Raw genomic sequence first — 57,456 nt, 5'->3', positions numbered from 1 at the left:
ATTACCGCTGTCGGTTTGCCGGTGATAACCGTGATCGCCCTGGCGCGCGTTGGCGGCGGTATTGATGCCCTTAGCACGCCGATTGGCCGCAGCGCCGGTTTGCTGCTGGCGACGGTCTGTTATCTGGCGGTTGGCCCGCTGTTCGCCACCCCGCGTACCGCGACCGTGTCCTTTGAAGTGGGTATTGCACCGCTGACCGGCGACGGCGCCATGCCGCTGTTTATCTACAGCCTGGTGTATTTCGCGCTGGTCATCGGCATTTCACTGTATCCGGGCCGCTTGCTCGATACCGTGGGCCACGTGCTGGCTCCGCTGAAAATCGTTGCGCTCGGCGCACTCGGCATTGCGGCGTTGGTTTGGCCGGCGGGCACGCCTATTCCGGCTACCGAAATTTATCAGCACGTTCCTTTCTCTTCCGGCTTCGTCAACGGCTATCTGACCATGGATACGCTGGGCGCGCTGGTGTTCGGCATCGTTATCGTCAACGCTGCGCGTTCCCGCGGCGTGAAAGATGCCGGCCTGCTGACGCGTTACACCATTTTGGCCGGCCTGATCGCCGGTGTGGGCCTGACGCTGGTTTACCTGAGCCTGTTCAAGCTGGGTTCCGGCAGTGGCGTGTTGGTGCCGGACGCGACCAACGGCGCGGTGATCCTGCACGCTTATGTGCAAAATACCTTCGGTGGGTTGGGCAGCTTCTTCCTGGCGGCGCTGATCTTCATCGCCTGTATGGTGACTGCGGTAGGCCTGACCTGCGCCTGCGCCGAGTTCTTTGCTCAGTACCTGCCGTTCTCTTATAAAACGCTGGTCTTTATTCTGGGCCTGTTCTCGATGGTGGTTTCCAATCTGGGCCTGAGCCATCTGATCCAGATCTCTATCCCGGTGCTGACCGCGATTTACCCGCCGTGTATCGTGCTGGTGGTATTGAGCTTCACCCTGCGCTGGTGGAACAGCGCGACGCGCATCATAGCGCCGGTGATGCTGGTCAGCCTGCTGTTTGGTATCCTTGACGCGGTGAAAGCGTCTACCTTCCAGCACCTGTTGCCGGAGTGGACCAATCACCTGCCATTGGCTGCGCAGGGGTTGGCATGGCTGTCGCCTTCTCTGCTGATGCTGGTGTTGGTCGCGATTTATGACCGGGTTTGTACGCGTTCTGAAGTGACCGCGCACCCATAATCCCCCGGCTGAATTTTGGGCCACGGACTTGTCCGTGGCCTTTTTACGTTTAAAAAACACGGGTTATTTTCATGCAACAACAGTCACCCTCCGCCCCTGCGGCCAATAAGCTGAAGCGCGGTCTCAGCACGCGTCATATCCGCTTTATGGCTCTCGGCTCGGCCATCGGCACCGGCCTGTTCTACGGTTCGGCGGACGCCATTAAAATGGCCGGCCCGAGCGTTTTGCTGGCATACCTGATTGGCGGCGTCGTCGCTTTTATCATCATGCGCGCTTTGGGCGAGATGTCGGTCAACAACCCGCAGGCCAGCTCATTCTCCCGTTATGCGCAGGACTACCTTGGCCCGATGGCCGGGTATATCACCGGCTGGACCTACTGTTTTGAAATTCTGATCGTCGCCATTGCCGACGTGACCGCGTTCGGCATTTATATGGGCGTCTGGTTCCCCGAGGTACCGCACTGGATTTGGGTGCTGAGCGTGGTGCTGGTGATTGGCGCCATCAACCTGATGAGCGTGAAGGTGTTCGGCGAGCTGGAGTTTTGGTTCTCGTTCTTCAAAGTCGCCACCATCATCATCATGATTGCCGCCGGTATCGGCATCATCATTTGGGGGATTGGCAACGGCGGGCAACCGACAGGTATCCATAACCTGTGGTCCAACGGAGGCTTCTTCAGCAATGGTTTTATCGGCATGATCCTGTCGCTGCAACTGGTGATGTTCGCCTATGGCGGCATCGAGATCATCGGTATCACCGCCGGTGAAGCCAAGGACCCGAAAACGTCGATTCCCAAGGCCATCAATTCGGTGCCGTGGCGCATCCTGGTGTTCTACGTCGGTACGCTGTTTGTCATCATGTCGATTTATCCGTGGAATCAGGTGGGCACCAACGGCAGCCCGTTTGTGCTGACCTTCCAGCACATGGGGATTACCGTGGCTGCGGGCATCCTCAACTTTGTGGTGATCACCGCGTCGCTGTCGGCGATTAACAGCGATGTGTTCGGCGTCGGCCGCATGCTGCACGGGATGGCTGAGCAGGGCCATGCGCCGAAGATGTTCAGCAAGGTGTCGAAGCGCGGCATTCCGTGGGTTACGGTGTTGGTGATGATGCTGGCGTTGCTGTTGGCGGTGTACCTCAACTACATCATGCCGGAAAACGTGTTCCTGGTGATTGCCTCGCTGGCGACCTTTGCCACCGTGTGGGTGTGGATCATGATCCTGTGCTCGCAGATTGCCTTCCGCCGCAGCCTGAGCAAAGAGCAGGTGAAAAAGCTGGCGTTCCCGCTGCGCGGCGGCGTGTTCACCTCCGTGGTCGCGATTATCTTCCTGGCGTTCATCATTGGCCTGATTGGCTATTTCCCAACTACCCGCGTATCACTTTACGCCGGTCTGGTGTGGGTGGTAGTGCTGCTGGCGGGTTACTACTTCAAGGTCAACCGTCAGAAGAAGCGGGCGGTGCTGGCACCACAGCAGGATTGAAAATGAAAACACCGGCCAGCGCCGGTGTTTTTTTAAGCTCATTGTTCTGGTCTGTCAGGCAAAATCCAGTTTGCGCAGTTTCGATAGGTCAATGGATTGTCTGGCGTGCCAGAGATCGTAAGCATCCTGCATTCCCATCCAGACATGTTCGGAACTGCCGATAACAATCGATAAACGTATAGCCATTTCCGGTGAGATATCGGACTTGCCGCTAATCAGACGTTGAACCGTTGATGGCGCTACATCAAGCGCTCTGGCCAGGCCGCGCGCGCTAAGCTGCAATGTCTCCATCGTTTCCTTGATCAGTTCTCCGGGATGTGGCGGGTTATGCATGTGGTTCATCAGTGATAATCCTCATAATTGACGATATAGATATCTCCCTCGGACAATTCAAACGTAATTCGCCAGTTGCCAGTGACGGTGATTGACCAAAGTCCTGTTCGATCGCCCGTCAGCGAATGAAGAAAGAACCCGGGGAGATCTACATCATTGATTTCCTTAGCCAGATCCAACACGCTCAGACGGAGGCTGATTTTTTTTGCCTGTTTGGCATCGATGCCAGCCGTTGAACCCGTTTCAAAGAATTTCTTGAGTCCTTTATGCCTGAAGCTTTTTATCATCCTGATGGCTCCATCGGTGTTGCGTTATACGCATCATAGTCGGGTGTTGCGTATGACGCAACGGTTTGTTTTGACCCGTGCAGACTATCGTCTATCCTCGGGTTCGTCGTCACCCGAGCCGCGCGCTTCAACGCGCAAACTACTGTCGCACAGTCGTTCTTCTTTGCCCTCGCCGGCGCAGCGCGCCAGCACTTCACGGAGATCCTGCATACTGCTGCTGAGGGCACTTAGCGAGGGTTGCAGCGTGCGGCTCATGCGGCTTTCATCCAGCGAAGCGCTATGCAGGCAGCCGATAAACATCAGGGTGGCCAGCAGAGTAAACAACCGGTGTTTTAACGATTTAAGCAAAGGCATCTCTTCTTCTGTGCAGTAGGGGAAAAAGCATTAACGCCGTTTTAATCGCAGAAGAAAAGCGCCTGGAGACATCTGCTGGCAATCGACAGGGAATCATTACCAGCAGACATAATTACGTCAGCCTGCGTCAGGAAACGTCCGTCGCCGCTCGCATTTGGCTCAGCATGCTACGCATGTCGTTGCCGGTGGGCGTTTGATGCACGCGTAGATCGAACTCGTTAATCACCGCCAGAATATGATCAAAGATATCGGCCTGAATGCTCTCGTATTCCGCCCACACCGTGGTGTTGGTGAAGGCGTAAATCTCCAGCGGCAAGCCCTCCGGCGTCGGTGCCATTTGGCGCACCATCAGCGTCATGCTCTGATGAATATTGGGGTGAGCGCGCAGGTAAGCCACCAGGTAGGCGCGCAGCGTGCCGAGATTGGTCAGACGGCGGCCGTTGAGCGGTGAGCTGAGATCCACGGCACTCTGCTGATTATAGTGGCTCAGTTCTTGCGTTTTATCGTTCAGATAACGCTGCAACAGCGGATTGCGATTAAGGCGCTGTTGCTCTTCCGGGGACAGAAAATGCACGCTGGTGGTGTCGATATTGATGCTGCGCTTGATGCGTCGCCCGCCGGATTCCGACATTGAGCGCCAATTCTTGAAGGAATCTGAGATCAGCGCATAGGTGGGAATGGTGGTGACGGTGTTGTCCCAGTTACGGACTTTTACCGTGGTCAGGCCGATGTCGATGACCGCGCCGTCCGCGCCGTATTTCGGCATCTCCAGCCAGTCGCCGATTTTCAGCATATCGTTGGCGGAAAGCTGAATGCCGGCCACCAGCCCGAGGATGGGATCCTTGAACACCAACATCAGCACCGCGGTCATCGCACCCAGGCCGCTGAGCAGCAGCAATGGCGATTTGCCCATCAGCAATGAAACGATCATGATGCCGATCAGAATGGCAGCTACCAGTTTCAGCCCCTGGAAAATGCCGCGCAGCGGCAGCTGATTCGACAGTGGGCTTTGGCGCAGCACCGCCAATAACGTATCCAGCAGCGAAAACAGCGACAGCAAGGCAAAGGCCATGATCCAGACCTGTGCGGCGGTGATGATGAATGCCTGCGTCTCGCCGCCGGCGTGCAACCACAACACCGCTTGCAGATTGATGATGACCCCTTGTAGCAACAGCGCCATGCGCTGAAACAGCTTGTACTGGGTGAGCGCTTGTTGCCATACGCGCTGCGACTGCTGGCCGCGGCGCTGGATCGTCGCCAGCACCACGCGGTGCAGCACCAGATGAATGGCCACCGAAATCAGGACGATCAGTCCGAGCACCATCAGCAGAGACATTACCCCGCTGAATTCCAGCCCGAACTTCTCCAGCCACAGTGTTATCTGTTGTTGCATTATCGCTCCTTTAAAAAATGCGCAAAAAATATCCAATACACTCAAAAGACGTTAGCCTAATGGCTGCAGGCCATAATGTGCGGCTGTTTACCCTTTTTTACATAGGGTTGCCGTCGGCAGCCTATCTCCACCCCCCGGCTCCTCCCCGAGTTTAGCGGCCAAAGATGAGGGGGACTTGCACTCAACGTGGCATTGTTCGTGGCATTGAATAACGCCGTCGATTTCGTTTTGTACAGCAGGAGAACAGTATGTTTAACGCCTGGCATCAACCGGTCCCGCCCTTTGTGGTGAAGAAGGGACAACGCCTGGATATCACGCTGTGGTTACAGGGTGATGATTTGCCTGAGAGGGTATTTTTACGCGCCGAGCCGGATAACGAAGAATGGCTGCTGATCATGAAAGCGCACAGCGCTGAAGGCCGGTGGCGTTATCAGGCCAGCCTGACGCTGAACGAAGGAGAGGCCACGCGGCGCTACTGCTTCAAACTGGTGTGGGCCGATCGTCAGCAATGGTTCGGGCCTCAGGGGTGGTCGCTGATCCCGCCGGGCCAACTGGCGCAGTTTGCGCTCGACGAACCTGACCGCAGCCCGGCCTGGGTGGCGGATCAGATATTTTATCAAATTTTCCCCGATCGTTTCGCCGGCAGCGGCGGCGAGCACGGTATTAAAAACGGCAGCTATCGCCATCACGCGGCCGGTTGCGACGTGGTGCGCCGCGACTGGCAGCATCCGCTGGAAGACCGGGATGCCGCTTCCACGTTCTATGGCGGCGATTTGGATGGTATCAGTCAAAAGCTGCCTTACCTGCAGAAACTGGGCGTCACGGCGCTGTACCTGAACCCGATTTTCACCGCGCCGAGCGTGCATAAATACGATACCGAAGACTATTATCAGGTCGATCCCTATTTCGGCGGCAATGCCGCCTTGCAGCGTTTGCGAGTGAGTACTCACAAGGTGGGGATGAAACTGGTGCTGGACGGGGTGTTTAACCATACCGGCGATTCCCACCCCTGGTTTGATCGTCACCAGCAGGGCGACAACGGCGCCTGCCACCACCCGGATTCACCGTACCGCGGCTGGTTCAATTTCTACCCTGACGGCCGGGCGCTGGACTGGAAAGGCAACGCCAGCCTGCCGAAGCTCAATTTTGCCGAACCTCAGGTGGCCGAGAGGATTTATCGCGGCGACGGTAGCGTGGTGCGCCACTGGTTACGCCCACCCTACAGCATCGACGGTTGGCGGCTGGACGTGGTGCATATGCTGGGTGAGAACGGCGGTGCTACCGGCAATCTCCAACACCTTGCCGGCATTTATCAGGCGGTTAAACAGGAAAACCCGCAGGCCTACGTGCTGGGCGAACATTTTGGCGATGCGCGCCGCTGGCTGCATGCCGGCGTAGAAGACGCGGCGATGAACTATATGGGCTTCGCCCTGCCGGTAAGGGGGTTCCTTGCCGGACTGGATGTGGCGCATCACCCGGTGCAGATGGACGCTGCGGACTGCGCGCAGTGGATGGACGGCTACCGTGCCGGATTGCCGCACGGCAGCCAACTGATTCAGTTTAACCAGCTCGACAGCCATGATACTGCGCGTTTCCTGACGCTGTTGCAGGGCAATCAGGCGCGCATGCAGATGGCGGCGGTGTGGCTGATGAGCTGGATTGGCGTTCCCTGCTTATATTATGGCGACGAGATTGGCCTGGATGGCGCCAACGACCCGTTCTGTCGCAAGCCGTTCCCGTGGGATGAAAATCAGTGGGATCAGAGCCTGCTGGCGCTGTGCCAACGGATGGCGGCGCTGCGTAAACAGAGTCTGGCGCTGCGTCGCGGTGGTTGCCAGGTGTTATATGCCGCCGGTGAAACGTTGGTATTCGTGCGCCTTTATCAACGGGAGCAGGTAGTGGTGGCGTTACAGCGTGGCGGCAGCGGTGAAGTGGCATTGCCGTACAGCCCGCTGCTGGCCGCAGGCAAATGGCAGCGGCTGGAAGGGCATGGTGAGCTGAGAGAAGAGCAAAACGGCATGACACTGCAACTGGGCGGAGAGTCGGTCACCTTGTGGCGTCGGATAGGGTAAAGCGGCGACGGGGCCGGCGGACCGACCCCTGATTAAGTTAGTGTGCGTTCACACTTTCCATAAGATCAATAGCCTACCGCTGAACCTGCCGGGCGGCGCACGTCATTGGCACCGTACAGATAACCTTCGCGTACCTTGCCGGAAACCGCAGAGTCGTTGCCGGAGTTGGCCGGGCTAACGCCTGCGGCACCCGGCAGACCCACCAGAATCAGCTCGGCGGCGCCCCACGGCGTTTGCTCGACCATCTTGTAACCCATGCCGCTGAGGAGTTTCAGCGTATCGGCGGAGACGCCACGCTGCTCGTAATACACTTCGTCCGGCAGCCACTGATGGTGAATACGCGGCGCATCCACCGCTTCCTGCGGCGCCATGCCGTGGTCGATCACGTTCAGCGCGGTTTGCAGGGTGATGGTGATGATGCGCGATCCGCCCGGCGAGCCGAGCACCATAAAGATTTTGTTGTCTTTGGTCACCAGTGTCGGGCTCATCGACGATAGTGGGCGCTTACCGGGGGCAATGCTGTTGGCGGTGCCCTGCACCAGTCCGTAGAGGTTTTTCTCGCCGACTTTAACGGTGAAATCGTCCATTTCATCGTTGAGGAAGAAGCCTGTTCCCGGTGCTATCACGACCGCGCCAAAGCGGCCGTTGACGGTATAGGTGGTGGAGACGGCATTGCCGTCATGATCGACAATCGAATAGTGGGTGGTTTCAGGTTTCTCGTGGGGTTCCATGCCCGGCTGCACGTTCTCTGACGGCGTGGCCTTGTCAGCGACAATTTTTTTGCGGATCTCTTCGGCATAGCTCTTGCTGACCAAGCGATCGATCGGGTTCTTGATGAATTCCGGGTCGCCAAGGTAGGTATTACGGTCCATATAGGCGTGGCGCATCGCTTCGGTCAGGGTGTGAATGGCCGCCGCCGAGTTAAAGCCCATACTTTTCAGATCATAACCTTCGACCACGTTGAGGATTTCGCACAGCGTTACGCCGCCGGAGCTGGGTGGCGGTGCAGAAACAAATTTATAGCCACGGTAGCTGCAGGTAATGGGCGGCGTTTCGGTCACTTTGTAGTTGGCGAAGTCGGTCGCCGTCAGGATGCCGCCGCCTTGTTTGGCTGCGGCCTCCACGGCCTGCGGGATCTTGCCCTTATAGAAGGCGTCCGGGCCGTCTTTGGCGATGGCTTCCAGGGTGTTGGCCAGATCGCTCTGCACCAGACGGTCGCCCGGTTGCAGTGCGGTGCCGTCCGGGCGCAGGAAGATTTTGGCGGATTCCGGGTCCTGTTTGAAGCGGGCGACGGTGGTGTCGAGAATATCGGTATCGGCACGGGTCAGTACAAAGCCTTCGCGCGCCAGTTTGATCGCCGGCCCCATCACCTGCTCACGGCTCAGCTTGCCGTATTTCTGGCGTGCGGTTTCCATGCCCAGCACGGTGCCCGGCACGCCCGCCGCCAGATAGCCATACAGGCTGGCGCCTTTTTTCACGTTGCCTTCGGCGTCCAGATACATGTTGGCGCTGGCCGCCGCCGGGGCGGTTTCACGGAAGTTGATAAAGGTATCGGTACCGTCGGCCAGGTGTACCGTCATAAAACCACCGCCGCCGATATTGCCGCAGCAGGGGTTCACCACCGCCTGCGCATAGCCGACCGCCACTGCGGCATCGATGGCGTTGCCGCCCAGCTTGAGGATATCGACGCCAACCTGCGAGGCGAGATGTTGCGATGTCACTACCATGCCATTTTTGGCTTCGACCGCCGGGTTGGAGGCGGCATACAGGCTGCTGCTGACCAGCAGCGCCGCCATGGTCAGCGGCTTGCTCCATTTCTGTAAAAACATAGTTATTCCTACCCTGTCAGTGTTCTTATTGTGATTGGCTTGCCGTTTTACCCTGCAAAGAGCGAGCCAGCGTTATTTATAGTAGCTACAGGTGGGGGATTACGCGGTGTTCAGGACCGAAAATGTGAGCGGAAACAGGGAAATAAAGCCCGAATGAGGGGCAGTCTGCCCTAAAAAAGAGCAAAAAAAACCGGCCTCGAGGGCCGGTTGATTCACTTGCAGGCTGAAATTACAGCTTGGAAGCGTTCTCGGACAGGTATTTAGCTACGCCGTCTGGAGATGCGCCCATACCTGCTTTGCCTTTTTCCCACTGAGCCGGGCACACTTCGCCGTGCTCTTCGTGGAATTGCAGCGCGTCAACGGTACGGATCATTTCGTCGATGTTACGGCCGATTGGCAGGTCGTTAACAACCTGAGCACGAACCACACCGTCTTTGTCGATCAGGAAAGAACCGCGCAGCGCAACGCCGGCTTCTGGGTGTTCGATGCCGTAAGCTTTCTGAATTTCACGCTTGATGTCAGCAACCATGGCGTATTTCACTTCACCGATGCCGCCATTTTCGACAGGGGTTTTACGCCATGCGTTGTGAACGAATTCTGAGTCGAATGAAACGCCAACCACTTCAACGCCACGCTTCTGGAATTCTTCATAGCGGTGATCGAAAGCGATCAGCTCAGAAGGACATACGAAGGTGAAGTCCATCGGCCAGAAGAACAGTACGGCTGGTTTACCGTTCAGGTGCTTCTTAAAGTTGAAGTTTTCAACGATTTCGCCGCTGCCCAATACGGCAGCTGCAGTGAAGTCAGGGGCTTGACGAGTTACCAGGACCATAATTACTCCTGTAATAGGTGTTAAGGGGTTGATGTAAAAGCAAGGGCCAGTATAGGGACCAAGACTCGGCGAATAAAGGGTAAAAGACCAATCGATGAGATAGCTTTTACCTATCGAATTCAATGATTAAATTTAGCAAGCTTTAAAAGTAACCTTTTCCTGCAAAAGGGCAAGGCTTAAAACCCGATTTCTTGTAAAGCGTCGCATTTTCAACGGGTTTGGTTTGCGCTTAAAGCTTTTTGTCTTTTGCCTGCCGCATCATCTGCGGATAAAACTGCCAGAACTGTGTTTCAAGCTGATGATAGTGGCGTTCCACGTCGGCGAAGGAGCCGGCCAGAGCGGCCAGGCGTGGGCGGCGGCTGGCCATGCCCGCCAGCACGGTGCCGATAAACGGCAACTCGGCGTAACGCTCCAGCCAACGTTCCTGCCATAAATACCCGTTTAAGTTCTGAAAGCGCGGCGGCGTCAGCGGCAAATGCGGCACGATCTGGCTGCGGGCCTCTTGGGTAAAGCTGTGCAGGCTGAGAGACGGCTCTAACTGCTGCCAGTGGCGCGCCAGGAAATGATCCCACACCACGTCGAGCGTGATGGGCGCCACACGGCGGTGTTCGTCACTGAAGAAGTCACGGCAGACCTTCACCTGCGGCAGGCTGTCGGTCAGTACGTCGACGCGGCGGTGCATCATTATGCCGGCCACTACCTCGGGATTGTACTCGCCTGCGGGGTTGCCGCGCACGAAGTCGGCCAACAGGTTGCCCAGCAGCGAGCTTTCCGCCAACTGAGCCAAATGGAGATGTGCAAGGAAGTTCATCCGGGCATTGTATCCGAAGTCGTGCAAATCCTCCTTATTTCTTGCTGCTGACCGCCCGCGGCTTTAGACTAGGCCGCTTGTTTTTTACCAACCAGTCTTATATTGAAGAAGTGAATACCCATGCGCGTCGCCGATTTTTCCTTTGAACTTCCCGAGTCCCTGATTGCCCATTATCCTCAGCCTGAGCGCAGCGGTTGCCGTTTGCTGCAGCTGGACGGGCCGAGCGGGGCGCTGACGCACGGCGTATTCACCGATCTGCTGGATAACCTGGAAGCCGGCGATCTGCTGGTATTCAACAATACCCGGGTGATCCCGGCGCGCATGTTTGGCCTCAAGGTCAGCGGCGGCAAGATTGAAGTGCTGGTCGAGCGCGTGCTGGACGATCATCGGGTGTTGGCGCACGTGCGCGCTTCAAAAGCGCCAAAGCCGGGCGCTGAACTGCTGTTGGGCGATGACGAAAGCGTTGCCGCTACCATGGTGGCGCGCCACGATACGCTGTTCGAATTGCGCTTCGACGATGAACGCGATGTGTTCACTATCCTCAATGCCGTTGGCCATATGCCGCTGCCGCCTTATATCGATCGGCCGGATGAAGACGCCGACCGCGAGCTTTATCAGACGGTTTACAGCGAGAAACCGGGCGCCGTTGCGGCACCGACCGCCGGGCTGCACTTCGATGAGCCGCTGCTGGCTGCGTTGCGCGCGAAGGGCATTGAGATGGCTTTTGTCACCCTGCATGTGGGCGCGGGCACTTTCCAGCCGGTGCGGGTGGAAACCATCGAAGAGCACGTGATGCACGCGGAATACGCCGAGGTTCCGCAGGAAGTGGTTGATGCGGTGCTGGCCTGCAAGGCGCGGGGCAAGCGCGTAGTGGCGGTGGGAACCACCTCCGTACGTTCGCTGGAAAGCGCGGCCAACGCCAGCAAGGACGCGCTGATTGCGCCGTTCTTCGGCGATACCAGCATCTTTATCTTCCCGGGCTATCACTACCAGGTGATCGACGCGCTGGTGACCAATTTCCACCTGCCGGAGTCGACGCTGATCATGTTGGTATCCGCCTTCGCCGGTTATAAAAACACCATGCATGCTTATCAGCAGGCGGTGGCCGAGCAGTACCGTTTCTTCAGCTATGGCGATGCGATGTTCATCAGCCGTAACCCGCAGGCGGAACACGAGTCCGTCGGCGCCTGATTCCCCGGGCTGCGCATTTGGCGCGGCCCTGTTTTAACGACGCCAGACTGTTTCTCTGGCGCTGGAGGTTTTGTGAAGTACGAATTACAAGCAACCGATGGTCGCGCCCGCCGTGGCCGCCTGGTATTTGAACGTGGCGTGGTGGAAACCCCGGCCTTTATGCCTGTCGGCACCTACGGCACGGTAAAGGGCATGACGCCGGAAGAAGTGAAAGAGACCGGCGCGCAGATCCTGCTGGGCAACACCTTCCACCTGTGGCTGCGTCCAGGGCAGGAGATCATGAAACTGCATGGCGATCTGCATGATTTCATGCAGTGGCACGGCCCGATCCTGACCGATTCCGGCGGTTTCCAGGTATTCAGCCTGGGGGCGATGCGCAAAATTAAAGAGGAAGGCGTTTATTTCCGTAATCCGATTAACGGCGATAAAGTGTTCCTCAGCCCGGAAAAATCGATGGAAATCCAGTATGACCTGGGTTCCGACATCGTAATGATCTTCGACGAGTGTACGCCGTACCCGGCCGACTGGGATTACGCCAAGAGCTCGATGGAGATGTCACTGCGCTGGGCGCAGCGCAGCCGTCAACGTTTTGACGAACTGAATAATAAAAACGCCTTATTCGGCATTATTCAGGGCGGCGTTTACGAAGATTTACGAGATGTTTCAGTAAAAGGGCTGGTGGATATCGGCTTTGATGGTTACGCTGTTGGCGGCTTGGCTGTAGGCGAGCCAAAAGAGGATATGCATCGTATTCTCGAACATGTTTGCCCGCAAATTCCGGAAGATAAGCCACGCTACCTGATGGGCGTAGGCAAACCTGAAGATCTGGTTGAAGGCGTGCGTCGCGGTATCGATATGTTCGACTGCGTGATGCCAACGCGTAATGCCCGCAACGGCCACTTGTTCGTGACTGACGGTGTAGTAAAAATCCGTAATGCCAAGCACAAGGATGATACTTCTCCGCTGGATAAAGACTGTGATTGCTACACGTGTCGCAATTACAGCCGCGCCTACTTGCATCATCTCGATCGTTGCAACGAAATACTGGGTGCCCGATTGAATACCATTCATAACCTGCGCCACTACCAACGCCTGATGGCGGGTTTACGCCAGGCTATTGAACAGGGTAAATTAGAGCTGTTTGTTACGGATTTCTACGGTCGGATCGGCAAACCGATTCCACCTTTAAACGCTTGAATTAATAATTGATAACTTAATGAGGGAATTTCAATGAGCTTTTTCATTTCTGACGCCGTCGCATCCGCAGGGGCCCCGGCTCAGGGAAGCCCGTACTCTCTGATCATTATGCTGGTCGTGTTTGGTCTGATTTTCTATTTCATGATCCTGCGCCCGCAGCAAAAACGCGCTAAAGAGCACAAGAAGCTGATGGACTCGATTGGCAAGGGTGATGAAGTGCTGACCACCGGTGGCCTGATTGGCCGCGTGACCAAAGTGGCTGACACCGGCATCATCGCCATTGCGCTGAACGACACCACGGAAGTGATGATCAAGCGTGACTTCGTGGCGGCCGTTCTGCCGAAAGGTACCATGAAGGCCCTGTAATTTTGTTTTCCCGAAGGGAATTGCCGTGCTAAACCGTTATCCTTTGTGGAAGTATCTGATGCTGATCGTGGTGATCATCGTCGGTCTGCTTTATGCGCTTCCCAACCTCTATGGTGAGGATCCGGCTGTACAAATCACTGGCGCGCGCGGTGTCGCCGCCAGTGAAACTACGCTGGACCAAGTCCGTACCGTATTAGAAAAAGACAATATCGCGAGCAAGTCGATTGCGCTGGAAAATGGCGCCATCCTGGCTCGCTTTAAAGATCCTGACGTTCAGTTGCGTGCCCGTGAAGCCTTGATGGCGGAGCTGGGCGACAAGTTCGTCGTCGCGCTGAACCTGGCTCCGGCCACGCCGGCCTGGTTGGCCATGTTGGGCGCCGAACCGATGAAGCTGGGCCTGGACCTGCGTGGTGGCGTGCACTTCCTGATGGAAGTGGACATGGACACCGCGCTGGGCAAGCTGCAGGAACAAACCATGGATACCCTGCGCAGCGAATTGCGTGAAAAGGGCATTCCTTATGCGTCTATCCGCAAGCTGGACAACAACGGCGTGGAAGTTCGCTTCCGTGACGATGCCGCCCGCGATCAGGCCATCAGCTACATTACCCCGCGTCAGCGCGATCTGGTGCTTTCCGCCAATGGCACCAACACCCTGAAAGCCAGCCTGACGGATGCTCGTCTGAGCGAAGCGCGCGAATATGCGGTGCAGCAGAACATCACTATCCTGCGTAACCGCGTCAACCAGCTCGGCGTTGCCGAACCGCTGGTGCAGCGCCAGGGCTCTGACCGTATCGTGGTTGAATTGCCGGGTATCCAGGACACCGCACGCGCCAAAGAGATTCTGGGCGCTACCGCTACGTTGGAATTCCGCTTGGTCAACACCAACGCGGATGCGACAGCCGCGGCCAACGGCCGTGTACCGGGTGATTCCGAGGTGAAAAACACGCGCGAAGGCCAGCCGGTTGTGCTGTATAAGCGTGTGATCCTGACCGGTGACCACATCACCGACTCTACCTCCAGCACCGACGAATACAACCAGCCGCAGGTTAATATCTCGCTCGACAGCGCCGGTGGCACGTCAATGTCCAACTTCACCAAGGACAACATCGGCAAACCGATGGCGACCCTGTTCGTGGAGTATAAGGACAGCGGCAAGAAAGACGCCAACGGCCGTGCGATTCTGGTGAAGCAGGAAGAAGTGATCAACGTGGCGAACATTCAGTCACGCTTGGGCAACAGCTTCCGTATCACCGGTATCGGCAACCCGAACGAAGCACGTCAGCTCTCGCTGCTGCTGCGCGCCGGTGCGCTGATTGCACCTATCCAGATCGTGGAAGAACGTACTATCGGCCCAACCCTGGGGCAACAGAACATTACCCAAGGTCTGGAAGCCTGTCTGTGGGGCCTGGTGGCTTCTATCGTGTTCATGGTGGTTTGGTACCGTAAGTTCGGCATGATCGCCACGACGGCGCTGGTGGCCAACCTGGTGCTGATTGTCGGCGTAATGTCCTTGTTGCCGGGGGCGACACTGACCATGCCGGGTATTGCCGGTATCGTGCTGACGCTGGCGGTGGCGGTCGACGCCAACGTACTGATAAACGAACGTATCAAGGAAGAGCTGAAGAATGGACGCTCCATTCAACAGGCGATCCATGAAGGCTATAAAGGCGCGTTCTCCAGTATTGTTGACGCCAACATCACTACCCTGATCACCGCCATCATTCTGTACGCAGTGGGCACCGGTTCGATCAAGGGCTTTGCGATTACGACCGCAATCGGTGTGGCGACGTCCATGTTCACCGCAATTGTCGGTACCCGTGCCATCGTCAACCTGCTTTACGGCGGCAAACGCATTAACAAGCTGTCTATCTGAGGAGTGCGTTGTGGCACAGGATTATACTGTTGAACAACTCAACTACGGCCGTAAAGTCTACGACTTTATGCGCTGGGATTACGTGGCCTTCGGCATCTCATTGCTGCTGTTGGTCGCGTCAATCGCCACCATGTCGGTACGCGGGTTTAACTGGGGTCTGGATTTTACCGGCGGTACGGTAATCGAAATCAGCCTGGAAAAGCCGGCTAACCTCGATCTGATGCGCGATACGCTGGAAAAAGCCGGGTTCCAGGACCCGATTATTCAGAACTTCGGCAGCAGCCGTGACGTGATGGTGCGTATGCCACCGGCGACCGGCACTGCAGGCCAGGAACTGGGCAATAAAGTGATCGGCGTGATCAACGACGCGGTGGATAAAAACGCCACCGTGAAGCGTATCGAGTTCGTCGGCCCGAGCGTGGGCAGTGAACTGGCGCAGACCGGCGGCATGGCGTTGCTGGTGGCGTTGATCTGTATCCTGATCTACGTCGGTTTCCGCTTCGAATGGCGCCTGGCGCTGGGGGCGGTTATTGCGCTGGCGCACGACGTGATCATCACTATGGGCGTGCTGTCGCTGTTCCATATCGAGATTGACCTGACCATTGTCGCATCATTGATGTCGGTTATCGGTTACTCGCTGAACGACAGTATCGTGGTTTCCGACCGTATTCGTGAGAACTTCCGCAAGATCCGTCGCGGAACGCCTTACGAAATCATGAACGTGTCGTTGACCCAAACGTTGAGCCGTACATTGATGACCTCCGGTACCACCTTGATGGTGGTGCTGATGCTGTACATCTTCGGTGGCGCCATGCTGCAGGGCTTCTCGTTGGCGATGCTGATCGGCGTGTCTATCGGTACCGTATCCTCTATCTACGTAGCGTCCGCGCTGGCGTTGAAACTGGGTATGAAACGCGAGCACATGCTGCAACAGAAAGTGGAAAAAGAGGGCGCAGATCAGCCTTCGATTCTGCCTTAATACGCTGATTTTTTCGGTGAAATAAAAAGGAGTGCCGTTTGGCGCTCCTTTTTTTTGCCTGCGGCGAGGGAGTGCGGATCAGTGTTGTTGTACCACCGCCGGTTGGGCGGTCGGAACGATACTGTGCAGCCGGACAAAGCCCAGTTGCTCCGGCGTCAGGCCGCTAAAGCGCAGTTCGAAATTCTGCTCCGGCTTCGGCAACAGCGAGTCTGCACTGGCGACCGGTTGTGACAGCGAGTCGGCGGTTAGCGGTTTACCGGTGACGGCATCCAGTTGCCCCCATTCCACCACCGCTTTAAATGCCGGCAGCGAAGCCTGCGAGAGCGTGCGAACGTGCAGCAATGCCTGGGTGCCGTTGGCTTCGGCTTTTACGTGGCTGAGCGACACGCTCAGTTCGCCGATGCTGCTTTGCAGGCGCGCAGCGTTATTGGCCGCAGGCAGCAGGTAGACGCCGCTGGTAGAATTCTGATTCAGCTGGTTCTGTTGTTCCAGCACCGTGGCTTGCTGGGTCAGCGTAGTTAATTTCTGATTCAGTTCAACCACCTGGTGGCGGAGCTTCGGCACCTCGTGAGTTTGCGCGCAGCCTGCCAGCAGAACAAGCGCGCTGAGCAGGAAAACTTTCGGATAAGGGGTTGTCATGGCGGCGATTTCCTATTCAATATCTCCTGTTATCAGCTTAGCCCGCCCGGCGAGGAAAGTCATGCGCGCCGCCGTTTTAGCGCCATTCGGTATCGCGGCTCGCAACAAATGGTCGACGGCCTTTGTTGTGACCGTACTTCGGGGTAAACTGCTCTTAACTATGAAAACGTTTATCAGGACGTGTTATGCATTGCCCTTTTTGCGCCGCCGTTGATACCAAAGTCATTGATTCCCGTCTGGTGGGTGATGGTTCGCAGGTGCGCCGTCGCCGCCAGTGTTTGGTTTGTAATGAACGTTTCACCACCTTTGAAGTGGCTGAGCTGGTGATGCCACGGGTGATAAAAAGCGACGAAGTGCGTGAGCCGTTCAACGAAGATAAACTGCGTCGCGGCATGCTGAAAGCGTTGGAAAAACGCCCGGTCAGCTCCGACGACGTGGAAAATGCGATTAACCACATCAAATCCCAGCTGCGCGCCACCGGTGAACGCGAAGTACCGACCAAGCTGGTCGGCAACCTGGTGATGGACGCGCTGAAGAAGCTGGATAAAGTGGCCTATATTCGTTTCGCCTCGGTTTACCGCAGCTTTGAAGATATTCGCGAATTCGGCGAAGAAATCGCCCGTCTGCAAGACTAAGGGATAGCGCATGCATAACGACGAATTTTATATGGCACGTGCCTTTGAGTTGGCGCGGCTGGGGCGTTTCACTACCGCACCGAACCCGAACGTCGGCTGCGTTATCGTGCGTGACGGCGAAATCGTCGGCGAAGGTTATCACCTGCGCGCCGGCGAACCCCATGCGGAAGTGCATGCGTTGCGCATGGCGGGCGAGCGGGCGCGTGGCGCCACCGCTTATGTCACGTTGGAGCCCTGCAGCCATCACGGGCGCACGCCGCCTTGCGCTGATGCGCTGGTCGCCGCCGGCGTTGCCCGCGTGGTTGCGGCGATGCAGGATCCCAACCCGGAGGTTGCCGGTCGTGGCCTGTACAAGCTGCAACAGGCGGGTATAGACGTGCGCCACGGCCTGATGCTGGCTGAAGCGGAAGCGGTGAATCCGGGGTTTCTCAAACGCATGCGCACCGGTTTTCCTTATGTGCAACTGAAGCTGGGGGCCTCGCTCGATGGCCGCACGGCCATGGCTTCCGGCGAGAGCCAGTGGATCACCTCACCGCAGGCGCGGCAGGACGTGCAGCGTTTGAGGGCGCAAAGCGCCGCCATCCTGAGCACCAGCGCCACCGTTTTGGCCGACGATCCGTCGCTGACGGTGCGTTGGGATGAGCTGGATACCGCCACTCAGAGCCTCTACCCACGTGAAAATCTGCGCCAGCCGCTGCGCATTATCCTCGACAGCCAGAACCGCGTAACGCCGCAGCATCGGGTAGTGCAGCAGCCGGGAACGACCTGGTTGGCGCGGTTGCAGCCGGACGATCAGAACTGGCCGCAGGATGTTGAACAACTGACATTTCCGGCGCACGGCGGCGGGGTCGATCTGGTCGTGATGATGATGCAACTGGCGAAACGCCAGGTGAATTCCATCTGGGTAGAAGCCGGCGCTGCGCTTTCCGGCGCGTTGTTGCAGGCAGGGCTGGTTGATGAGCTCATTTTGTACATCGCGCCAAAACTGATGGGCGATAATGGGCGCGGCCTGTGCCGGTTGCCGGGCCTTGAAAACCTGGCCGATGCGCCGGAATTCGTCTTCAGCGAAGTACGGCAAATCGGCCCCGACCTGCGTTTGCGGCTGAAGCCGAAATACTGAATGTAAAGTCTGTTTGCCGCTCCGATTGGCGTTTTACAAAACCGCCGCGCAGGCAGATAAAGAATGTGATAGAATCCGCCCCCCTGCGGGGTATCGAACCCATTTTTAAGGAAAGCCCATGAAAGTTATCGAAGGTGTTGTTGCTACTCCAAATGCCCGTGTGGCGATCGCAATTGCACGTTTTAACAATTTCATCAACGACAGCCTGCTGCAAGGTGCCATCGACGCACTCAAGCGCATTGGTCAGGTTGCTGACGACAACATCACCGTTGTCTGGGTCCCGGGCGCTTACGAGCTGCCACTGACGGCTCGCGTGTTGGCCAACACCGGCAAATACGATGCGATTATCGCGTTGGGTACCGTTATCCGTGGGGGCACCGCGCACTTCGAATATGTCGCGGGCGAAGCCAGTTCCGGTATCGGCAGCGTTTCTCTGAACGCTGAAATCCCGGTTGCCTTTGGCGTGCTGACCACCGAGAGCATCGAACAGGCTATCGAGCGTGCCGGCACCAAAGCGGGCAACAAGGGTGCTGAAGCGGCTCTGACCGCACTTGAAATGATTAATGTTATCGAAGCTATTAAAGCCTGAATTTAGTTAAGGGGAATTCCGTGAAACCTGCTGCTCGTCGCCGCGCTCGTGAGTGCGCTGTTCAAGCGCTTTACTCTTGGCAGTTGTCTAAAAATGACATTGCCGATGTTGAACACCAGTTCCTGACGGAGCAAGATGTCAAAGATGTGGACATCGCCTATTTTCGGGAGCTGCTGTCTGGCGTGGCGGTGAATGCAGGTCTGCTGGATGGCCTGATGGAACCTTTCCTGTCGCGTCAGCTCGAAGAGCTGGGCCAGGTAGAAAGAGCCGTTCTGCGCATTGCACTGTTTGAACTGAAAATGCGTCAGGATGTGCCTTATAAAGTGGCTATCAACGAAGCGATCGAACTGGCGAAAACCTTCGGCGCTGAAGACAGCCACAAGTTTGTGAATGGCGTGCTGGATAAAGCAGCACCAAGCATTCGCAAGAAAAAATAAAAAATTAAGGCCGGCATCGCCGGCCTTAATTTCTTCTATTGGAATATCGACCATGGCATGCGGCGAATTTGACCTCATTGCCCGCTATTTTGACCGGTTTAAGAGTCTGCGCCGGGACGTACAGTTGGGCATTGGAGATGACTGCGCACTCCTGACAGTGGCAGAAAAACAGCTTTTGGCCGTCAGTACCGACACCCTGGTTTCGGGCGTTCACTTCCTGCCGGATATCGATCCGGCCGATCTCGGCTACAAAGCGCTGGCAGTCAACCTGAGCGATCTGGCGGCAATGGGCGCCGATCCGGCCTGGCTTTCACTGGCGTTAACCTTGCCTGACGTGAATGAGCCCTGGCTGAAGGCGTTCAGCGACAGCCTGTTCGAACAGCTTAATTATTACGGTATGCAATTGATTGGCGGCGACACCACGCGCGGCCCGTTGAGCATGACGTTAACCATTCATGGCTTGATCCCGGCCGGCCGGGCGTTGACCCGCAGCGGTGCACGCATCGGCGATTGGATCTACGTTACCGGTACATTGGGCGACAGCGCCGCCGGCCTGGCTATCTTGCAGGATCGCCTGCAGGTAGCGGATACCGACGCCCGCGATTACCTGATTGGCCGCCATCTGCGGCCGCAGCCACGGGTGTTGCAAGGGCAGGCGCTGCGTGATTTGGCCAGTTCTGCGATCGATATTTCCGACGGGCTGATCTCCGATCTGAAGCACGTGCTGAAAGCGTCCGAGTGTGGGGCGCGCATCGTTCTGGATGAGCTGCCGCTGTCGCAGGTGTTGAGCAGCCATACGGACGCTGAACAAGCGCTGCGCTGGGCGCTGACCGGCGGTGAGGATTACGAACTGTGCTTTACGGTGCCGGAAATCAATCGCGGTGCGCTGGAAGTGGCGCTGAGCCATCTGGGTGCGGATTACACCTGTATAGGCCAGATTGGTCCACTTTCCGAAGGCATTAAATTCTACCGCAACGATGAAGCGGTGGAGCTGCCGTGGAAGGGCTTCGATCATTTCAGCGCGGAGCAGGCGTAACATGGATGAAGCTAAACGCCGTCTGCGGATGAGCAATCCGTGGCACTTGCTGGCTACCGGTTTCGGCAGCGGCCTGTCACCGGTGGTGCCGGGCACCATGGGATCGCTGGCGGCGATTCCGTTCTGGCTGCTGCTGATCCAACTGCCGTGGCAGCTCTATTCGCTGCTGGTGATGTTCAGCATCTGTATCGGCGTCTATTTATGCCACCAGACAGCCAAGGATATGCGGGTACACGATCACGGCAGCATCGTCTGGGACGAGTTTGTCGGCATGTGGATCACGCTGATGGCGTTGCCGGTTAACGACTGGCAGTGGGTGGCCGCAGGTTTTGTGATTTTCCGTATTCTCGACATGTGGAAACCCTGGCCTATCCGCTGGTTCGATCGCAACGTGCATGGCGGTATGGGCATCATGGTCGACGACATCGTCGCCGGGGTGCTTTCGGCCGGCATCATCTACCTGATTGGCCATCACTGGCCGCTCGGGCTGTTTTGATTACAGGGGCGCAGTTCAACACGGCTGCGCCCTTGAAACCTCCGCGTTATTCAAACCCCGTCACGTGATGCGGCACATAGGCCGTTTCCAGCTCGGCAATCTCTTCCGGCGTTAATGCCAGATCGACGGCGGCCACGGCGTCTTCCAGATGTTCATGGCGCGACGCGCCGATAATAGGAGCACTGACCACCGGTTTACTCAACAGCCAGGCCAGCGCAACCTGTGCACGTGATACACCGCGTTCTTCAGCAAGGGTGGCGACGCGTTCGGCGATAATGCCATCGATACCTTCGGTTTCGTCATACAGATTTTTGCCGACCTGATCGGACACCAGCCGTGCGGTGGTTTCACCCCATGGGCGAGTCAGACGGCCGCGAGCCAGCGGGCTCCACGGCAGCACCGCGATGCCTTCGGCGGCGCACAGCGGATGCATTTCGCGCTCTTCCTCACGTTGAATCAGGTTGTACTGGTCCTGCATGCTGACAAACCTCGTCCAGCCGTGCAGATCGGCGGTGTACAGCGCTTTGGCGAATTGCCAGGCATACATCGACGACGCGCCTATATAGCGCGCTTTACCGGCCTTGACCACGTCATGCAGTGCTTCCAGCGTTTCTTCAATGGGCGTTTCATAATCCCAACGGTGGATTTGCAGCAGATCGACATAGTCGGTGCCCAATCGTTGCAGGCTGTCGTCGATAGACTGCATGATTTTGGCGCGCGACAACCCGCGATCCAGATTACTCAGGGGGAAATAGACTTTGGTGGCGATCACCACGTCATCGCGGCGCGCGTAATCCCTCAGCGCCCGGCCGACGATCTCCTCGCTGCTGCCGTCTGAGTAGCTGTTGGCGGTGTCGAAGAAATTGATGCCGGCATCCAGTGCCTGCTTCAGCAGCGGACGGCTGCTTTCTTCCGGCAGCGTCCAGGCGTGATTGCCGCGGTTGGGTTCACCGTAGGTCATACAACCCAGGCAGATGCGCGAGACGTTCAGATCGGTGTTACCCAGTTTCAGATACTTCATGCTTGCCTCCCAGTGTCAGCACAGATCTATAACTGTAGTGGATTATCGGGATGACTGAGACGAAAACGCCCCCGCAAAACGGAGGCGTCGGTCAATCAGGCGCGGGGATTATTGCGCCAGCCAGGCTTCAATTTGTCGCCGTATGCCGGCGGCGTCCAGGCCCAAATCGACCCGAACCTCTTCCTGGCTGCCTTGCGACACAAAGCTGTCCGGCAGGCCGATATTCAGTACCGGCACTGCGCGGCGTTTGGCCATCAGCAGCTCGTTCACGCCACTGCCGGCACCGCCCATAATGGCGTTCTCTTCCAGCGTGACCAGCACCTCGTGGCTGGCAGCCAGCTCCAGCACCAGCTGTTCGTCCAGCGGTTTCACGAAGCGCATATCCACCAGGGTGGCATTGATGTCTTCAGCCACTTTAGCGGCTTCCGGCAGCAGGGTACCGAAGTTCAGAATCGCGACCTTTTCGCCTTCCCGGCGCACCACGCCTTTGCCGATCGGCAACGCGGCAAGCGGTTCCAGCGGCGCACCGGTACCGTTACCACGCGGATAGCGGACGGCGCTTGGGCCTTCGTTATAGTGATAACCGGTGTACAGCATCTGGCGGCATTCGTTCTCATCACTTGGCGTCATGATCACCATGGTCGGGATACAGCGCATGAACGACAGATCGAACGCTCCCTGGTGAGTCTGGCCGTCGGCGCCGACGATACCGCCGCGATCGATGGCAAACATCACCGGCAGTTTTTGGATCGCCACGTCGTGGATCAGTTGATCGTAAGCGCGCTGCAGGAAGGTGGAGTAAATCGCCACCACCGGTTTGTAGCCGCCAATCGCCAGACCGGCGGCAAAGGTGACCGCATGCTGTTCGGCAATGGCGACGTCAAAGTATTGCTGCGGATAGTCACGAGAGAACTGCACCATGCCGGAGCCTTCGCGCATTGCCGGAGTAATGGCCATCAGAGAGCTGTCTTTGGCGGCGGTTTCGCACAGCCAGTCACCGAAGATTTTTGAATAGGACGGTTGGCCGCCGGCGCTTTTCGGCAAGGTGCCGCTGGCCGGATCGAATTTCGGCACTGCGTGGAAGCTGATCGGATCTTTTTCCGCCGGCGCGTAACCCCGGCCCTTTTTGGTCATGATGTGCAGCAACTGCGGGCCTTTCAGATCACGCATGTTTTTCAGCGTGGCGACCAGCCCCTGGACATCGTGGCCGTCAACCGGGCCGATATAGTTAAAGCCCAGCTCTTCGAACAGCGTGCCCGGAACCACCATGCCTTTCAGGTGTTCTTCGGTACGTTTGACCAACTCTTTGATGGGCGGCAGGCCGGACAGCACTCTTTTGCCGCCTTCGCGCAGGGTGGAATAGAGTTTGCCGGAAAGCAGTTGTGCCAGATGATTGTTCAGCGCGCCCACGTTTTCGGAAATCGACATTTCGTTATCGTTCAGCACCACCAGCATATCCGGGTTGATGTCCCCGGCGTGGTTCATGGCTTCAAACGCCATGCCGGCGGTGATCGCGCCGTCGCCAATCACGCAGACCGTACGGCGATTCTTGCCTTCACGCTCCGCGGCAACCGCCATGCCGAGGCCGGCGCTGATCGAGGTAGACGAGTGGCCAACCGACAGCACGTCATATTCACTCTCAGCACGCCAGGGAAAAGGGTGCAGGCCGTCTTTCTGGCGGATGGTGGAAATCCTGTCGCGACGGCCGGTCAGAATTTTATGCGGGTAGGCCTGGTGGCCAACGTCCCATACCAGATGATCGAAGGGGGTGTTGTAAACATAGTGCAATGCCACCGTCAGTTCGACGGTACCCAGCCCGGACGCAAAGTGGCCGCTGGAGCGGCTGACGCTGTCCAGCAGGTATTGCCGCAGTTCGTCACACAGCTTCGGCAGGCTCTCTTTTGGCAGCGAGCGGAGTTCATCGGGATTTTCCACTAGCGCCAAGGTCGGGTATTTGGCTATATCAAGACTCATTCGATACTCATATCAGAGGAGTTAACGTCACACGTTAATTGTCGCGTTCAATAATGAAGCTGGCTAACGCTCGCAATGGCGCTGTGTTATAAGATTGCGCTGCCAAAGTGTCTAATGCAGCTAAAGCTTCCTGATAGAGATCCCACGCTTTTGCTTTCGCGCTGTCAAGCCCGAGCAAAGCTGGATAGGTGCTCTTTCCGTGTTGCTGGTCCGCTCCCTGGCGTTTACCGATTTTCTCGGTTTCGCCGACAACGTCCAAAATGTCATCCTGTACCTGAAACGCCAGGCCGATCGCCGCAGCGTAACGGTCAAGCTGCGGTAGCGCTGCACGGCCAGGTTCACCGGCGGCCAAAGCCCCAAGGCGAACCGCCGCGCGGATTAATGCGCCGGTCTTGTGGCGGTGTATCAGCTCCAGCGCAGGCAGATCAATTTGCCTGCCTTCAGCCTCGAGATCCAACGACTGGCCACCGCACATGCCGGCAGCGCCGCTGGCGGTCGCCAGTTCGGACACCATGGCCAGCCGATCGCGCAGCGCCACGTCGGGCATGTCGGCATCGGCCAGAATGGAAAATGCCAGCGTCTGCAGTGCATCACCCGCCAGGATCGCGCTGGCTTCACCAAATTTGATATGGCAGGTAGGCTGACCGCGACGCAGATCGTCATCGTCCATTGCCGGAAGATCGTCGTGGATCAACGAATAGGCATGAATGCATTCTACCGCAGCGGCCGGCACATCCAAATTATTCAGTGAAACGCCAAACATCTGCCCGGTGGTATACACCAGGAACGGGCGCAGACGTTTGCCGCCCAGCAGCGCGCCGTGGCGCATGGCGGCCACCATGTTGCCTTCATTGAACGGCAGCGGCGCGATAAAATCCAGCAGCGCGCGGTCGGCCCGCTGGCGAAAAGCCTGTAACTGCTCAGGAAAAGCGGCCTGTTGGACGATCTCAGACATGACGATTACTCTGCATCCGGGGTGAAAGGCGCCAGCGCGGCGTCATCGGCGCTGTCGTTAAGTAAAATTTGCACACGCTGCTCGGCCTGTTGCAGCTTCTGTTGGCCCTGACGTGCCAGCTGAACGCCGCGTTCGAATTCATTCAGCGCGTCTTCCAGCGGTAACTCACCCGATTCCAGACGCGTCACGATGTTTTCCAGTTCGCTAAGGGAACTTTCAAAGCTGATGCTTTGCTCTGTACTGTCTGATTGTGCAGGTTTTTTCGGCATAATTTTCTTTTTACATCATCATGTGAACAGTGGCGCCAGAGCCTATCCTAGCGGATTTTGATTAGCAAATCATGGCGCGCATGTGTGGTTTTGTGCACCGGGCTTCACCAGATAGTGATATACTCTGCGCCGCAAATGCGATTGATAAAACATTCGGCAGTGCCGTTGGTTTTATCAATCGCATATACATTGTAAATCCTTTTCCCTCGTAATTCTGACAATAAAGACCGCCATGAAGTTTATCATTAAATTGTTCCCGGAAATCACCATCAAGAGTCAATCTGTGCGCTTGCGCTTTATCAAGATTCTCTCGACCAATATCCGCAACGTCCTGAAGCAGTATGATGAAACGCTGGCGGTTGTCCGTCACTGGGATCATATCGAAGTTCGCGCCAAAGATGAAAATCAGCGGCCGGTGATTGCCGACGCGCTGACGCGCATTCCCGGCATCCACCATATTCTGGAAGTGGAAGACCGCGGCTACACCGATATCCACCATATTTTCGAGCAGACGCTGGAAGCTTACCGCGAGCAGTTGGAGGGTAAGACCTTCTGCGTGCGCGTTAAGCGCCGTGGCAAGCAAGACTTCAACTCGCAGGACGTGGAACGTTACGTTGGCGGCGGTTTGAACCAGCACATCGAAAGTGCGCGCGTTAAGCTGTCGCACCCGCAGGTGACGGTCAATCTGGAAATCGAAGACGACAAGCTGATGCTGGTAAAAGCGCGCCGCGAAGGTATCGGCGGTTACCCGGTGGGCACTCAGGAAGACGTGCTGTCGCTGATTTCAGGCGGTTTCGACTCGGGCGTTTCCAGCTATATGCTGATGCGTCGCGGTTGCCGCGTGCATTACTGTTTCTTCAATCTGGGCGGCGCGGCGCATGAAATCGGCGTCAAGCAGGTGGCGTATTATCTGTGGAACCGCTTTGCCAGCTCGCACAAGGTGCGCTTTGTCGCCATCGATTTCGAACCCGTGGTCGGCGAGATCCTGGAAAAGGTCGACGATGGCCAGATGGGCGTGGTGCTCAAACGCATGATGGTGCGTGCCGCCTCGCAAGTTGCGGAACGTTATGGCGTACAGGCGCTGGTCACCGGTGAGGCGCTGGGTCAGGTGTCCAGCCAGACGCTGACTAATCTGCGTTTGATCGACAATGCGTCCGATACCCTGATCCTGCGTCCGCTGATTTCGCACGACAAAGAGCACATCATCAAAGTGGCGCGCGAGATTGGCACCGAAGACTTTGCCAAGACCATGCCGGAATACTGCGGTGTGATCTCGAAAAGCCCGACGGTAAAAGCGATCAAAGCCAAAATTGAAGAAGAGGAAAGTCACTTCGATTTTTCCATTCTCGATCGCGTGGTAAGTGAAGCGAAGAATGTCGATATCCGTACCATCGCCGAACAGGCGCAGGAACAGGTTGCTGAAGTAGAAACCGTGGCGGCCTTTGGCGCTGACGAAGTGATCCTGGATATCCGTTCTAACGACGAGCAGGAAGAGAAGCCGTTGACGCTGGAACAGGTTGAGGTGAAACCGCTGCCGTTCTACAAACTCAGCACGCAGTTTGGCGATCTGGATCAGAGCAAAACTTACCTGCTGTACTGTGATCGTGGCGTGATGAGCCGCCTGCAGGCGCTGTACCTGCTGGAGCAGGGGTTCACCAATGTGAAGGTTTACCGCCCTTAAATCCACTTCATACTTGAAGCTGCAACTGTGTTGGCTGCATGCGCTCACCCCGCTCACTTACTCAAGTAAGCTCCCGGGGATTCCCGCACTAGCCGCCTGGTTGCAGCTACAATTATTTTGTGGATTATCTATTTTAACCTCAGAACTGATGCTTACTAATCGCGGAAATCGTACATCCCCGGAATCAGCACCAGCTGCGCTGCTATTTCCGCCGCTTTGGCCTTACCCAGCAGCAAATCAATCAACTTCAGCGCAAACTCCATCGACGTTCCCGGCCCCTGGCTGGTGAGCAGGTTGACGCGTGCGTCGTATACCACGCGCCGCTCCATCCATTTGTCTGCCGGGATCTGATCTTTCAATCCGGGGAAACCGGTCATATTGCCGATGGGGAACAGATCGTGGTGTTGCAGCACCAGGGCCGGTGCCGCACAGATAGCGGCGACGATGTTGCCCTGCAGATGCATCTGACGCACTTTCTCTACCAACAGCGGGCTGTCGCGAAAACACTCGGCGCCTTTCAGGCCGCCGGGCAGCACGATGGCATCGAAGGGATCGTCCACAATCGACACCAGCTGCGCGTCCGCCAGCAGCTTTACACCGCGCGAGCAGACGATAGTCAGGTCACCGTCGCCGGCTACGCTGGCGGTGGTGACTTTCACGCCCGCTCGTACCAGAAGATCGATGGTAGTGACGGCTTCGGTTTCTTCGCTACCAGGTGCCAGGCAGACCAGCGCCGATACGCTCATATTCATTTTCCTTTCGCTTAATCAGTTCAAACAACCGCGCGTTCTCCGGCAGAATCATGCCGTGGCTGCGCGCGCGGCGCAGCAGGTAGCCGGTAATGTAGTCGATCTCGGTATGCCGCTGGGTGCGGACATCCTGCAGCATCGAAGAGATGTTATCTGCGGTGCTCTGAATCACTTCCATCACGTATTGCCGCAGCCCTTCGCATGAGGTGTGGTAGCCTTCCATTTCCATCACGCCGGAGACTTCGCGGCACAGGGTTTCGATTTGCTCCGGGTAACGCTGCAATTCGCCATTACGGCAGTCATACAGCGCCGTAAGGGGGTTAATCACGCAGTTGACCGCCAGCTTGCGCCAGTTTGCCGACGCAATGTTGTTGTGCCAGGCCACATCGGGCAAAGCCTGATGCAACATTTCCGCCAGATGGCTGAGATGTATCGCCGTCGGCGATGTCGGGCCGATATGGGTGGTGCCGCCGGCAACATGGATAATGGTGCTGCCTTCACGCCTTGCCGCGTGGGTCGTGGTGCCCTGCAATATGGGCTGGCTGTTTGCCGGCAGTTCATCCTGGGTGCCCATGCCGTTATGCAGCAGCAGTATGGCGCAACGCGGGTTCAACCTGGGCAGCAGCGCGCTGACGGCGCTGGAAACCTGCCAGGCTTTCAGCGTGACCAGCAACAGTTCGCTTTGGGCCAGATGTTCGGGATCGTTGGTGGGCAAATTACGGTTGAACGAGGTGCCCTCAGGCTCAATCACGTTCACTGCGCAGAAGGGTTGCGGTACCCGCAGCCATCCTTGTACGTCGTGGCCCTGCTGATAAAGCCTGGAGAGCCACAGTTGTCCGAGCGCACCGCAACCAAGAATAGTTATTTTCATTCAGTCTCCTTGGGGTAACGGGAATACCGCTCAATTACTGTCGTATAATTATAGACTTTTCTGCTATCCGGCGAGATATCTGCCGGTAGGCTTAGCGGATTTTGCCTGAGGCGCTAAAGCGGTTATCATGCTCGGCATCGAAATCGCCTATCGCATTAGGCTCTAATTCAGGAGGAAGAAGTATGCCATCTTTCGACATTGTTTCCGAAATTGATATGCAGGAAGTGCGTAACGCCGTTGAGAACGCCACACGCGATCTCGGCACCCGTTGGGATTTCCGCAACGTGCCGGCCAGTTTTGAGCTGAACGAAAAAGATGAAAGCATCAAAGTCGCCAGCGAATCTGATTTCCAGGTGCAGCAACTGCTCGATATTCTGCGTGAGAAACTGAGCAAGCGCAGTATCGATGGCGGCGCGCTGGAGATCCCGGACGAAATGACCCACAGCGGCAAAACCTACAGCGTGGAAGCCAAGCTGAAACAGGGTATTGAAACCACCCAGGCGAAGAAAATCGTCAAGCTGATCAAAGACAGCAAGCTGAAGGTGCAGGCACAAATTCAGGGTGATGAAGTCCGCGTTACCGGCAAGTCACGCGACGATCTGCAAGGGGTGATGGCGCTGGTGCGCGGCGCCGATCTGGGGCAACCGTTCCAGTTCAAAAACTTCCGCGATTAACTTTTCCGCGACGATATTACCAAGGGCCAGCAAGCTGGCCCTTTCGATTACGACAGCTACAGCGAATTTACCAGAGCTTCCAGCTGACCGCGGTTGGTCTGTTTGGTATCGACCTTCACGTAGGCGCTGCGCTCTTCGGGCACTACTATCGCTTCCGCCACGCCAGGCTGGGCCTTCAGACGGCTTTCCAGCGCAGAATCCTTCACCGCCAGTTCCGACAACGTAATGCGCAGGCTGCTGACGTACGGCGGTTCTTGCATGGTGCTGCTGACCAGGAACCAAACGGCAGCGATAACCGCACCGGCGATAAACACCAAGCCGGCGCCCTGCAGGCCATACAACAAGCCGCCCAAGCTGCCGCCAATCGCCACGCCGATAAACTGGCTGGTGGAGTAAACCCCCATAGCGGTACCTTTGTAACCGGCCGGCGATTCTTTGCTGATCAACGAAGGCAGAATCGCTTCCATCACGTTAAACGCCATGAAGAACAGCTGCACGCCGGCAATGATGCCCCACAGATGGGCACCGGACAGCCACAACAACACTTCGGCACAGAACAGAACCGCCACGCAGCCCATAAACACCTGCTTCATGCGGCGTTTCATTTCGGCATAAATGATAAAGGGCACCACGGCGGCAAAAGAAACCAGCATGGTGACCAAATAGACGATCCAATGCTGGCTCGGCGCCAAACCGGCTTTTTCCATCGCCAGCGGCAGCGCCACGAAGCTGGACATCAGCAGAATATGCAGACACATGATGCCGAAATTCAGCTTCAGCAGGCGGGAGTTGCTCAGCACCTTGCTGAAACTGCCGCTCACTATGCTGGATTCACGGTTCAGCACGTGGCTGTCTGCGGACGGCACCACCGCCAGGGTAATCACGATACCGGCCAAAGCCAGCACGGCAATCATCCAAAATAGCGCATGCAGGCCGAAAGCATGGGTGACGATTGGGCCGACCACCATGGCAATGGCAAAGGTGATGCCGAAGCTGACGCCGATAAACGCCATCGCCTTGGTGCGGTTCTGCTCGCGGGTCAGGTCTGACAGCAACGCCATCACTGCCGCCGCGATAGCGCCGGAGCCCTGTAATGCACGGCCGAGGATAACGCCCCAAATGGAGTCGGTGACGGCGGCAATCACGCTGCCCAGCGCAAAGATCAATAGCCCGCCGACGATCAGCGGCTTGCGGCCGATGCGGTCGGAAATCAGGCCGAAGGGGATCTGAAACACCGCTTGTGCCAGGCCGTAAATGCCGATGGCGATACCGATCAGCGTTTCGCTGGCGCCGTTCAACGCCATACCGTAGGTGGTCAGTACCGGCAGCACCATAAACATGCCAAGCATGCGCAGTGAAAATACCGTTCCTAATCCCCAGGTCGCCCGTCGTTCCTGCGGGGTCATTGCATTGTCGTTCATTAAAACCTCATTAAAAGCCATTCCAGCAGGTTATCGGCGATAACGCCTGGTGGGATAGCTTCTGAAAAGCTGCGTCATTTTAGTGTGAAGGGCAGGGGGGGTAAATCGAATGTTGTTTAACAGATATTACAGTTCGGCGGCTTTTCGGCGAGACAAATAAAATGGGCCGCTAAGCGGCCCATTCACAGACGATTTGGCTTACCAGACGTAAGTCATCAGCGTTTCTGGCGATGCCGTTGCGCTGAAGTCGATAGACATCATTACGCTCAGCGAAGTGATGGCAACAATGGAGAACACAAACAGCTTGCGCGCCCAGATGCTGTCATTTTCTGTTTTGTAGCCACGCAGCGCCATACCCAGCCACCATACGCTTACCGCCGCAGCGACGATCAGGTATTTGTAGCCGGCGTAGCCGCTCAGGGTCAGCATCAGCGTAGCAATCATAAACGCCAAGATGTAGACCGTGATGTGGTTCTTCGCCACGGAAATGCCTTTGACCACCGGTAGAACCGGAATGTTGGCCGCCTGGTAATCTTTAAAGCGGAAGATGGCAATCGCGTAGGAATGCGGCATCTGCCACAGGCTAAAGATAGCCAGCAGGATCAACGCACCGGCATCAAACTCGTTGGTCACCGCGCAATAACCGATAACCGGTGGCGCAGCGCCCGACAGGCTGCCGATCAGTGTGCCGTATACCGAGTGGCGTTTCATGTACAGGCTATAAACGCCGACATAAACCACGAAGCCCATCACCGCCAGCCACATGGCCAGCGGGTTGGCGCCGATATACAGCAACACAAAGCCCGCAATACCCAAAACGGTAGCATAAACCAGGGTCACACTCGGCGCGATCAGGCCTTTCACCAGCACCCGGTTCTTCGTTCTCTCCATTTTCTTGTCGATGTCGCGGTCAATGTAGTTGTTAAACACACAGCCCGAAGCGACAACCAACGAGACACCCACCAGGGTGGCGAGAAACAGGGGATAATCGATGCTTCCTTTGGAAGCGAGCAGAAATCCCCCTACGACAGAAATTAAATTGCCGAAAATAATTCCTGGTTTAGTTACTTGCAGGTATTGCTTAATCATCACGTGCAGCTCGACTCTTTAACTGACCATCATATTGATGTTGAGGTTGTACATAATCCAGAGTGAACCCACAACAACGATACCGATGATCATAGCGGTGAACAGCAATGCCACCAGGTTCCAGCGCTCTTCCGATGAGGTATTCATGTGCAGGAAGTAAATCAGGTGAACAATCACCTGAATGACTGCCATGCCGACTACAACCGCCAGGATGGTTGAGTGAGAGGCTGTGCCGCTCATCACCATCGCAAATGGAATCACCGTCAGGATGATCGACAGGATAAAGCCGATCAGATATGACTTAACGCTACCGTGGCTTGCGCCGCCGTGAGAAGTTTCATGGGATGAATGGCTCATGACATAACCCCCAGCAGGTAAACAACGGTAAATACGCAGATCCAGACCACGTCGAGGAAGTGCCAGAACAGGCTCAGACACATCAGACGGGTTTTGTTGGTTGAAGTCAGGCCACGCTTGCTCACCTGAATCATCATGATGATGATCCAAACCAGACCGGTAGACACGTGCAGACCGTGAGTAGCAACCAGTGCGAAGAAGCCGGACAGGAACGCGCTGCGATCCGGACCGAAGCCTTCGGCGATCAGATGATGGAATTCATAGATTTCCATCGCTACGAAGCCCAGACCGAACAGGAAGGTCAGGAACAGCCAGGTATTAACGCTGCCAACCTTGCCTTTGTTCATGCCGATCATCGCCATACCGTAGGTGATGGAGCTGAACAACAGCAGGAAGGTTTCAACCAGGACAAACTTCAGATCGAAGATGTCTTTGCCAGAGGGACCGCCGGCGGTCCCGTTCACCAGTACTGCATAAGTCGCGAACAAGCTCGCAAACAAAATACAGTCGCTCATCAGGTAGATCCAGAATCCGAAGACTTTGGTCTCGCCTGCGTCATGGTGCCCATGCTCTGCATGGGCTGCGTTATGGTTAGTCAGAGTATCAGTTGACATGTTTCACGCCTGCTTTGCTGATTTGTTCATAGTGTTGGTTCTCAATGCGCTCGATTTCATCAACCTGCACATAGTAATCAACATCTTCATCGAAGCTCTTGGCAATCCAGGTCACGATCATACCTACGAAGGCAGCGATCGCCATCCACCAGATGTCCCAGATCATCGCGAAACCGAATACCAGGCTGAAACCAGCGATAATCACACCGGCGCCGGTATTTTTCGGCATATGAATCGGTTCATACTTAGCCGGTTTCTTATAGGCTTCGCCTTTTTCTTTCATGTCCCAGAATTCATCACGGTCATGAATCTGCGGCACTACGGCAAAGTTATAGAACGGCGGTGGAGACGACGTTGACCACTCCAACGTACGAGCGCCCCATGGGTCACCGGTCAGATCGCGGTTCTGCTCGCGGTCACGCACGCTGACGAAGATCTGGATCAGTTGGCACAGAATACCGCAGGCAATCAGCGCTGCACCGCCAGCCGCTACCAGCAGCAGTGGGTGGAACTCAGGGTTGATGTTCTGGCTGATACGACGAGTCATACCCATAAAGCCCAGAGCATACAGCGGCATAAAGGCCACGAAGAAACCGATGATCCAGAACCAGAACGCGCGGATGCCCCATTTTTCGTTCAGCGTGAAGCCGAAGGATTTAGGGAACCAGTAAGTCAGGCCGGCGAAGCAACCGAACACCACACCACCGATGATAACGTTATGGAAGTGGGCAATCAGGAACAGACTGTTGTGCAGCACGAAGTTCGCGCCCGGAACGGCCAGCAGCACGCCGGTCATCCCACCCACGGAGAAGGTGATGATGAAGCCGATGGTCCACAGCATTGCCGAGTTGAATTGAATGCGGCCCTGGTACATGGTGAACAGCCAGTTGAAGATTTTCACCCCGGTAGGGATGGAAATGATCATGGTGGCGATACCGAAGAAGGCGTTGACGTTCGCGCCGGACCCCATGGTAAAGAAGTGGTGCAGCCACACGATGAACGACAGAACGGTAATCGCGATGGTTGCCCATACCAGTGAGGTATAGCCGAACAGGCGTTTTCTGGAGAAGGTCGCGGTCACTTCGGAGAACACACCGAACACCGGCAGCACCAGAATATACACCTCTGGGTGACCCCAGGCCCAAATCAGGTTGATGTACATCATCATGTTGCCGCCCATATCATTGGTAAAGAAATGGGTGCCCAGATAGCGATCCAGGGTCAGCAACGCGATGGTGACGGTCAGAATTGGGAAAGAAACGATGATCAGGACGTTAGTACACAGCGCCGCCCAGGTGAACACCGGCATCTTCATCAGAGGCATGCCAGGGGCACGCATCTTCATGATGGTGGCGAAGAAGTTCACACCGGTCAACAGGGTACCCAGACCGGAAATCTGCAGACTCCAGATCCAGTAATCGACCCCGACGCCAGGACTGTATTCCTTGCCCGACAGCGGCGGATAAGCCAGCCAACCGGTCTGCGCGAACTCACCAACCCCCAGAGAGATGTTGATCAGCACTACGCCCACCACGAAGAACCAGAAGCTCAGGGAGTTCAGGAACGGGAAGGCAACGTCACGGGCGCCGATTTGCAACGGAACCACAACGTTCATCAGACCCACCACGAAAGGCATCGCCATGAAGAAGATCATGATTACGCCGTGAGCGGTAAAGATTTGGTCGTAGTGGTGCGGCGGCAGGAACCCGGCCTCGCCGGCGGACGCAAGCGCCTGCTGGCTACGCATCATGATGGCATCGGCGAAACCACGCAGCAACATAACCATTGCCACGATGATGTACATGATACCAATTTTTTTGTGGTCGACCGAAGTCAGCCAATCGCTCCACAGCCATTTCCATTTGCCGAAATAGGTTATCAGAGCCAGCAGAGCCAGGCCCCCGATAACAATTGCAGCAACGGTGATCATGATGATCGGTTCGTGGTACGGAACCGCATCAAGTGTTAATTTTCCCAACATCAGATTATTCCTCGGCTCCGGCGTGAGCATGCTCACTCATGTCCATACCCTGGCTCATGTCCATGCCTTCATGCGCGGTAGCGCCTTTGTGCATGTTCATGTCACCCATGAATTTGCCAATAGTTTCTTTGAACAAATTCGGTTTGACACTGGAGAAGTACTCGACCGGGTTGTTTTCACTCGGCTCTGCCAGTTTGTTAAAGTCGCTGGTGGCGTTAAGGTTATTCGACGATGCTTTCACCTTGGCAACCCACTGATCGAAGTCGCCTTCGGTTGGGGTGACAATAGCGGTGAATTTCATGCCGGAGAACCCGCGACCGCTGAAGCTACTGGAAATACCGTCGTATTTGCCTGCTTCGTTGCCGATCAGGTGCAGTTTGGTCTGCATCCCGGCCATCGCATAAATCTGCCCACCTAACTGAGGAATAAAGAACGAGTTCATTACCGAGTTAGAGGTGATCTTGAATTCGACTGGAACATCTTTCGGGAAAGCCAATTCATTAACGGTTGCGATGCCTTGTTCTGGGTAGATAAACAACCATTTCCAGTCGAGCGACACCACTTCGATCGTCATCGGCTTCTTGTCAGTGACAATCGGCTTGAACGGATCAAGTTCGTGGGTAGTTTTCCAGGTAATGGTGCCAAGGATGGCGATGATAATGATAGGAATGGTCCAGACGACCGCTTCGATCTTGTTGGAATGTGACCAGTTCGGACTGTACTTGGCGTCTTTGTTGGAAGCACGGTACTTCCAGGCAAAAGCGAACGCCATAAAGATAACCGGTATCACCACGATCAACATCAGCGCGATTGCAGTGATAATCAGTGTCCGTTGCTCAACACCAATTGCTCCTTTGGGGTTCATCAATACCATATTGCAACCACTGAGCATTACAGTAGATGCAATTAATGACATCATCCCAATACTTTTATTGTATTTCTTAAGTCTCATCTAACGACCTCAATTACAAAGGCTCTATTGTCGTTTCATGTGTGCGGGCATTTTACGGGAAGGTTGCAGTACTGTAAACATGCTTAAGGGAGTGTCAGCGCCTTGTTGACACTTTCTGTTAAGGGGGTCACAGATGTAACCTTACGTGACAATTTACCAATGGCAACAACGCGTTGGCGAGCTGAATCGTGCCGGGCAGGCTCTATGTTAAGGAAAACTAACGGTATGCTGATTTTGGCACATTAACCTGCCGTATTTTAAATACGAAGGAAAGGTTTATATAATGTAAAATAATTGTGTATTTAAAGTGACGGTAATTTTATTTCCGAGCGTTTTGCTCGGATAAAAAAATAATTTTAACGGCAATTCTGTTTTTTTAAGAAAAATAAACTCATCACGTTGATGCATTTTTGCCGACCGGTGCTATGTGACCGGCCGGCAATATCAGGCCAGCTTGGTGCGGCGCAGCGCCAGATAGTCAAGCAGGCTGCCCATCGCGATGCCCACCAGGCTCAGTGCGGCGCCAGTTTGCAGCAGGAGGTCGGCCAGGTTCGGCAAGGCACTCCAGTCGAGCGCGTTGGTAATCAACAGAATCAGCCAGACCCCCAGCAGCGAGCAGCCCAAAGTCAACAGACGCAGTGCCCAGCGGTAGAGTTGACGGAACTCGGTACGTGGCATGAAGTTGTCGGTGCGCTGGGTATATTCCAGCGTTTGACGGCACAGGCGCAACAGCAGCAGGCCTGGCAGGGCGGCTGCGATCGAGAATAAATAAAACAGCGGCCAGCCGTGCGCCTCAACGAACCAACCGGCAATCGGGCCAACATAGACGCGGCCGACGGCGGACAGCGCCGACAACAGGGCGAATTGGGTGGCGGAAAACGACTTGTTGCACAACGTCATCAGCAGCGCGACGAAGGCCGCAGTGCCCATGCCGCCGCACAGGTTTTCCAGGAAGATGGCGCTGCCCATCGTCATGATGTTCTTGTCGGTGACCGCCAGGATCCAGTAACCGAGATTGGACACCGCCTGGAGAATGCCAAACAGCATCAGAGCGCGGAACAGACTAAGGCGTTGCATCAGCACACCGCCAAACAGCGCGCCGACGATGGTGGCGAACAGGCCGAGAGTCTTGTTGACCAGCCCGACCTCCCCGGCGTCAAAGCCAACGCCGCGGATCAGGAACGTAGTGCTCAGGCTGCCGGCAAAGGCGTCGCCCATCTTGTACATGACTATCAGCAGCAAAATCAGCCAGGCATTGTTCCGTGCAAAGAAATCGCGCAGCGGGGCGACGACCGCCTGCTCCATGGAGCGCGGTGCCGGAATGCCATCGTCCGGCTCGGGGGCCAGCAGGGTGGCGACGATACCAATCAGCATCAGCCCGGCCATCAGCCAATAGGTTGATTGCCAACCTAAATAGCGATCCGCCAGCCACAGCGCCAAGCCGCCGGAAACCAGCATCGCCAGCCGGTAGCCGAGAACGGAGATCGCCGCCCCCGCGCCGCGTTCTTCGGCGCTTAGCAGGTCGGTTTTATACGCATCGAAAACAATATCCTGCGAGGCGGAACAGAACGCCACCAGCACCGCCAACGCCGCCAGCCACCACAGATGTTGCGCCGGCTGCATGAAGCCCATGGCCACAATCGACACCACCAGCAGCAACTGACTGATCAGCAGCCAGCCACGACGCCGGCCAAGGAATGGCGGGGTGTAGCGGTCCATGAAGGGAGACCACAGAAATTTGAATACATAGGCTTGACCGACCAGTGAAAAAATACCGATGGTTTTCAGATCGATGTTTTCGACGGTCATCCAGGCTTGCAGCGTGCCGGAGGTCAGCGCCAGCGGCAAACCCGAGGCAAAGCCCAGCAGCAGGAGAATGGCGGAGTTACGCTGGGTGAAGATATTCAGATACTGTTTCGACATGATTTCCCTGTCTGTGCCGCCCGATGGCTCAGGCGGCACAAAGTATTCGCGGATTAACGCGCGTTCTGCTTGATGAAGTCGTTGACGCTGGTGTCTTGCGCCATATCGGCAATAACGTCGCCCAATACGGTGTTAACCGCGTTGGTGATTTTCTCGTTGGTCGCAGTGAAAGCACCCTGCACGTTATAAGTGGAGCGGTAGTTTTTCACCTGCTTGTTGCCGTTTTTCGCTTGAGCGGTGATCGAAATATCGGCCTTGGTGGTGATGTTGTAGCGCAGGTTGCCTTCGGAGACGTCCGCGTACAGGTTGTTCACCACGATTTGCAGATCAACCGCGCCATCGGCACCGATCATGTAACCGCGCGCGCCCATTTGTTTCTCCAGCACTTCTTGCAGCAGGAACCGTAGATCGCGCGATGGCGTAAGGGTAACGAGCTGGCCGTCGCGATTCACTTTCGCCAGCGCCTGGTCCTGGCGCTGATCTGCACCGTTAATGCTGACAGTTACGCCCTGCAGTGTTGGATCCTGCTGCGGCAGTACGATCTTGGGCGTTACGTTCAGGGTGTTGCTGCTGGTAGCACAACCGGCCAGCATCAGAGCGGCCAACAGTGGAAGGCAAAGTTTTTTTAACATAGTTACTGTCTCATTCTCGATGGATTTTAAGCCGACTCAAACTGCTGATGATAGAGAGGCCGGTTTGAGTAAACTTTCTGTAATAATCAGAGCGGGATAGCCAACAACGAATTGTCGACATCATAGCATCGCCGCCGGCCGGGGGAAGTGCAGAACGCACCGGAGTGACAAATTTTTACCTGCCGTTGATAAAAACATGCTTTTTTGACCGTCTCAATCAGATAAACCTCAAGCGATAGCGGATGTTGGCGATTTTTGGCGGGCGGCGAAGAGAAATTTACGTGATGAATAGTCTAAAAGGGGTGAAACCGGCTAATATTGAAATAGATGGGCACGGTCCTCTGCCGGTGTAGTAAGGAGATCCTATGATTCGCGAGCAAATAGAAGCAAAGTTAAGGGCGGCATTTGAGCCCGCGTATCTGGAAGTCGTTGATGAAAGCTATCGTCATAACGTTCCGGCGGGTTCAGAAAGCCATTTTAAGGTGGTGTTGGTCAGCGATCGCTTTGTCGGAGAACGTTTCCTGACGCGTCACCGCTCGATTTACGGCGTGCTGTCGGAGGAGTTGGCCGATGGCGTACACGCCCTGGCGTTACATACTTACACGCTGAAAGAGTGGGAAGGGCTGCAGGATACTGTGCCGGCTTCCCCCCCTTGTCGCGGGGCCGGTACGTTGGCCTGACGGGTAAATTTGCAGTATCAGTGGAACTTTAACCACGAATTAGGGTATTACTACTGACGAATTTTGGGACGGCCTGCGGGCCGTTTCTGTTTTTGACGACGACACAGCCGATGCGCAATGCAGCTAAGGCCAGGTCGGTTTCGGCGGTCTTTTGGCGATCAAATCGGCAAAAGTGTGAGTTTTAGCGCGCCGGTGCCGCCTTGCTTTCCTCGACTCGCTTCGCTTGCGCCGCTATAATGTCGCGTCTTATTTTTCCGGAATGGTTTCGGGACGCTTCAGTCATCAGGGAATTCGGTTCTGTAATGTAGCCGTCCTGGTTCTTGGAACGGAGTTGACCGAGCACTGTGATTTTTTTGAGGTAACAAGATGCAAGTTTCTGTAGAAACCACTCAAGGCCTTGGGCGCCGTCTCTCTATTACTGTACCCGCTGATACTATTAATCAGGCTGTTAAAAAAGAGCTGATCAAAGCAGCGAAAAGCGTTCGTATCGACGGTTTCCGCAAAGGCCATGTGCCGATGAACATCGTTGAGCAGCGTTATGGCGCCTCAGTTCGCCAGGACGTGCTGGGCGAAGCGATGCAACGCAGCTTTGTTGACGCGATCATCAAAGAAAAAATTAACCCGGCTGGCGCACCAAACTACGTGCCGGGCGAGTATAAAGAAGGTGAAGACTTCACTTTCGCGGTTGAATTCGAAGTGTATCCTGAAGTTGAGCTGAAAGGCCTGGATGCGATCGAAGTTGAGAAACCAGTGGTTGACGTTAACGATGCTGACGTTGACACCATGCTGGACACTCTGCGCAAGCAGCAGGCGACCTGGAAAGACAGCGATCGCGCAGCGCAGGCTGAAGACCGCGTAACCGTTGACTTCACCGGTTCTATCGACGGTGAAGAGTTCGAAGGTGGCAAAGCCTCTGACTTCGTACTGGCCATGGGCCAGGGCCGCATGATCCCAGGCTTCGAAGAAGGTCTGGTTGGTCATAAAGCCGGTGAAGAATTCACCATCGACGTTAACTTCCCGGAAGATTATCACGCTGAAAACCTGAAGGGCAAAGCGGCTAAATTCGCTATCGTTCTGAAGAAAGTGGAAGAGCGTGAGCTGCCAGAGCTGACTGAAGAATTCATCAAGCGTTTCGGCGTGGCTGATGGTTCTATTGAAGGCCTGCGTGCTGAAGTGCGTAAAAACATGGAGCGCGAGCTGAAAGGCGCAGTGCGTAACCGTATCAAGACTCAGGCAATCGACGGCCTGGTCAGCGCTAACGACATTGACGTTCCTGCTGCGCTGATCGACGGCGAAGTTGACGTTCTGCGCCGTCAGGCTGCACAACGTTTCGGCGGCAACGAGAAGCAAGCGCTGGAACTGCCACGTGAACTGTTCGAAGAGCAGGCAAAACGTCGCGTTGTTGTTGGCCTGCTGCTGGGCGAAGTGATCAGCACTCACGATCTGAAAGCTGACGAAGATCGCGTCAAGACCCTGATCGAAGAAATGGCCTCCGCTTACGAAGATCCAAGTGAAGTTGTTGAGTTCTACAGCAAAAACAAAGAGCTGATGAACAATATGCGCAACGTTGCTCTGGAAGAACAAGCGGTTGAAGCTCTGCTGGCGAAAGCGAAAGTGACTGAGAAAGCCACTACTTTCAGCGAGCTGATGAATCAGACTCAACAGGCGTAATGTCTGTACGCAGTGGCGCAACTTGTTGCGCCCTCAGGGCCGGCATGCTGGCTCCTGCGTGATAAAAAGCCCGTAACCTTCGGTTGCGGGCTTTTCTTTTTGCCACGTTGCTGATTAATCTCAGGTTAAGCGTGCCAATATGCACTATATTTACCCTGTTGCGCTTGGGGCAGTCTGGCATTATGGTCATTACCGTTAGCTCGACGCATCGGTCAGGCCGGTAAAAATACTGTGCCGGACTTGAAATGCTGCCAATGGCCCCAATCTGTAAAATGTATATATATGTGCTGTTTGCCAGAGTGCGCGGGATGATTATAACCGTCGGGTACGTGTGGCGCGGTCGAATGCTTGAGCATAGTCATCATGACCGTTCTCAAGTAGAATCGGTGCAATAGGGTGTAACCCTGGCCGCCAAGGCAATTTCTATTAGGAGACGGTAATGTCATACAGTGGCGAACGAGATCAATTTGCACCTAACATGGCCCTGGTGCCGATGGTGGTAGAGCAGACTTCACGCGGGGAGCGTTCTTACGACATCTATTCCCGCCTGCTGAAAGAGCGCATTATTTTCCTGACCGGCCAGGTAGAAGATCACATGGCCAACCTGATTGTGGCGCAGATGCTGTTCCTGGAAGCGGAAAGCCCGGAAAAAGACATTTACCTCTACATCAACTCTCCGGGTGGCGTGATCACCGCAGGCATGTCAATCTATGACACCATGAAGTTCATCAAGCCGGATGTCAGCACCATTTGTATGGGCCAGGCGTGCTCGATGGGCTCTTTCCTGCTGACCGCTGGTGCGAAGGGCAAGCGTTTCTGCCTGCCGAACTCGCGCGTGATGATTCACCAGCCGCTGGGCGGCTATCAGGGCCAGGCGACGGATATCGAAATCCATGCGCGTGAAATCCTGAAGGTGAAGGCTCGCATGAACGAGTTGATGGCGGAACATACCGGCCAGACGCTGGAGCAGATCGAACGCGATACCGAGCGCGATCGCTTTATGACCGCGGAAGAAGCAGTAGAATACGGTCTGGTTGACGGCATTCTGACGCACCGCAGCTAGAACCACGCGGCTGGCGAGGTATATGTGCGAGCCGATAGACTATAGTAATCAGAGTGGGCGCGGCTCGCTCTGGTGAGCATTATCGGCGTTCCCGGTATGAGTTTTGGGCGCACTGCCGCCGTGATTTTCCTGCGGGAAAAAGACTAAAGAAGAGGTTTACTGATGACAGATAAGCGCAAAGACGGTTCAGGAAAGCTGCTGTATTGCTCTTTCTGCGGCAAAAGCCAGCATGAAGTGCGTAAGCTGATTGCCGGTCCGTCAGTGTATATCTGCGATGAATGTGTTGACCTGTGTAACGACATTATTCGCGAAGAGATTAAAGAAGTTTCCCCGCATCGTGAGCGTAGCGCGCTGCCGACGCCGCATGAGATCCGTCACCACCTGGATGACTATGTCATCGGTCAGGAACAGGCGAAGAAAGTGCTCGCGGTAGCGGTATATAACCACTACAAACGCCTGCGCAACGGCGATAGCAGCAACGGTATCGAGTTGGGGAAAAGCAACATTCTGCTGATTGGCCCGACCGGTAGCGGTAAAACCCTGCTGGCGGAAACGCTGGCGCGTTTCCTGGATGTGCCTTTCACCATGGCCGATGCCACCACGTTGACCGAAGCCGGTTATGTGGGTGAGGACGTGGAGAATATTATCCAGAAGCTGTTGCAGAAGTGTGACTACGACGTGCAAAAAGCGCAGCGCGGTATTGTCTATATCGATGAAATCGATAAGATTTCCCGTAAGTCAGACAACCCGTCCATTACCCGTGACGTGTCGGGCGAGGGCGTGCAGCAGGCGCTGTTGAAACTGATCGAAGGCACCATCGCCGCCGTTCCGCCGCAGGGTGGCCGCAAGCACCCGCAGCAGGAATTCCTGCAGGTTGATACCTCGAAAATCCTGTTTATCTGTGGCGGCGCCTTTGCCGGCCTGGATAAAGTGATCGGCCAGCGCGTCAATACCGGTTCCGGTATCGGCTTCGGCGCGACCGTGAAGGGCGAGTCCGAGAAAGCGACCGAAGGTGAACTGCTGCTGCAGGCCGAACCGGAAGATCTGATCAAGTTCGGCCTGATCCCTGAGTTCATCGGCCGTCTGCCAGTGGTCGCGACGCTGAGCGAACTGAGCGAAGATGCGTTGATTCAGATCCTGAAAGAGCCGAAGAATGCCCTGACCAAACAGTATCAGGCATTGTTCAATCTGGAAGGTGTGGAGCTGGAGTTCCGTGATGAAGCGCTGAACGCTATCGCCAAGAAGGCCATGACGCGTAAAACCGGTGCACGCGGCCTGCGCTCTATCGTTGAGGGTGCGTTGCTGGACACCATGTACGACCTGCCGTCAATGGACAGCGTCGATAAAGTGGTGATCGACGAATCGGTCATCGCCGGCCAGTCCAAACCTCTGTTGATTTACGGCAAACCGGAAGCACAGGCTTCAGGCGAATAATTAGCCAGTCAAACCAGAAAGTTAATACCAAAATGGGGGATTTTATCCCCCATTTCTTTTTCCTGCGTTCTGGCCGTTGAATGTCAGAGATTCATCCCCATATACTCATTAACCAGATTTTATGAAACGTTTGATGCTTGCGTCTCATGAGATTCCCCTCAACCTGGCGGAAACTAAACTAAGAGAGAGCTCTATGAACCCTGAGCGTTCCGAACGCATTGAAATCCCCGTCTTGCCTTTGCGCGACGTGGTGGTTTATCCGCACATGGTGATCCCGTTATTTGTTGGCCGGGAAAAATCAATTCGGTGCCTCGAAGCAGCAATGGATCATGATAAAAAGATCATGCTGGTGGCACAGAAAGAGGCCTCAACGGATGAACCTGGCATTAACGATTTGTTCTCTGTCGGCACAGTCGCGTCTATTTTGCAGATGCTGAAACTGCCGGACGGCACGGTAAAAGTGCTGGTGGAAGGCTTGCAGCGGGCACGCATTACTACGCTTTCCGATAGCGGAGAGCATTTTGCCGCCCAGGCAGAATATCTTGAATCACCGGCGATCGACGAACGTGAACAAGAAGTCCTGGTGCGCACGGCAATCAATCAGTTTGAAGGCTACATCAAACTGAACAAGAAAATTCCACCGGAGGTGCTGACGTCATTGAACAGCATCGACGACGCTGCACGCCTGGCGGATACCATCGCCGCGCACATGCCGCTGAAACTCAGCGACAAGCAGTCGGTACTCGAGATGTTCGACATCACCGAGCGTTTGGAATACCTGATGGCGATGATGGAATCGGAAATCGACCTGCTGCAGGTTGAGAAACGTATCCGTAACCGCGTCAAGAAACAGATGGAAAAAAGCCAGCGCGAGTACTATCTGAATGAGCAAATGAAAGCGATTCAGAAAGAACTGGGCGAGATGGACGACGCGCCGGACGAGCACGAAGCGCTGAAGCGCAAGATTGAAGAGGCGAAAATGCCGAAAGACGCGCGTGAAAAAACCGAAGCGGAGCTGCAAAAGCTGAAAATGATGTCACCGATGTCTGCGGAAGCGACGGTGGTGCGCGGTTACATCGATTGGATGCTGCAGGTACCCTGGAATGCGCGCAGCAAGGTGAAAAAGGACCTGATCAAGGCGCAGGAAGTGCTCGATATCGATCACTACGGCCTGGAGCGCGTCAAAGACCGCATTCTTGAGTATCTCGCAGTACAGAGCCGCGTCAGCAAAATCAAAGGGCCTATCCTGTGCCTGGTAGGGCCTCCGGGCGTGGGTAAAACCTCGCTTGGCCAGTCGATCGCCAAAGCGACCGGCCGCCAGTACGTGCGTATGGCGCTGGGCGGCGTGCGTGACGAAGCGGAAATCCGCGGTCACCGCCGTACCTATATCGGTTCGATGCCGGGCAAGCTGATCCAGAAAATGGCCAAGGTTGGGGTGAAAAACCCACTGTTCCTGCTGGACGAGATCGACAAGATGTCTTCCGACATGCGCGGCGATCCAGCGTCTGCACTGCTTGAAGTGCTGGATCCGGAACAGAACGTGGCGTTTAACGATCATTATCTGGAAGTGGATTACGATCTGTCCGACGTGATGTTCGTTGCCACCTCGAACTCGATGAACATTCCTGCGCCGCTGCTGGACCGTATGGAAGTTATCCGCCTGTCTGGATACACCGAGGACGAGAAGCTCAACATCGCCAAGCAGCACCTGTTGCCGAAGCAACTTGAGCGTAACGCCCTGAAAAAAGGTGAGCTGACGGTCGACGACAGCGCCATCACCGGCATTATCCGCTATTACACCCGCGAAGCCGGGGTGCGTAGCCTGGAGCGTGAAATCTCCAAGCTGTGCCGTAAAGCGGTGAAAACGCTGCTGATGGACAAAAAGATCAAGCATATCGAGATCAACGGCGACAACCTGAAAGATTACCTGGGCGTGCAGCGCGTTGACTACGGCCGCGCGGACACCGAAAACCGCGTGGGCCAGGTTACCGGTCTGGCATGGACGGAAGTGGGCGGCGATCTGCTGACCATTGAAACCGCTTGCGTGCCGGGCAAAGGCAAGCTGACTTACACCGGTTCTTTGGGTGAAGTGATGCAGGAATCGATTCAGGCGGCGCTGACCGTGGTCCGCGCGCGCGCGGACAAGCTGGGCATCAACGCTGATTTTTACGAGAAGCGTGACATCCACGTGCATGTGCCGGAAGGTGCAACGCCGAAAGATGGCCCAAGTGCCGGTATTGCCATGTGCACTGCGTTGGTTTCCTGCCTGACGGGCAACCCGGTTCGCGCCGACGTGGCGATGACCGGCGAGATCACGCTGCGTGGCCTGGTATTGCCGATTGGCGGTCTGAAAGAAAAACTGCTGGCGGCGCATCGCGGCGGTATCAAAACCGTGCTGATCCCGTATGAGAACAAGCGCGATCTGGAAGAGATCCCGGATAATGTCATCGCCGATCTGGATATTCATCCGGTGCAGCGAATTGATGAAGTTTTGAACCTTGCGTTGCAAAACCCGGCGTTCGGCGCGCTGCCGGTAGCGGCAAAATAGTGACGAATAGCAAAAACCATTGATAAAACTTATGCTGGCAAGTCATTTCGGACTTGCCAGTCTTTTTTTGTACCGCTAAGTTAGACAGCTGTCGGCCCGCGTTTTGCCACGCTTTCGGTGGCTTGCCAAGGTTCGATGGGATTGATATAACAGCTGCGCTGTCGCCACCGTAGGGATTTTTCGGTGCGACGATTGAATTCTAGAGGGGATGATAGAGTGAATAAGTCACAACTGATCGACAAAATTGCCGCAGGTGCTGATATTTCCAAAGCGGCAGCTGGACGTGCTTTAGATGCAGTAATTGCTTCTGTTACCGAATCCTTGAAGGAAGGGGATGACGTGGCCCTGGTTGGTTTCGGTTCTTTTACGGTGCGTGAGCGTTCGGCCCGTACTGGCCGCAATCCGCAAACAGGTAAAGAGATCAGCATCGCGGCAGCCAAAGTTCCGGCCTTCCGTGCAGGGAAAGCGCTGAAAGACGCAGTAAACTGATCGTTTGCGTCTAACCGGTTAGCGTTACAGGGTTTTGTAATAAACAATCACCTGACGCAACGGTGCTGGTAAGGTAAGATATAAGGCGCATCAGATTGATGCGCTTTTTTTATTTTTGTCGCAGGGAACGCGCCTGCGCAAGGGTGTTTTTAATCCACATCACAGCGGAGTGTTGTCACACTATGATGGACAATTTACGCGCGGCAGCTAATCACGTCGTGCTCAAAATCATCCTGGGCCTGATCATTTTGTCATTTCTTTTGACAGGGGTGGTCAGCTATCAGGGGAGTGCCGGTGATTATGCAGCGAAGGTCAATGGCCAGGTGATCGAGCGTGCTCAGCTGGAACAGGCTTTCCAAAGCGAACGCAGCCGGATGCAGCAACAGCTGGGTGACCAGTTCTCCGCGCTGGCGGGCAACGAAGGCTATATGCAGCAGATGCGCCATCAGGCACTGTCACAGTTGATCGACAACATGCTGCTGGATCAATACGCCAAAAAATTAGGCCTGAGCGTCAGCGACGATCAGGTAAAAGACGCCATCCGCAAGGCGCCTTACTTCCAGACCAACGGCCAGTTCGATAATGCCAAGTATCTCGATCTGATTAGCCGAATGGGCTACACCGCCGATAACTTCGCGCAGTCGATGCGCCAGCAATTGGTTAATCAGCAGGTGATCCAGGCTTTCGGTCAATCAGGCTTCGTGTTGCCATCCGAGTCCCAAGGCATGGCTGCTCTGGTGCTGCAGGAGCGTAACGTGCGTCTGGCGACCCTGGATCTGAAAGCGCTGCAGGCTAAACAGACCGTGACCGAAGATGAGCTGAAAGACTACTACAGCCAAAACAAGAACAGCTTCATTGCGCCGGAACAGGTCAAAGTCAGCTATATCCCGTTGGACGCCGCCTCGATGCAAGACAAGGTGACGGTGGCAGATGCGGATATCGGCGCCTACTACGACCAGCACAAAAGCAGCTATGGCCAGCCTGAGCGCAAAAATTACAGCGTGATCCAGCTGAAAACCGAGGCGGAAGCCAATGCGGTGTTGGATGAGCTGAAAAAAGGCGGCGATTTCGCCACTCTGGCGAAAGAAAAATCCACCGACATCATCTCTCGTCGCACCGGTGGTGAGCTGGGCTGGCTGGAGCCGGAAACCACCGCGGACGAACTGAAGCAGGCTAGTCTGACCGAAAAAGGTCAGCTTTCCGGCGTAGTGAAGTCCTCCGTAGGTTATCTGGTGGTGCGCCTGAACGACATCGCACCGGAGAAAGTGAAGCCGTTGAGCGAAGTGCGTGACGACATCGCCAAACAGGTCAAGCAAGAGAAAGCGGTAGACGCTTATTACGCGCTGCAGCAGAAGGTGAGCGAAGCGGCCACCAGCGATAACGAGTCTCTGGCGTCAGCCGAAGAGGCCGCCGGCGTGAAAGCGGCACAAACCGAATGGTTCACCCGCGACAACGTTCCGGCAGCGCTGAACTTTAAACCGGTCATCCAGTCGATTTTCGACGGTTCACTGATTGGCGAGGGCGGCTCTCCGGGCAGCAACTCCGACGTGATCACCGTTGATGGCGACCGCGCCTTCGTGATCCGCGTGTCTGGTCACAAGCCGGAAGGCATTGAGCCGTTCGACCAGGTTAAAGATCGTGTGGCTGAGCTGGTCAAGCGCAACAAGGCTGAGCAAGAAGCTAAACTGCAGGGCGAGAAACTGCTGGTTGAACTGAAACAAGGCAAGGGCGACGAAGCGATGAAAGCGGCCGGCCTGAGCTTTGGCAGCGAACAGAAGATGGCGCGTGCGCCGGAAGACAGCCAGCTGGTGCAAAGCGTGTTTGCGCTGCCGCATCCGCAGGAAGGTAAACCGGTTTACGGCATGTCGCAAGATCGCCAGGACAACGTGGTGCTGATTGCGCTTGATGCGGTGAACCCGGGCACCTTGCCGGCAGAAGAAATGAAAACCTTCGTCGGCAAGATGGAAGAAGGGGCGACCGGCGTGTCCTTCGACTCTCTGTTGGCCAGCCTGCGTAAAGAAGCCAAGATCAAAATGGGTGCCGCTGAGCAGCAACAGCCTCAGTAAGCCCCGCATTTTTGTGCAACGCAATGTAATAACCAAAGGCCGCTTTCGCGGCCTTTTCCATATCTGAAATCCGCCAATTGCCGTTCGTCACCCGCTGCGGCAAGGTAGCCATGCTGTTAAACACAAGGAGGATACAGCATGCAACTTGCAGAAATAAAAGCAGTTAATGGTTATGGTTTCAGCGTCAAAGCGTTGTTGACGGCTGCCCTGATTTGCCTGACGGGGCCGTCGATGGCCGCAGTGGAAAAAGCGGGGGCTGCTCCGCTGGTATTATCTGCGCCGGCTGTTAAGGCGGCGCAGGGAAGTGAGGTCGCCGTCGATGACGAAGCCTCAGTCAGCATCAATCAGGCCGATGCCGAGCAACTGGCCAGTGTGTTGAAGGGGGTAGGGCTGAAGAAAGCGGAGAGCATTGTGCGCTATCGCGAGCAGAACGGTCCGTTTACACAGATAGAACAACTCCAGGAAGTGCCGGGCATTGGGTCTGCACTGTTTGAAAGGAATCGCGCACGACTCAAAATGTGATGCTGTTCACGGCTGCGTGGCAAAGTGCCATTGCAGCCTTTTTCCTCTGCTACATTCTACAGGTCTTACCAGTTTGGCGTATTGACCAAACGGGTGCGGGGGCAGTACGCCGTCCCCGCTTTATTCTGTAATCACCAGGCAGGAGCGACCGTTCCCTATGCATCATACCTTTATTAAAGTCCGTGGTTATCATCTTGATGTTTATCAACACGTTAATAATGCCCGCTATCTGGAGTTTCTGGAGGAGGCGCGCTGGGATTGGCTGGAGAATCATGAAGGCTTCCGTTGGATGACGGAAAACAACATTGCCTTTATCGTGGTGAACATCAATATCAATTACCGCACTCCGGCGGTGTTGGGGGACAAACTGCGCATCGACAGCCAGATGGTGCAGCTTAACGGCAAAAGCGGTGTGCTAAGCCAGAAGGTGACGCAGGATGCAACGGGCACGCTGGTTGCGGATGCGCTACTGACCTTTGTCTGTGTCGATCTGAAAACCCAGAAGGCATTGCCGATTGAGGGGCAACTGCGCGAACATCTGCAGGTGCTCACGCAGCCGGAGAATCGGTAAAGCAACGAGCGGCAATCTTTGCCGCCGTTATTTCCGTCATACTTCAAGCGGCATCCTTATTGGCTACCCGAGTCACTTACTTGAGTAAGCTCATCGGGATGCGTTTGCTTGCCGCTTCGATGCCACTCGAATTATTTCGGGTAGGTACACTCAGGCCAGGCCGGTCTTCTGTTTCAGGCTCGCCATCACTTCGGCTTTGTTGATTTGATAGTGCTTCAGGCCGTTGGCACGCAGGTGGCAGGCTGCGCATTCGCCACAGCCATCGCCCTGAATACCGTTGTAGCAGGTCAGGGTATCCTGACGTACCCGATCCAACTGCTGATAGTAATCCGCCAGCGCCCAGGTCTCTGCCTTATTCAGCCACATCAGCGGCGTTTCGAAGCGAATATCGCGGGCGATACCGAGCACCACTGCGTGATTCAGCGCTTTGACAAACTCGTCGCGGCAATCCGGGTAACCGGAAAAGTCGGTTTCACAAACGCCGGTGATCACGGCTTCGGCTTCCACCTGATAGGCATAGATAGCGGCCAGCGTCAGGAACAGGATATTACGGCCCGGTACGAAAGTGCTTGGCAGCCCGCCTTCCTGCTCGTTGTTATAGGCAGGCACCGGAATGCTGTCACGGGTCAGGCTACTGATAGCCAGTTCGTTGAGTAACCCTACGTCCAGCACCTTATGCGCTTTGGCGCCAAGCGCGACCGACAGCGCCTGAGCGACTTCGATTTCGGCGCGGTGACGCTGGCCGTAATCGAACGTGATGCAATGCACTTCATCGTACTGCTGCAATGCCTGAATCAAGCAGGTCGTGGAATCTTGTCCACCGCTGAAAACGACAACCGCGCGTTTCATAAAATCACCTTATTTTATGGCTGAAACCGGGCCGAGGCACCCTCGGGCGACCGGATAAAAAATGCGTGCGGCAACTAGGGTAGCAGAAATGGCTGCATGTCGTAGCCGCCGCTTCCATTTATCACTGAGGAGGCTGTGGTTGATTCTCCACCGGGGGTGGCAGCCAGGCCTGGCAGAAATCAAACCAGCCATAGGCGGTCAGGGTAACGCCATGAATACGCGGTGGTGCGCTGATTTGATATTGGTAGTGAAACAGCGGGGTGATGATCGCCGCTGCCATCAACTGCTGATAGTAAGTTTTCAATTGCTCAAAACGCGGTTGCTGCGCGGTAAGTTGCTGGATCCGCTGCAACGTTTGTTGCTGATGTTGCCAGCGTGAGTCAGGCAAAATGCCACGCCACAGCGTATCTTGCCGCAACCAGCTTTCCAGCGTGGCTTCTGGCGACTCGCCGATCAGGTTATCCGCCAGCAGGAGATCGGCCTGTTCGATTTGCTCCGCGCTTTGCCAGCGTTTGCCCGCATAGTAACGCACCTCCAGCTCACAGCCATGGCGCGCCAATAATTGTTGCAGCGCCACAGTGACCGTCTCCAACTCAACCGGCGGCCGGTACAACAGCGTCAGCCTGGCGGGCAGGGCAATATCCTCGCTGGCTTGATGTTGCGGGATCGACCAGCCAGGCAGCATCTCGTGGCTGGGGGTGATGACGCTGTTGGGGACCGGCAGATTGGCCAGCAGGCCGGATTGCTGGATTAGCATCAGCAATTTCTGCCCCTGCGCTTCACTTAGCACGCCATGCTTCAGGTTAATCGCCAGATAGCACCAGCCCAGGCTCATGCTGCGTTGCACCGGCCGGGCCAGCGCCAGCTCTTCCTGAGGGCCGATGGTAATACGCACCGGGTGCTGGCAACTGGTGTAAGCGCCGCCGGCATGCAGTTCCGGGGTGATCCAATACTCAATGCTTTCCAGATAAGGATGCTGCAAATGGTAAAACGGATGCTGCTCCAGGCGTACCAGATGCGGCTCATTTAGCGTGAGCTTAAAGGGGCCGGCGCCAATGCCCGGCGAGTCCGGGTGGGTCAGCAGACAGGGCAACTCTGCCAGCCGGTGTGCCAGCCAAAAGTCCGGGCGCAGCAGATCAAACTGGATGCACAAGGCATGAGGCAGGCTGATGGCGGCAACGCTGGCCAGGCTTGGCTGGCTGCGCGGATGCTGGAGTAATTTCTCCAACGTTTGCAGCAGCTGTTGCCCGGTCAGCGGTTCGCCGTTATGCCAGCGCAACTGGCTGCGCAGAAAAAACTGCCAGCACAGCCCGTCGTCACTGATTTGCCAGTGATGGGCCAGATCCGGTTGCGGCTCGGGGTTGCCGGTCATAAAGCGCGTCAATCCGGCGTGCAGTGTGGCGACCAGATGTTGCTCGGCACGGCCGGTGAGGGTCAGCGGATCCAGGGTTTCCAGCGTACGGTAGTAGGGGATACGCAGCGTCGGGCTGCCCGCCTGCCATTGGCCGCCGAGGTGTGGACTGAGCAACTCTTGCAGATGTTGCGGATCCAACTGCGCCATTTCCAATGCGCCCTGATGATCGCCATTTTGCAACAATCTTTGCAGATGAGCGGCCCGCAGTTCATCCGGGGTTTTCAGGCAGTGAAGACGAGCGCGTTTGCCGCGCCCGGCCTGTGAATGCCAGCTCAGCCAGCCTTGATCCTGCAACTGCTGCACCAGCGTGCGGGCATGGCGTTCGCTGCAATAGAACAGCGCCGCCAGCTCGCCGATGGTGATCGCCACCGGCGCGCCGCCGATCTGCTGGTACAGGCGTTGATATTGGCTGAGACGGTGGGTCAGGCGCATGATAGAAATCCGGAACAGTTTTTCAGAATTGTTCACTATTACTTCCGCAAATACCATCCCATACTGCAGTGATTGTAATCGCGTTCACATTCACGAGGTCTTTATGTATCGTCTGGCGGCTTTTGATATGGATGGCACTTTGCTGACGCCGGATCACCGGGTCGGATCGGAAACCCTGGCGGTGCTGAAGCAACTGGTTGAACGAGACATGATCGTGACCTTCGCCACCGGGCGCCACTACCTTGATGCTCAGCCGATCATGGCGCAACTAGGCCTGCAGGGCTATCTGATTACCGGCAACGGTACCCGGGTTTACGACAATCGGGGGCAGCAACTGCACGCCACCGATTTGCCTGCCGATATTGCCGAAGAGGTGCTGCATACCCACTGGCGCACCGAGGCCAGCATGCACGTTTTTCGTGATGAAGGCTGGATAACGGAATTTGCGGTACCGGACGAGATGCTAAGGGCACATCACCTGAGCGGTTTTCGTTTCCAACTGGCAGAACTGCGCCGGCTGCCGGCGTTCGGCAACAGTAAAGTGTGTTTTATCGCGCCGCACGAGGCGTTACTGGCATTGCAGCTACAACTGCAGGCGCATCTGGGCGACAGGGCCGATCTCTGTTTTTCCGCTTACGAGTGCCTGGAAGTGCTGCCGCTCGGCTGCAACAAGGGCACTGCGTTGGATATGTTGAGCCGCCACCTGGGGATAACGATGGCGGACTGCATGGCGTTTGGCGATGCGATGAACGACAAGGAGATGCTGGCGACGGTGGGGCACGGCGTGGTGATGGGCAATGCCTTGCCGCAGTTGAAGTCGCTGCTGCCCCGGCTACCGGTTATCGGCCACTGCGAACAGCAGGCGGTGGCTCACTATTTGCAACATTGGCTGCGTTCACCTTACCTCACCTATTCCCCCGAATTATGAGGTTTTACTTTTACAGCCGGCCGGGTATGACTTACCCGGCTTTTTTTGTTCTCGATGCTTACAGATCTTCCAGTTGCGCCAGCCAGGGTGTCAGGTCACCAATATTGTTGCTCACCCATTCCGGGTTGTAATAAGTGTCCAGATAGCGTTCGCCGCTGTCGCACAGCAGGGTGACGATCGACCCCTGCTCACCTTGTTCACGCATTTGCTTCGCCAATTGCAGCGCGCCCCAAACGTTGGTGCCGGTGGATGCACCCACTTTGCGCCCCAATACTTTTTCCAGCCAGTGGATAGTGGCGACGCTGGCCGCATCCGGTACGCGCAGCATAGCGTCGACTACCGACGGAATAAATGAAGGCTCGGCGCGTGGGCGGCCAATGCCTTCGATCCGGCTGCCGCAACTGCCGATAATGGTGCGGTCGCGCTGGTGGAAACAATCGTAGAACACCGAGTTTTCCGGATCGACCACCGTCAGGCGCGTGTCGTGCCCTTGATAGCGAATATAGCGCCCCAGAGTTGCAGAGGTGCCGCCGGTACCGGCGCTCATCACAATATGTTTGGGTACCGGGAAGGGCTCGCGCGCCATCTGGCGGAAGATGCTGTCGGCGATGTTGTTGTTACCGCGCCAGTCTGTCGCACGCTCGGCGTAGGTAAACTGATCCATATAGTGGCCGTTCAGCTCTTTCGCCAATTGTTCGGAGACGGCGTAAATTTGCGCCGCATGGTCGACAAAGTGGCAACGGCCGCCGTAGAAGGCGATTTGCTCAACTTTGCGGCGCGCGGTGCAGGACGGCATCACGGCGATAAACGGTAAACCAATCAGCCGAGCGAAGTAGGCCTCGGATACCGCGGTACTGCCGGAAGAGGCTTCGATAATCGTGGTGTTTTCGGTGATCCAACCGTTGCACAAACCGTACAGGAACAGCGAACGGGCCAACCGGTGCTTCAGGCTGCCGGTCGGGTGAGTGCTTTCATCTTTCAGGTACAGGCAGATACCGGGAAATTCAGGCAGGTTCAGGCGGATCAGGTGCGTGTCGGCGGAGCGTTGGAAATCCGCTTCTATTTCACCGATCGCATATTTTACCCAAGAATTTGTCATCGTCTGGCCTCAGAATAGGGGGCTTGTTTACCGCGTAGCATAGCCTGTCGCAGGGAAAAAAGGATTGCCATTTTCCCTGTTTAATCGCCTAATGGGAGAAAATTTTTCTCCTGGTTGGCGATATGTTAGATAAAACAGACCGTAAATTACTGTGCATGCTGCAACAGGACTGCACGCAGTCGCTGCAGGCGCTGGCCGACGCGGTCAATCTGACGTCGACGCCCTGCTGGAAAAGGCTGAAGCGGCTGGAAGATGAAGGCTACATCCGTGGGCGCGTCGCGCTGCTGGATAACGAAAAGCTGGGCCTGGGGCTGACGGCGTTTGTGCTGATCAAAACCCAGCAGCACAGCAGCGAGTGGTATCAGAAGTTCGTGCAACTTACCCAGCAGATGCCAGAGGTGCTGGCGTTCTATCGCATGGCGGGAGAGTACGATTACCTGATGCAGGTGGAAGTGGCGGACATGAAGAGTTACGACAGCTTTTACAAGCGCCTGGTGAACGGTGTGCCGGGGTTGATCGACGTCACTTCCAGCTTCGCGATGGAAAAAATCAAATACACCACCGCGCTGCCGGTTCCCGAGTGAAATGTTCACCAAACTGGCAAAGTAACGGTGGTATTCTACTCTGCTGAGTCAGAGCGAGAGTAAAATCGACTACATTATCCTGGAATAAAACTGCGTGAGATTATTTGCTCAAATCGGCTGGTATTTCCGCCGCGAGTGGCGCCGCTACCTGGGGGCGGTGGTGCTGCTGATCGTCATCGCCATACTGCAACTGTTGCCGCCCAAGCTGGTGGGCATCATTGTCGACGGCATCACCGAGAAACAGATGTCCGCCGGCGTGTTGATGGCCTGGCTGGGGCTGATGCTCGGCACCGCCGTGATTGTTTACCTGCTGCGCTACGTGTGGCGGGTGCTGCTGTTTGGTGCCTCCTACCAACTCGCCGTTGAACTGCGCGAGAATTTTTATCGCCAGCTCAGCAGGCAGAATCCGGCCTTTTATCTGCGTCACCGCACCGGTGATCTGATGGCGCGCGCCACCAATGATGTGGATCGGGTGGTTTTCGCCGCCGGTGAAGGGGTGCTGACGCTGGTGGATTCACTGGTAATGGGGTTGGCGGTGCTGGTAGTGATGAGTACCCAAATCAGCTGGCAACTGACTCTGCTGTCGCTGATCCCGATGCCGATCATGGCGATTGTGATTAAGTATTATGGCGATCAGTTGCATCAGCGCTTTAAATCGGCGCAGGCAGCCTTTTCCAGCCTGAACGATCAGGCTCAGGAAAGCATGACCAGCATTCGTATGATCAAGGCATTCGGCCTGGAAGATCATCAGTCCAACCAGTTTGCGGAAGTCGCCGCGCAAACCGGCGCCAAAAATATGCACGTGGCGCGAATAGACGCCCGTTTTGATCCGACGATTTATATCGCCATCGGCGCTTCCAATCTGCTGGCGATCGGCGGCGGCAGTTGGATGGTGGTCAACGGTTCGCTGACGCTTGGCCAATTGACCAGCTTCGTGATGTACCTTGGCCTGATGATTTGGCCGATGCTGGCGCTGGCCTGGATGTTCAACATCGTGGAGCGCGGCAGCGCGGCGTATGGCCGTATTCGCAGCCTGCTGGAGGAAGCGCCGGCGGTGACCGACGGCGAGAGCCTGTTGCCGGCCGGGCGCGGCAACCTGGAGGTCGACATCCGGGCATTCCATTACCCGGGAAATTCGCACGCGGCTCTGCATAACGTGGCGCTGAAACTGGCGCCGGGGCAGATGCTCGGCCTGTGCGGGCCAACCGGTGCCGGGAAGTCGACGCTGTTGTCGTTGATCCAGCGTCAGTTTGACATTGACGAGGGCCAGATTAGCTATCAGGGGATGCCGCTGACCCAGGTGAAGCTTGACGATTGGCGCTCAAGGTTGTCCGTGGTCAGCCAGACGCCATTCCTGTTTTCGGACAGCGTTGCCAACAATATTGCGCTGGGCAAGCCGGGAGCGACGCAGGAGCAGATTGAACGCGCAGCTCGTCTGGCCAGCGTGCACGAGGATATCTTGCGGCTACCGCAGGGCTATGAAACCGAAGTGGGCGAGCGCGGCGTAATGCTCTCCGGTGGGCAGAAACAGCGTATTTCCATTGCACGTGCCTTGTTGCTGGATGCGGAGATCCTGATCCTCGACGACGCGCTCTCGGCGGTGGATGGCCGTACTGAACATCAGATCCTGCACAATTTACGCAGCTGGGGGCAGAACCGTACGGTGATTATCAGCGCGCACCGGCTTTCGGCGTTGACCGAAGCCAGCGAGATCCTGGTGATACAGCACGGCGGCGTGGCGCAGCGCGGCCAGCATGCGTCGCTGGCAACTCAGCCAGGCTGGTATCGCGATATGTATCGCTATCAGCAACTGGAGGCGGCGCTGGATGAAGCTCCGCAAGCCGGCGAGGAGATGTTAACCAATGAATAAAATGCAAAAGCTGTGGCCGACGCTGAAACGGCTGCTGGCTTATGGTTCGCCCTACCGCAAACCGCTGGGGCTGGCGGTGTTGATGCTGTGGGTAGCGGCCGCGGCGGAAGTCGCCGGGCCGATTCTGGTCAGTTACTTTATCGATAATTACGTCGCCAAAGGGCAATTGCCGTTGATGATCGTCTGCGGGCTGGCGGCGGCCTACATTCTGCTGGAGCTGTTGGCGGCGGCGCTGCACTATTTTCAGGCGCTGCTGTTCAATCAGGCCGCGGTGGGGGTGGTTCAACGTCTGCGCACCGATGTGATGGACGCTGCACTGCGTCAGCCGCTCAGCGCTTTCGATACGCAACCGGTCGGGCAGTTAATCTCCCGGGTGACCAATGACACCGAAGTGATTAAAGATCTGTACGTAATGGTGGTTTCCACCGTGCTGAAAAGCGCCGCGTTGATTGGTGCCATGCTGGTGGCGATGTTTAGCCTCGACTGGCGCATGGCGCTGGTGGCGATTTGTATCTTCCCGGCGGTATTTGTGGTGATGGGTATTTATCAGTACTACAGCACGCCGGTCGTACGCCGGATGCGCGGCTATCTGGCGGACATCAACGACGGTTTTAATGAAGTGATCAACGGCATGGGCGTGATCCAGCAGTTCCGTCAGCAGATCCGCTTTGGCGAACGCATGAACGCAGCCAGTCGGTCACACTATTCCGCGCGTATGCAGACGCTGCGCCTGGACGGTTTTCTGCTGCGGCCGCTGCTCAGCCTGTTTTCGGCGCTGGTGCTGTGCGGCCTGCTGATGCTGTTCGGTTTCAGCGGCGAAGGGTCGATAGGCGTCGGCGTGCTGTATGCCTTTATCAACTACCTGGGGCGCCTGAATGAGCCACTAATCGAACTGACGTCGCAACAGTCGATCCTGCAACAGGCGGTGGTGGCCGGCGAGCGCATTTTCGAGT

At 56.0% G+C, this 57,456-nt stretch carries 54 protein-coding genes (2 of these 54 only partly in view); 29 read left to right on the top strand and 25 right to left on the bottom strand.

Annotated features, from left to right (window positions below; all coding sequences use genetic code 11):
• Together brnQ and proY are read left to right on the top strand one after the other, a co-directional pair.
• Positions 1-1,173 carry the 3' portion of a branched-chain amino acid transport system II carrier protein gene (gene brnQ, locus ACUTSW_RS10970; protein WP_445584377.1) on the top strand. The gene continues 147 nt to the left of window position 1, outside the view, so the window shows 1,173 of its 1,320 coding nt (coding positions 148-1,320); its start codon lies beyond the left edge, outside the window; its stop codon occupies positions 1,171-1,173.
• A gap of 71 nt (positions 1,174-1,244) precedes the next feature.
• Positions 1,245-2,651 (top strand): proline-specific permease ProY, encoded by a 1,407-nt coding sequence (proY, locus tag ACUTSW_RS10965; protein ID WP_062869832.1) that lies wholly within the window; start codon positions 1,245-1,247, stop codon positions 2,649-2,651.
• Positions 2,652-2,705: 54 nt separating this feature from the next.
• Here proY and ACUTSW_RS10960 read toward each other — a convergent pair whose 3' ends face one another.
• The 4 genes from ACUTSW_RS10960 to ACUTSW_RS10945 all read right to left on the bottom strand — a co-directional run bounded on the left by ACUTSW_RS10960 (position 2,706) and on the right by ACUTSW_RS10945 (position 5,018).
• Positions 2,706-2,993, bottom strand: coding sequence for a HigA family addiction module antitoxin (locus tag ACUTSW_RS10960; RefSeq protein WP_062869833.1), 288 nt, complete (start codon positions 2,991-2,993; stop codon positions 2,706-2,708).
• Positions 2,993-3,271: a type II toxin-antitoxin system RelE/ParE family toxin gene (locus ACUTSW_RS10955; RefSeq protein WP_062869834.1), complete on the bottom strand. Its 279-nt coding sequence runs from the start codon at positions 3,269-3,271 to the stop codon at positions 2,993-2,995. Before ACUTSW_RS10955 ends, ACUTSW_RS10960 begins: the two co-directional genes overlap by 1 nt.
• Positions 3,272-3,355: 84 nt before the next feature.
• Complete coding sequence (locus tag ACUTSW_RS10950) at positions 3,356-3,619, bottom strand: hypothetical protein (RefSeq protein ID WP_062871295.1); 264 nt, start codon at positions 3,617-3,619, stop codon at positions 3,356-3,358.
• 133 nt (positions 3,620-3,752) lie between these two features.
• Positions 3,753-5,018 (bottom strand): mechanosensitive ion channel family protein, encoded by a 1,266-nt coding sequence (locus ACUTSW_RS10945; RefSeq protein ID WP_063198088.1) that lies wholly within the window; start codon positions 5,016-5,018, stop codon positions 3,753-3,755.
• A gap of 248 nt (positions 5,019-5,266) precedes the next feature.
• Between ACUTSW_RS10945 and malZ the strand changes: the two genes are divergently transcribed.
• Positions 5,267-7,090, top strand: coding sequence for a maltodextrin glucosidase (gene malZ / locus ACUTSW_RS10940; RefSeq protein ID WP_445584376.1), 1,824 nt, complete (start codon positions 5,267-5,269; stop codon positions 7,088-7,090).
• A gap of 65 nt (positions 7,091-7,155) precedes the next feature.
• Here malZ and ggt read toward each other — a convergent pair whose 3' ends face one another.
• From ggt to ACUTSW_RS10925, 3 genes are all read right to left on the bottom strand, one after another.
• The gene (gene ggt, locus ACUTSW_RS10935; RefSeq protein ID WP_445584375.1) at positions 7,156-8,919 is read right to left on the bottom strand and encodes a gamma-glutamyltransferase; all 1,764 of its coding nucleotides are present in this window, start codon (positions 8,917-8,919) and stop codon (positions 7,156-7,158) included.
• 229 nt (positions 8,920-9,148) lie between these two features.
• Positions 9,149-9,751 (bottom strand): peroxiredoxin C, encoded by a 603-nt coding sequence (locus ACUTSW_RS10930; protein WP_004949238.1) that lies wholly within the window; start codon positions 9,749-9,751, stop codon positions 9,149-9,151.
• Between the two features lie 229 nt (positions 9,752-9,980).
• Positions 9,981-10,562 (bottom strand): ACP phosphodiesterase, encoded by a 582-nt coding sequence (locus tag ACUTSW_RS10925; protein ID WP_062869838.1) that lies wholly within the window; start codon positions 10,560-10,562, stop codon positions 9,981-9,983.
• Between the two features lie 120 nt (positions 10,563-10,682).
• Between ACUTSW_RS10925 and queA the strand changes: the two genes are divergently transcribed.
• From queA to secF, 5 genes are all read left to right on the top strand, one after another.
• Entirely contained in the window at positions 10,683-11,753 is a 1,071-nt protein-coding gene (gene queA / locus ACUTSW_RS10920; RefSeq protein WP_445584374.1) for a tRNA preQ1(34) S-adenosylmethionine ribosyltransferase-isomerase QueA, read from the top strand.
• A gap of 72 nt (positions 11,754-11,825) precedes the next feature.
• Positions 11,826-12,950: a tRNA guanosine(34) transglycosylase Tgt gene (gene tgt, locus ACUTSW_RS10915; RefSeq protein ID WP_004949244.1), complete on the top strand. Its 1,125-nt coding sequence runs from the start codon at positions 11,826-11,828 to the stop codon at positions 12,948-12,950.
• A gap of 33 nt (positions 12,951-12,983) precedes the next feature.
• Positions 12,984-13,316 carry a preprotein translocase subunit YajC gene (gene yajC / locus ACUTSW_RS10910; RefSeq protein ID WP_004949246.1) on the top strand — a complete coding sequence of 111 codons (333 nt, stop codon included), beginning with the start codon at positions 12,984-12,986 and terminating at the stop codon, positions 13,314-13,316.
• Positions 13,317-13,341: 25 nt separating this feature from the next.
• Positions 13,342-15,189: a protein translocase subunit SecD gene (secD, locus tag ACUTSW_RS10905; protein WP_071531432.1), complete on the top strand. Its 1,848-nt coding sequence runs from the start codon at positions 13,342-13,344 to the stop codon at positions 15,187-15,189.
• A 10-nt stretch (positions 15,190-15,199) separates the two neighbouring features.
• Positions 15,200-16,168 (top strand): protein translocase subunit SecF, encoded by a 969-nt coding sequence (gene secF, locus ACUTSW_RS10900; RefSeq protein ID WP_037432251.1) that lies wholly within the window; start codon positions 15,200-15,202, stop codon positions 16,166-16,168.
• Between the two features lie 78 nt (positions 16,169-16,246).
• Here secF and ACUTSW_RS10895 read toward each other — a convergent pair whose 3' ends face one another.
• Positions 16,247-16,807, bottom strand: a complete 561-nt coding sequence (locus ACUTSW_RS10895; protein ID WP_062869841.1) for a SadB/YajI family lipoprotein — start codon at positions 16,805-16,807, stop codon at positions 16,247-16,249.
• A 185-nt stretch (positions 16,808-16,992) separates the two neighbouring features.
• Between ACUTSW_RS10895 and nrdR the strand changes: the two genes are divergently transcribed.
• From nrdR to pgpA, 6 genes are all read left to right on the top strand, one after another.
• Positions 16,993-17,442 (top strand): transcriptional regulator NrdR, encoded by a 450-nt coding sequence (nrdR, locus tag ACUTSW_RS10890; RefSeq protein ID WP_004949256.1) that lies wholly within the window; start codon positions 16,993-16,995, stop codon positions 17,440-17,442.
• A 10-nt stretch (positions 17,443-17,452) separates the two neighbouring features.
• The gene (ribD, locus tag ACUTSW_RS10885) at positions 17,453-18,562 is read left to right on the top strand and encodes a bifunctional diaminohydroxyphosphoribosylaminopyrimidine deaminase/5-amino-6-(5-phosphoribosylamino)uracil reductase RibD (protein ID WP_062869842.1); all 1,110 of its coding nucleotides are present in this window, start codon (positions 17,453-17,455) and stop codon (positions 18,560-18,562) included.
• Between the two features lie 118 nt (positions 18,563-18,680).
• Positions 18,681-19,151, top strand: a complete 471-nt coding sequence (ribH, locus tag ACUTSW_RS10880) for a 6,7-dimethyl-8-ribityllumazine synthase (RefSeq protein WP_006323924.1) — start codon at positions 18,681-18,683, stop codon at positions 19,149-19,151.
• Between the two features lie 20 nt (positions 19,152-19,171).
• Entirely contained in the window at positions 19,172-19,588 is a 417-nt protein-coding gene (gene nusB, locus ACUTSW_RS10875) for a transcription antitermination factor NusB (RefSeq protein ID WP_013811729.1), read from the top strand.
• A gap of 52 nt (positions 19,589-19,640) precedes the next feature.
• Positions 19,641-20,624 carry a thiamine-phosphate kinase gene (thiL, locus tag ACUTSW_RS10870; RefSeq protein ID WP_004949265.1) on the top strand — a complete coding sequence of 328 codons (984 nt, stop codon included), beginning with the start codon at positions 19,641-19,643 and terminating at the stop codon, positions 20,622-20,624.
• Positions 20,566-21,120 carry a phosphatidylglycerophosphatase A gene (gene pgpA, locus ACUTSW_RS10865; RefSeq protein WP_170865747.1) on the top strand — a complete coding sequence of 185 codons (555 nt, stop codon included), beginning with the start codon at positions 20,566-20,568 and terminating at the stop codon, positions 21,118-21,120. The genes thiL and pgpA overlap by 59 nt, the downstream gene beginning before the upstream one ends.
• Before the next feature lie 46 nt (positions 21,121-21,166).
• On the opposite strand, the gene ACUTSW_RS10860 is transcribed toward pgpA, so the two are convergent.
• The 4 genes from ACUTSW_RS10860 to xseB form a co-directional block, all read right to left on the bottom strand.
• Positions 21,167-22,141 (bottom strand): aldo/keto reductase, encoded by a 975-nt coding sequence (locus ACUTSW_RS10860; protein WP_445584373.1) that lies wholly within the window; start codon positions 22,139-22,141, stop codon positions 21,167-21,169.
• Between the two features lie 108 nt (positions 22,142-22,249).
• A complete protein-coding gene (dxs, locus tag ACUTSW_RS10855) occupies positions 22,250-24,115 on the bottom strand; it encodes a 1-deoxy-D-xylulose-5-phosphate synthase (protein WP_445584372.1) in 1,866 nt (621 codons plus the stop codon).
• Positions 24,116-24,149: 34 nt separating this feature from the next.
• A complete protein-coding gene (gene ispA, locus ACUTSW_RS10850) occupies positions 24,150-25,070 on the bottom strand; it encodes a (2E,6E)-farnesyl diphosphate synthase (RefSeq protein WP_445584371.1) in 921 nt (306 codons plus the stop codon).
• Between the two features lie 5 nt (positions 25,071-25,075).
• Positions 25,076-25,339, bottom strand: coding sequence for an exodeoxyribonuclease VII small subunit (gene xseB, locus ACUTSW_RS10845; RefSeq protein WP_004949276.1), 264 nt, complete (start codon positions 25,337-25,339; stop codon positions 25,076-25,078).
• A 232-nt stretch (positions 25,340-25,571) separates the two neighbouring features.
• Here xseB and thiI point away from each other — a divergent pair, with 232 nt between their 5' ends.
• Positions 25,572-27,020 carry a tRNA uracil 4-sulfurtransferase ThiI gene (gene thiI, locus ACUTSW_RS10840; RefSeq protein WP_445584370.1) on the top strand — a complete coding sequence of 483 codons (1,449 nt, stop codon included), beginning with the start codon at positions 25,572-25,574 and terminating at the stop codon, positions 27,018-27,020.
• A 155-nt stretch (positions 27,021-27,175) separates the two neighbouring features.
• Here the strand turns inward: thiI and yajL are convergent, their stop codons facing one another.
• Positions 27,176-27,766, bottom strand: coding sequence for a protein deglycase YajL (gene yajL / locus ACUTSW_RS10835; RefSeq protein WP_445584369.1), 591 nt, complete (start codon positions 27,764-27,766; stop codon positions 27,176-27,178).
• Positions 27,729-28,640 carry a 2-dehydropantoate 2-reductase gene (panE, locus tag ACUTSW_RS10830; protein ID WP_445584368.1) on the bottom strand — a complete coding sequence of 304 codons (912 nt, stop codon included), beginning with the start codon at positions 28,638-28,640 and terminating at the stop codon, positions 27,729-27,731. The genes yajL and panE overlap by 38 nt, the downstream gene beginning before the upstream one ends.
• 182 nt (positions 28,641-28,822) lie before the next feature.
• Here panE and ACUTSW_RS10825 point away from each other — a divergent pair, with 182 nt between their 5' ends.
• Entirely contained in the window at positions 28,823-29,314 is a 492-nt protein-coding gene (locus ACUTSW_RS10825) for a YajQ family cyclic di-GMP-binding protein (RefSeq protein WP_004949281.1), read from the top strand.
• A 56-nt stretch (positions 29,315-29,370) separates the two neighbouring features.
• On the opposite strand, the gene ACUTSW_RS10820 is transcribed toward ACUTSW_RS10825, so the two are convergent.
• From ACUTSW_RS10820 to ACUTSW_RS10785, 8 genes are all read right to left on the bottom strand, one after another.
• A complete protein-coding gene (locus tag ACUTSW_RS10820; protein ID WP_013811738.1) occupies positions 29,371-30,735 on the bottom strand; it encodes an MFS transporter in 1,365 nt (454 codons plus the stop codon).
• Positions 30,736-30,933: 198 nt separating this feature from the next.
• Complete coding sequence (gene cyoE, locus ACUTSW_RS10815; RefSeq protein ID WP_004949283.1) at positions 30,934-31,824, bottom strand: heme o synthase; 891 nt, start codon at positions 31,822-31,824, stop codon at positions 30,934-30,936.
• 18 nt (positions 31,825-31,842) lie between these two features.
• Positions 31,843-32,181, bottom strand: coding sequence for a cytochrome o ubiquinol oxidase subunit IV (locus tag ACUTSW_RS10810; RefSeq protein ID WP_004949284.1), 339 nt, complete (start codon positions 32,179-32,181; stop codon positions 31,843-31,845).
• Positions 32,178-32,795 carry a cytochrome o ubiquinol oxidase subunit III gene (locus ACUTSW_RS10805; protein WP_006319781.1) on the bottom strand — a complete coding sequence of 206 codons (618 nt, stop codon included), beginning with the start codon at positions 32,793-32,795 and terminating at the stop codon, positions 32,178-32,180. Before ACUTSW_RS10805 ends, ACUTSW_RS10810 begins: the two co-directional genes overlap by 4 nt.
• Positions 32,785-34,776, bottom strand: coding sequence for a cytochrome o ubiquinol oxidase subunit I (gene cyoB, locus ACUTSW_RS10800; protein WP_004949288.1), 1,992 nt, complete (start codon positions 34,774-34,776; stop codon positions 32,785-32,787). Before cyoB ends, ACUTSW_RS10805 begins: the two co-directional genes overlap by 11 nt.
• Positions 34,777-34,780: 4 nt before the next feature.
• Positions 34,781-35,728 (bottom strand): cytochrome o ubiquinol oxidase subunit II, encoded by a 948-nt coding sequence (gene cyoA / locus ACUTSW_RS10795; protein ID WP_004949290.1) that lies wholly within the window; start codon positions 35,726-35,728, stop codon positions 34,781-34,783.
• Positions 35,729-36,172: 444 nt separating this feature from the next.
• Entirely contained in the window at positions 36,173-37,651 is a 1,479-nt protein-coding gene (gene ampG / locus ACUTSW_RS10790; RefSeq protein ID WP_062793165.1) for a muropeptide MFS transporter AmpG, read from the bottom strand.
• Positions 37,652-37,704: 53 nt separating this feature from the next.
• Positions 37,705-38,283 (bottom strand): lipoprotein, encoded by a 579-nt coding sequence (locus ACUTSW_RS10785; RefSeq protein WP_006323933.1) that lies wholly within the window; start codon positions 38,281-38,283, stop codon positions 37,705-37,707.
• A 365-nt stretch (positions 38,284-38,648) separates the two neighbouring features.
• Between ACUTSW_RS10785 and bolA the strand changes: the two genes are divergently transcribed.
• From bolA to ACUTSW_RS10740, 9 genes are all read left to right on the top strand, one after another.
• Positions 38,649-38,963, top strand: a complete 315-nt coding sequence (bolA, locus tag ACUTSW_RS10780) for a transcriptional regulator BolA (protein WP_004940361.1) — start codon at positions 38,649-38,651, stop codon at positions 38,961-38,963.
• Positions 38,964-39,329: 366 nt separating this feature from the next.
• Positions 39,330-40,634, top strand: coding sequence for a trigger factor (tig, locus tag ACUTSW_RS10775; protein WP_062869846.1), 1,305 nt, complete (start codon positions 39,330-39,332; stop codon positions 40,632-40,634).
• 439 nt (positions 40,635-41,073) lie between these two features.
• On the top strand, positions 41,074-41,697 hold the full coding sequence (clpP, locus tag ACUTSW_RS10770) for an ATP-dependent Clp endopeptidase proteolytic subunit ClpP (protein ID WP_004949301.1): 624 nt from the start codon (positions 41,074-41,076) through the stop codon (positions 41,695-41,697).
• A 162-nt stretch (positions 41,698-41,859) separates the two neighbouring features.
• The gene (gene clpX / locus ACUTSW_RS10765; RefSeq protein ID WP_004949303.1) at positions 41,860-43,131 is read left to right on the top strand and encodes an ATP-dependent protease ATP-binding subunit ClpX; all 1,272 of its coding nucleotides are present in this window, start codon (positions 41,860-41,862) and stop codon (positions 43,129-43,131) included.
• A gap of 193 nt (positions 43,132-43,324) precedes the next feature.
• Complete coding sequence (gene lon, locus ACUTSW_RS10760) at positions 43,325-45,679, top strand: endopeptidase La (protein ID WP_445584367.1); 2,355 nt, start codon at positions 43,325-43,327, stop codon at positions 45,677-45,679.
• A gap of 216 nt (positions 45,680-45,895) precedes the next feature.
• On the top strand, positions 45,896-46,168 hold the full coding sequence (hupB, locus tag ACUTSW_RS10755; RefSeq protein WP_062869847.1) for a nucleoid-associated protein HU-beta: 273 nt from the start codon (positions 45,896-45,898) through the stop codon (positions 46,166-46,168).
• Positions 46,169-46,350: 182 nt separating this feature from the next.
• Positions 46,351-48,234: a peptidylprolyl isomerase gene (gene ppiD / locus ACUTSW_RS10750; protein ID WP_445584366.1), complete on the top strand. Its 1,884-nt coding sequence runs from the start codon at positions 46,351-46,353 to the stop codon at positions 48,232-48,234.
• Between the two features lie 138 nt (positions 48,235-48,372).
• A complete protein-coding gene (locus ACUTSW_RS10745) occupies positions 48,373-48,756 on the top strand; it encodes a ComEA family DNA-binding protein (protein WP_445584365.1) in 384 nt (127 codons plus the stop codon).
• Between the two features lie 157 nt (positions 48,757-48,913).
• On the top strand, positions 48,914-49,327 hold the full coding sequence (locus ACUTSW_RS10740; protein WP_445584364.1) for an acyl-CoA thioesterase: 414 nt from the start codon (positions 48,914-48,916) through the stop codon (positions 49,325-49,327).
• 150 nt (positions 49,328-49,477) lie between these two features.
• On the opposite strand, the gene queC is transcribed toward ACUTSW_RS10740, so the two are convergent.
• Positions 49,478-50,176: a 7-cyano-7-deazaguanine synthase QueC gene (queC, locus tag ACUTSW_RS10735; protein ID WP_062869849.1), complete on the bottom strand. Its 699-nt coding sequence runs from the start codon at positions 50,174-50,176 to the stop codon at positions 49,478-49,480.
• 121 nt (positions 50,177-50,297) lie between these two features.
• Positions 50,298-52,022 (bottom strand): SgrR family transcriptional regulator, encoded by a 1,725-nt coding sequence (locus tag ACUTSW_RS10730; protein ID WP_445584468.1) that lies wholly within the window; start codon positions 52,020-52,022, stop codon positions 50,298-50,300.
• Positions 52,023-52,125: 103 nt separating this feature from the next.
• On the opposite strand from ACUTSW_RS10730, the gene cof reads away from it, so the two are divergent.
• Entirely contained in the window at positions 52,126-52,950 is an 825-nt protein-coding gene (gene cof / locus ACUTSW_RS10725) for an HMP-PP phosphatase (RefSeq protein WP_020453710.1), read from the top strand.
• Positions 52,951-53,008: 58 nt separating this feature from the next.
• Here cof and ACUTSW_RS10720 read toward each other — a convergent pair whose 3' ends face one another.
• On the bottom strand, positions 53,009-54,049 hold the full coding sequence (locus ACUTSW_RS10720) for a PLP-dependent cysteine synthase family protein (RefSeq protein ID WP_445584363.1): 1,041 nt from the start codon (positions 54,047-54,049) through the stop codon (positions 53,009-53,011).
• Positions 54,050-54,171: 122 nt separating this feature from the next.
• Between ACUTSW_RS10720 and ACUTSW_RS10715 the strand changes: the two genes are divergently transcribed.
• From ACUTSW_RS10715 to ACUTSW_RS10705, 3 genes are all read left to right on the top strand, one after another.
• Complete coding sequence (locus ACUTSW_RS10715) at positions 54,172-54,633, top strand: Lrp/AsnC family transcriptional regulator (protein ID WP_004949329.1); 462 nt, start codon at positions 54,172-54,174, stop codon at positions 54,631-54,633.
• A gap of 94 nt (positions 54,634-54,727) precedes the next feature.
• Positions 54,728-56,503 carry a SmdA family multidrug ABC transporter permease/ATP-binding protein gene (locus tag ACUTSW_RS10710; protein ID WP_063198061.1) on the top strand — a complete coding sequence of 592 codons (1,776 nt, stop codon included), beginning with the start codon at positions 54,728-54,730 and terminating at the stop codon, positions 56,501-56,503.
• Positions 56,496-57,456, top strand: the 5' portion of a protein-coding gene (locus ACUTSW_RS10705; RefSeq protein WP_445584362.1) for a SmdB family multidrug efflux ABC transporter permease/ATP-binding protein. The gene runs 818 nt beyond the window's last position; the window shows 961 of its 1,779 coding nt (coding positions 1-961); the start codon lies at positions 56,496-56,498; its stop codon lies off the right edge, out of view. The genes ACUTSW_RS10710 and ACUTSW_RS10705 overlap by 8 nt, the downstream gene beginning before the upstream one ends.

The sequence above is a fragment of the Serratia sp. TSA_198.1 genome, assembly GCF_052686505.1.
The sequence above is the reverse complement of the archived record's forward strand: the minus strand, read 5'-3'. Positions and strand labels throughout refer to the sequence as shown.

Excerpts from the sequence above, each read along its gene's own strand:
- proY (WP_062869832.1), top strand. The coding sequence starts at position 1,245 with ATGCAACAACAGTCACCCTCCGCCCCTGCGGCCAATAAGCTGAAGCGC.
- ACUTSW_RS10960 (WP_062869833.1), bottom strand. The coding sequence starts at position 2,993 with ATGAACCACATGCATAACCCGCCACATCCCGGAGAACTGATCAAGGAA.
- ACUTSW_RS10955 (WP_062869834.1), bottom strand. The coding sequence starts at position 3,271 with ATGATAAAAAGCTTCAGGCATAAAGGACTCAAGAAATTCTTTGAAACG.
- ACUTSW_RS10945 (WP_063198088.1), bottom strand. The coding sequence starts at position 5,018 with ATGCAACAACAGATAACACTGTGGCTGGAGAAGTTCGGGCTGGAATTC.
- malZ (WP_445584376.1), top strand. The coding sequence starts at position 5,267 with ATGTTTAACGCCTGGCATCAACCGGTCCCGCCCTTTGTGGTGAAGAAG.
- ggt (WP_445584375.1), bottom strand. The coding sequence starts at position 8,919 with ATGTTTTTACAGAAATGGAGCAAGCCGCTGACCATGGCGGCGCTGCTG.
- ACUTSW_RS10930 (WP_004949238.1), bottom strand. The coding sequence starts at position 9,751 with ATGGTCCTGGTAACTCGTCAAGCCCCTGACTTCACTGCAGCTGCCGTA.
- ACUTSW_RS10925 (WP_062869838.1), bottom strand. The coding sequence starts at position 10,562 with ATGAACTTCCTTGCACATCTCCATTTGGCTCAGTTGGCGGAAAGCTCG.
- queA (WP_445584374.1), top strand. The coding sequence starts at position 10,683 with ATGCGCGTCGCCGATTTTTCCTTTGAACTTCCCGAGTCCCTGATTGCC.
- yajC (WP_004949246.1), top strand. The coding sequence starts at position 12,984 with ATGAGCTTTTTCATTTCTGACGCCGTCGCATCCGCAGGGGCCCCGGCT.
- ACUTSW_RS10895 (WP_062869841.1), bottom strand. The coding sequence starts at position 16,807 with ATGACAACCCCTTATCCGAAAGTTTTCCTGCTCAGCGCGCTTGTTCTG.
- nrdR (WP_004949256.1), top strand. The coding sequence starts at position 16,993 with ATGCATTGCCCTTTTTGCGCCGCCGTTGATACCAAAGTCATTGATTCC.
- ribD (WP_062869842.1), top strand. The coding sequence starts at position 17,453 with ATGCATAACGACGAATTTTATATGGCACGTGCCTTTGAGTTGGCGCGG.
- ribH (WP_006323924.1), top strand. The coding sequence starts at position 18,681 with ATGAAAGTTATCGAAGGTGTTGTTGCTACTCCAAATGCCCGTGTGGCG.
- thiL (WP_004949265.1), top strand. The coding sequence starts at position 19,641 with ATGGCATGCGGCGAATTTGACCTCATTGCCCGCTATTTTGACCGGTTT.
- pgpA (WP_170865747.1), top strand. The coding sequence starts at position 20,566 with ATGAAGCGGTGGAGCTGCCGTGGAAGGGCTTCGATCATTTCAGCGCGG.
- ACUTSW_RS10860 (WP_445584373.1), bottom strand. The coding sequence starts at position 22,141 with ATGAAGTATCTGAAACTGGGTAACACCGATCTGAACGTCTCGCGCATC.
- dxs (WP_445584372.1), bottom strand. The coding sequence starts at position 24,115 with ATGAGTCTTGATATAGCCAAATACCCGACCTTGGCGCTAGTGGAAAAT.
- ispA (WP_445584371.1), bottom strand. The coding sequence starts at position 25,070 with ATGTCTGAGATCGTCCAACAGGCCGCTTTTCCTGAGCAGTTACAGGCT.
- xseB (WP_004949276.1), bottom strand. The coding sequence starts at position 25,339 with ATGCCGAAAAAACCTGCACAATCAGACAGTACAGAGCAAAGCATCAGC.
- thiI (WP_445584370.1), top strand. The coding sequence starts at position 25,572 with ATGAAGTTTATCATTAAATTGTTCCCGGAAATCACCATCAAGAGTCAA.
- yajL (WP_445584369.1), bottom strand. The coding sequence starts at position 27,766 with ATGAGCGTATCGGCGCTGGTCTGCCTGGCACCTGGTAGCGAAGAAACC.
- panE (WP_445584368.1), bottom strand. The coding sequence starts at position 28,640 with ATGAAAATAACTATTCTTGGTTGCGGTGCGCTCGGACAACTGTGGCTC.
- ACUTSW_RS10825 (WP_004949281.1), top strand. The coding sequence starts at position 28,823 with ATGCCATCTTTCGACATTGTTTCCGAAATTGATATGCAGGAAGTGCGT.
- ACUTSW_RS10820 (WP_013811738.1), bottom strand. The coding sequence starts at position 30,735 with ATGAACGACAATGCAATGACCCCGCAGGAACGACGGGCGACCTGGGGA.
- cyoE (WP_004949283.1), bottom strand. The coding sequence starts at position 31,824 with ATGATTAAGCAATACCTGCAAGTAACTAAACCAGGAATTATTTTCGGC.
- ACUTSW_RS10810 (WP_004949284.1), bottom strand. The coding sequence starts at position 32,181 with ATGAGCCATTCATCCCATGAAACTTCTCACGGCGGCGCAAGCCACGGT.
- ACUTSW_RS10805 (WP_006319781.1), bottom strand. The coding sequence starts at position 32,795 with ATGTCAACTGATACTCTGACTAACCATAACGCAGCCCATGCAGAGCAT.
- cyoB (WP_004949288.1), bottom strand. The coding sequence starts at position 34,776 with ATGTTGGGAAAATTAACACTTGATGCGGTTCCGTACCACGAACCGATC.
- cyoA (WP_004949290.1), bottom strand. The coding sequence starts at position 35,728 with ATGAGACTTAAGAAATACAATAAAAGTATTGGGATGATGTCATTAATT.
- ampG (WP_062793165.1), bottom strand. The coding sequence starts at position 37,651 with ATGTCGAAACAGTATCTGAATATCTTCACCCAGCGTAACTCCGCCATT.
- ACUTSW_RS10785 (WP_006323933.1), bottom strand. The coding sequence starts at position 38,283 with ATGTTAAAAAAACTTTGCCTTCCACTGTTGGCCGCTCTGATGCTGGCC.
- bolA (WP_004940361.1), top strand. The coding sequence starts at position 38,649 with ATGATTCGCGAGCAAATAGAAGCAAAGTTAAGGGCGGCATTTGAGCCC.
- tig (WP_062869846.1), top strand. The coding sequence starts at position 39,330 with ATGCAAGTTTCTGTAGAAACCACTCAAGGCCTTGGGCGCCGTCTCTCT.
- clpP (WP_004949301.1), top strand. The coding sequence starts at position 41,074 with ATGTCATACAGTGGCGAACGAGATCAATTTGCACCTAACATGGCCCTG.
- clpX (WP_004949303.1), top strand. The coding sequence starts at position 41,860 with ATGACAGATAAGCGCAAAGACGGTTCAGGAAAGCTGCTGTATTGCTCT.
- lon (WP_445584367.1), top strand. The coding sequence starts at position 43,325 with ATGAACCCTGAGCGTTCCGAACGCATTGAAATCCCCGTCTTGCCTTTG.
- ppiD (WP_445584366.1), top strand. The coding sequence starts at position 46,351 with ATGATGGACAATTTACGCGCGGCAGCTAATCACGTCGTGCTCAAAATC.
- ACUTSW_RS10745 (WP_445584365.1), top strand. The coding sequence starts at position 48,373 with ATGCAACTTGCAGAAATAAAAGCAGTTAATGGTTATGGTTTCAGCGTC.
- ACUTSW_RS10740 (WP_445584364.1), top strand. The coding sequence starts at position 48,914 with ATGCATCATACCTTTATTAAAGTCCGTGGTTATCATCTTGATGTTTAT.
- queC (WP_062869849.1), bottom strand. The coding sequence starts at position 50,176 with ATGAAACGCGCGGTTGTCGTTTTCAGCGGTGGACAAGATTCCACGACC.
- ACUTSW_RS10730 (WP_445584468.1), bottom strand. The coding sequence starts at position 52,022 with ATGCGCCTGACCCACCGTCTCAGCCAATATCAACGCCTGTACCAGCAG.
- cof (WP_020453710.1), top strand. The coding sequence starts at position 52,126 with ATGTATCGTCTGGCGGCTTTTGATATGGATGGCACTTTGCTGACGCCG.
- ACUTSW_RS10720 (WP_445584363.1), bottom strand. The coding sequence starts at position 54,049 with ATGACAAATTCTTGGGTAAAATATGCGATCGGTGAAATAGAAGCGGAT.
- ACUTSW_RS10715 (WP_004949329.1), top strand. The coding sequence starts at position 54,172 with ATGTTAGATAAAACAGACCGTAAATTACTGTGCATGCTGCAACAGGAC.